We start from the raw sequence: 57,671 nt of genomic DNA, 5'->3' as shown, positions 1-57,671 counted from the left end.
AACGCCAATATCGGTCCTAGCACACCCGCGTAAATATGGATTTTAAGCAGAGTTGCCATGGGAATGAATTTTGTGATGCTCTTTTTTAGGGACTTTGTTCGCTTTATAAACATATATAAAAGTGGGATCAGCATCAACATGCTAGCTAGTGCTCCCACAACAAAACCGCTTAGACTACCAGGAAACTGTGAAGAGCGATGCCACAAAAATCCTAGCCAAAGTAACATCATGAGTGCAACTAAGCTACCGACTAGATTTCGCTCATGTGTATTCATTTAAGCGTCTACCTCAACATCGGACGTTGGGATAGCCTGACATGCTAATATATATCCTTCTTTTTTATCTTGCGGCTCTAACCCGTCATCAACCTCCATTTCTACGGCTCCTTTAGTGAGCTTTACTTTGCAGCTTCCACATGAGCCAGCACGGCAAGAGTTATCAATATCAATATCGAGTGAATCAGCAACATCTAAGATTGTTTCATCGGTATTAACCGGAGCTTGTTTACCAGAAAGACTAAAATTGATTTGCCTTTCACTCACTTTTTCTAGCACAGGCTTTGTAACGATAGGTTTATTAGGCCTTTTAGGAGTCGCTGGCCCAAAAGCCTCCGTTTTTATTTGGCTCTCAGGCACGCCCAAACCAGAGAGGATACCCTTCATGGAGTCCATCATTGCTGGTGGTCCACAGATATGGGCAGTTTTTGCTTCAATTTCAGGTACAAAATCTTTAATTAATCCAGAGGTCAAACGCCCCTGTGGGCCCATCCATGATGTCCCCTCTGCTTGCGTCATACTCACAAGTACTTTCAAATTTGAATAACGAGCCTGTAAATACCTTAACTCCTGTTCAAAAATAAAATCCTTCGTAGTTCGTGTGCAAAACAGAAAATATATATCACCGTCCCAACAAGTCGCAGTTAAATATCTTACTGCGCTCATCATTGGTGTGATCCCGACGCCGCCTGATATGAGCATGACGCTGTTTTCACCTTTCCCATTAAAAAAGAATTTTCCACCTGGCACTTTGACAATAAGCGAATCTCCCACTTTTACATTATCATGCATAAAACGAGATACCACACCATGCTCTTCACGTTTTATGGTCACTTCAAAATAATGTGTTTGGGTGGGTGATGAAGCTATTGTATAAGAACGTTTAACTGGCTTATCGACGCCATCAATTTGAAGCGAAAAAGTGACAAATTGACCCGGTTCGTAACTGAAAGGAATTAGGTCATTGTTCGGATGAGCAAAGCGAAATGTTTTAACATCATGGGTTTCAATGAATATCGCTATGACTTTCATCTCACCGCTAAACACTTTTCGTCGCGCCCCTGGGACATCAGAATTTGCCGGTGTTGAGGCTGATACGTCATTGTTTACACCATTATTAGTTGGGATGGATATCGCTGTTTTTACATCAACGATTGGCGTATCAGTATTTGTTAATACGCCAGTGTTATTTTTTTGACTTGTGCTTGAAGTCTTAGTATTTTTTTCATCATTTTTGAGTTGCGCGAGCAACGCTGATGCTCTGCGCATTTTAAATCCATACACGTATATCATGGCAACGGCAAAGAGTAATAAAATCACCATAATAGAAGTGTGAAAGGGCGTCATCCCCCAAATAATGGTCTGATTGTTTTCAGGTATGCTGGGCAGTATATCCATCTGAGTTTTGAACCACGTTAAGGCTACGCGTCTTGGCTCCTGTCCATCTAGCAGCGCACGTTTAGTCGCAAGACCACTATCAAAATGGGCAATTCCCTCTTTTACTGTTTCAAGCGCGATTTGCATTTGGGCATAATCTTCTGCCTGTGAGGCCTCTGCCAACCACATAAACCCATTAGAAAGTTGTTCGTTGCCTAATCGCATTCGCTCAGTCGCTTTACTCAAGATAAGTGTCGTTTGCTCAGGCGTCGCTGACTGCATTCTCATTAAAGAGGGATAGAGATCTTTGGGTTTGGGCGCTCCCATTTTCTCCATCATTTTATCCATTCCTTTGCCCATACCAGGACCCATCATACTGGAGGTGTCTATAGCTGGCTGAATGCTTGAAACCTCATTAGTTGGTTTTTCATCTTTGCTTGGATGATGTCCGGCATGTTCATCGTTCTCAGTTTGTTGAAATGCCATTGGCTGAGAAGAAAAACCTATTACCGTCAAGGTAAACATGACTAAAAATACAAACCGACATTTCAGAGTAAATAAAGGCAATAACGAAAGTCTCATTGCGAAAGCCCTTGTTGTTTGTGCCAAAGGGCTTCAATTTGAGATAGTTGCGTCGGTGTTAAAACTGCAACAGCCTCACCGACCAACACGATAAATTGGATACGAAGCTCACTGTTTATAATTTCAATTTCAGAGATTGTAGTTTTAATATCACTGAAATTCGGTAATCCTTTGGAGGTAAGTGTCCATAAGCTTGACTCTAAACTACTTCGCTTTTCAGTATGGCTTACTTGAAAGGTTTGCCATTTGTCCTGAATATTTACTAATAGATTTAGTTGGTCATCTGATAGAAACAGAGCGCTTTTGAAGTTCATAAAAAACGAGTCTTCTCCAAGATGATACAAATGTAATGCGTCGCTTTTGCCAGGCAACGTAATTAAGGCATTTTTATCCGTTACCACTGGTGGTAGTTTTTTAGGCATACCCATCATTGAGCTATTTTTCATCTTCATTTTGCACATCATTCCCATGCAAGGCTGATTAGATTTAGACATCATCGTCATGCTATTTTTTCCCATGCCCATTACTGGTTTATTTGTATTACTAGGTTCACCAGAAGTTGAAGATGGCTGACTGTATGCCTCCCTACTTGTGTTTTTTTGTGTTGTAGGCGCGAGAGAATTGTCTAATGCTCGTAAGGCTTCTTGAATATCCGCAAAGTCGTCACTGGTTGACTTAGGATCAGTTTGTTCTATTTGTTTATGCAATGCTTGCTCAGGTTTTCCAGCTTCTTCCATTGACTCAGTAACTTGAGTGGCAGCCGAGCAAGATGCGGCAAAGGAGGCACTAAATGCAATTGTCGCGAGGTTAGCACCCCACTTATATTTCTTAGAGTTTATTCTAAGCTGAGCGTGTGACAGCCAAAGAATGATGTGAGGATTAAAAATCACGATCAAATTCAACCATGTCATAACGAACAATTTCACCATCTAACACAGTTGCTTCAGCAAAATGTTGATTCTTAGATTTTCCCAGTCTTATTTTTCCAATATATTCCCGGGAATATGCACTTTCACCTTCCGCTATCGCGGCCGGATCATACACTGTTCGAAACACGTTAAAGACTTGATGCTTTTTCAATCCATCTGTATCAGACACACAAATAACTGCTTGTCGGTCGGAAACAGAGACTACTTGGCCGCTCATTACATAGTCATGGTAAACCTGATTAGTACAACCACTACCTAAGCCTATTGCTAAGACAGCAATTGCAAAGAACTTTATAAATCTATTCATAGTATCATCCAACGATGAGGTGTTTTTGGATAGGCGCGTTGCACCTATCATGCTATAAAACAACTAATTCTTTTTATGTTGATGCTTTGGTTTACTTTTTTCCGCTGCGTGCCCCATCATCTGCTCCATCATGTCCTCCATTATGGACATGCGCTTTTCCATCATCGCCATTTTATCCTCAGCCGACATATCATCATGTTTATGTTTCATGCCTTTCATGTTGTTCATACCCTTGCTGTCATCCGATTTCATCATGCCCATCATGCCTTCCATTTTCTTAGCATGCTCATGCAACATTGCTTCTCGCTTGCTAGGATCTATTTCTCTTTTAACCGCGGCTAACATTGCTCGCATGTCTTCCATATGACTTTGCATTTTTTTCATCATTTGGTCTTTCATCATCGGCATTTCATGCTTGTCCGCGTTTTGGTGTGCATAGACAGCAGAAATAGGTGTAATGACTAAAACGCTGGCGAATAATAATGAAGTTATTGTTTTCATGATTTTATTTCCTTTAGTGATACTCAATTGAGCAGATTATGTTTAAAAATGAATTTTGCTTATACTGAATCTGTATTTTTTTTGACGGCGCTACGTTATTGAGGCGACAAAAACACTACCAATGCTGCGATTTCTTCATCGGTTATGGGCATTTTCGGCATCGCTGACGCAGAGTTATTAAATTGAGGCTCTTTAACTTTACGCTCAAAAAATGTTAGTGAAAAATATAAAACACAAAATAGTAAATTCGCCTTCACATCAAAACACTAATTTCATTTTGCTTTTACATAGCGGTCATCTTATTTATTGCGCATTAAATATAGTTGATTTAGATCAAGCATTCACAACGATTAGATTACAGTTCGATTACATTTTCGTAATTAAACCAGTTACTTATTTCAATCAACATTAAGTTTACTTATGCTTTTTACCCTAAATCTAGCAAATATCTTTTTTTCTTTGACGAAGAAATGAGCTGATATATTTCGTGTAGAAAATAGGTAGTCAGGGCAAAATAATGAAAAAAATCGCAGTGATCACTGGTGCAGGGTCTGGAATTGGTTTGGCGTTAACTAATGAATTGCTATTTGAATACTCACAATTATTGGTCATCGCATTTTGCAGAAACAAAGACAATCTACTACCCCTTAAAAACAGGTATAAAGACAGGTTGCTCATTAGACAAGTCGACTTTAATCACAATGCAGCATTTGCTTCTGTTAAGCGTTTTCTTGAAAACTATCAGCAAGTCGATTATTTGGTGCATTGCGCTGGATTAGTTTCACCCATTGTTAAACTATCTTCATTAAATTTAGATGATTGGCGAAAAAATCATAAGGTCAACCTTGAAATGCCCTTGCTAATTACTCAATTGTGTATTATTAAATTTAATCGTAGCCGAGTACTTTTTTTAACAAGCGACCACCCTATCACTCCAGTGACTGGGGCATCCGCATATTGCATTAGTAAAGCTGGCATCAATACGCTAACAGACTGCTTCCGACAAGAAGTCACTGCAAATATCGCAGTATTTACAAGCGTTGCTCCTGGAAACGTAGATACTCCCATGCAGGCTGAAATACGCCAAGCATCAAGTGATGTGTTACCTTTATCGGACGTTTTGCGCGAAATGCACGGTGAAAATAAGCTTCTCACAACTGCACTCGTGGCTAAATATTTAAAAGAACTGTTAATGTCCGTCAGCCGAACATCATTTGGAACAAGATCATGGAATTTGTTGAAAGACATCAATGAACCATATCATTTCACTCACATAAGTGAAACTAGAGAGCCTATAGTGCAAACTGACAGCGCACTTTTGTTACAACGAAAAATGAGTGGCGAAGTCAGTACCTTCGGCAGTGTGCAATATGAAAAACGCAGGCAAGTTTTCAATAAGGCTGTTTCTAAATACCCAATTATGATTGTTACACCGAAGTCAGTACATGACATTATAGAAGTGATCAAATTTGCTAATAAAGTTTCTTTGCCTATATCAATAAAGGGTGGCGGACACGGAATAAAAGGAGCCGCTATAGTCGATGGTGGCGTCGTTCTTGACATGGCAAACTTCCAAGATATATCACTCAGCGCCGATGGGCGGCATGTGAGTGTTGGTGCGGGTGTTAAGAATAAACATTTAGACCACTTTTTATCTCGCATAAACAAAGTAGTACCGTTAGGTACTTGCCCTGATGTAGGTGTCATTGGTGCAACACTAGGCGGCGGAATTGGCTTCCTCTCGCGCAAGCACGGACTAAGTTGCGACAATGTCACACGATTCGATATCATCATGGCTGATGGAAAGTTATTAAAAGTGACGCCTCATAAACATCCTGATCTTTATTGGGCACTGCGTGGCTGTGGCGGCGGTCAATTTGGTGTCGTTGTCAGTATAGAATTTGCACTGCACCCTGCTCCTGAGTTTGTTGAGGGAGGAACCATAGCGTGGCCAATTAGTGAGGCGAAAAATATCTTAAAAGCCTATAGTCATGCAGTTTTAGAGGGACCAAAGTCACAGTTTTTATATGCCTATATTGCCCATTCTGTGCCTCACAAAGCTAATATTTCTATTATGGGGTTTAGTGAATCGAGGTCACATGGTTTAAAGACAGTATCTTCATGGCGGGAAGGTGCGACAGTATCAATTGACCGGAAACAGTATATCGAATGTCAATCAAACAACTACGAAAGTGGTTTGGGTTTATATTGGCAACATGGAATTATTCAGGGTGAATTAACGGATAAGTTTATTGACATACTATTAGCGTGTTATAAGGAATGCCCTGATGATTCTGGTGGTATAATGCTAGATCCTCTTTGCGGTGCGATACAAGACAAAGGTACTAATGAAACAGCATTTATTCACAGAAATGCGTCCTTCATCTGCAGCATTACCGGACTTACTAAGCAAAATCAAGGTAAGGAACTTGTAGCTGCCTGGGTACAAGATACCTACAAGCGACTCACCCCCTTCTTTAATGGTTACGCGTACCAAAACTATGATATGGGGGAAGAGTCTGCCGTAATCGAATATTTTGGTCAGCACACCGAAAAATTGATAGCAATGAAGAAACGCTATGACCCGAATCTTCGTTTTGTTGGATCACTTCAAGCACATATATCCCCAGTACTTTGAAAAGCTAACAGCACCACTACCTCTTTTTTTCAATAATGCGAAAGGCCTCTGAACGTTCAAAAATCGATAAACGAACAAGTTTATCTTTACTTCCGACTCCCTGGCGGCAGTTTGTGACAACTCCAAGGTTTGTGTTTTGCATTGTCTCGGATATTTTCATCCACAAATTGGTAGTACCCTTCTTTAAAGTTTGACCACCAATCATGCGATATATCTGCGCCATGGGTTTTAATAATATTTTCAATCCCATCGAGCTCGCAATGAGTAGCATCGTAGCCAACGTGTAGTGTCTGCTTTTTCGATTCGAAACTGACTGCGTCAACACCAAACGTCGCATCGATGTCACTAATGATGGCTACTATTTTAGCATCATCAGTATTCGTTAACTTTAAGTGACGAAGCACTAAGTTAACTTCGCTTACGCCTACTCTGTGTTCTAAATCACTCATAATTTAAACCTCCTAAGGTATTTTTATGCTAAAAATATTACTGTAAGACTAAATTCATTAGTTTGTGCCAGCCTGACTGCTTTTAAATAAGCTAATAGCACAAATAAATATACATCATGGTAGCGTCCACTGTAGATGGCTAAGCATTAAGTTCACTTCTACCACCCTACTCTTTGCTCTAAGTCATCCAAAAAATATTTTCTTCTTTATTGAGGCTACCTAAAAAAAACGGCTACATTTGGGCTTGCTTAAAAAAAGACTTCCATTGCACTATGCGCGGAATAAACATTGGCACTTGTGCTTTGTAGGCCAAATATTCCTCCTCAAATTCAGCAATCACTTTTTTCTCTTCACGTAATGACAAACGATAATAAATAAAGATAATCACTGGAAAAAGACCCACAGAAAATACAGTAGGCCAATGCACAATCCCCTCGCCAAATAGCGCAATAAACAAACCGGTGTATTGAGGATGCCTCGCTAATGCATATAAGCCATCTGTCACTAATCTATTCTCTTGTCGCGCTTTATATACTTGTCGCCAACCCTGAAAAAAAAGTCCTACACCCAAGAATAATAAAATGTATCCTAATACCATTGCTATCATCATGCCCGTCTCTCCTATCCCCAAAAGAGACGACCATAAATTTGCATTAAGCTCGGTTCTATCGAGGCCTCCAAAGCGTGCCAATAGATATATTGTCAAAGGAAAGCCATACATTTCCGCATACAAGGCGATAATAAACGCTTGCACAACTCCCGCACCAGCCCACTCGTGCCACGATGTAGGAGCCATATATTTATAAAGATACCAAGACGCCACTACTATCATAATAAGCGCTAGGATCCATACACCTGAGTGTGCTACCGGTTCGTTCATAAACTCATCTCTATATAGTAAACAACCAAGTCACGAAAAGCCGCTATTTCGCTTTGCTTCCAAAAAAATTATAAAGTGGCACCCACATTAGCGCGATAAACCAGCCATACATATAGCTTTCAAGGAGTCCCAAGAAAAAACTCTGCCAACTTATCCATTCAAACCCCGGTAATAACTTTAACCACACTTCGTACATAGCGTGCTCTGGAAAAATAAGGTCGAATACAACACATAGTGTGAAACTGATACTTATGAATAAGCTAGTTGCGTGCCCAAATGCGCTTAATGATAGTTTGTGGGTCATTTTAGCGCTCCAGTGGCGTCCGTTTTCGTCACGTATTTAACTGGGTCTACATCAAACTTATCTAGACATTCTTTTGAACAAAAGCGATATAACTCACCGTCGTGCAGTTTCCCGTAACCTTCATCTACTTCCACTACCTTGTTACACACAGGATCAATGATGGCTTTAGGTTGTTCAGATGTTTGTTCTTTGTGGTGGCCGTGGGCCACATGTGCGCCGCAACCATATCTCATCATGAGATAAAAAAGCCCCGCGAATATTACGAATGAAAAAACCCCATCCATAAAATGCCTCCTTTTAGTTTCTGTTTAATATGTATCTGCTCTGCAATGTGCTTGTATATTGAAGAACGGATACAGCATCAAAAATCAGTCTACGATCAGTTCACCCGTGTACATTTTCATCTGACAATGAAATGCATGTCGACCTGGTTGCATCGCTGGGATTGATATATCTACTTTTTTATTCAACCTCAGTGTTGCGGCAATCTCTAAATCAGGTATATGCAATGATTCAGAGCATGGTGAAGAATCAGCTCTAAAAAATGTAATCGTTGATTCTTGATTGGCGGGTACTTTGATAACTGCCGGTTGATACACCCCATCCTTCACCAATACTTCTATCACTCCATCACTCATGTCAACCGATGATGATTTGTAAAGCCAAAACCACCATATAATCAAACCGATAACTCCCATGCCTGCAATATTTACCCACAACATAATTTTCTCCTTTTAATGATTTTTAGCTTTAAACAGGCGTAGACGGTTTGCATTGGTAACCACGGTCAATGATGAAAAGGCCATAGCCGCACCTGCAATAACAGGATTTAATAGCAAACCAAAAAATGGAAACAATACGCCTGCGGCAATGGGCACTCCTGCGACGTTGTAGATGAAAGCCCCGAATAGGTTCTGTTTTATATTCGCTAGCGTAGCTTTGCTTACTGCGATAGCATCTGCCAAACCATGTAGCGAGCCGCGCATGAGCGTTATGTCGGCACTTTCTATTGCCACATCGGTACCAGTGCCAATTGCGAAACCAACATTGGCGTGGGCTAAGGCCGGCGCATCATTAATACCGTCGCCAGTCATACCAACAATTTCACCTTCTTCTTGCAGCTCTGCGACTTTGTTCGCTTTATCTTCTGGCATAACTTCAGCCACGAATTCCTTGATACCTACCTTTTGTGCAATCGCTTGAGCCGTTAATCGATTATCTCCAGTGAGCATGACAATACGAATGCCATTTTTCTGAAGTCGCGCAATCGCAGCAATGGAATCGCTCTTTATTGGATCGGCAACCGATATGATCGCGGCCAAAGTATTGTTTATGGCAAAGTACATTGGTGTTTTGGCTTCTTGTGCAAACTCTTGCGCTTTTTCTATATATTGCTCAATGACAATACCTTTATCTTTCATCAGCTTTTCATTGCCAAATAATAGGGCTTTCCCTTCACATGATGCCTGCACACCTTTACCTGCAATTGAACGAAAGCCATCTACTTTCTTGGTATCAATTCCTTGCGCTTTGGCACTGTCGACAATCGCCATCGCCAAAGGGTGTTCAGAGCCAGCCTCAAGACTCGCGGCTAGCATCAAGACTTCTTTACGCGAGTAATTTTTTGTTAGTAACACGTCGGTAACCTTTGGCTCTCCCTCTGTGATGGTACCCGTTTTATCTAAAATCATCGTCGTGATCTTCGAGGCTGTTTGCAGCGCCTCGCCATTTCTAATTAATACACCGGCTTCGGCAGCTTTTCCCACGCCTACCATTACCGACATTGGCGTCGCTAGACCCAGAGCACAAGGACAAGCGATTATCAAAACCGTAGTCGCCGATACGATGGCAAAAACCAGAGCCGGTGATGGACCGAAATTCAGCCACGCCAGTGCACTAAGCACCGCAATAATCATAATAACGGGAACAAAATAGGCAGAAATAGCATCCGCTAAACGACCTATCGGGGGTTTAGAGTTTTGTGCTTTTTTTACCATATTGATAATTTGCGCTAAGGCAGTGTCTTTGCCTACACGAGTGGCTTGAAATACGATTGAACCTGATTTATTAATGGTGCCCGCTACAACCTTATCCCCTGCTTGTTTTTCTACAGGCATAGGCTCACCAGTTAACATAGACTCATCTATTGCAGTGTGACCTTCGACCACTTCGCCGTCGACAGAAATTTTTTCGCCTGGTCTAACCCGGATAAAATCTTTTAGCATTACATTTTCTATCGGTATATCGACATCATTTCCTCCTCGAACGACACGCGCTGTTTTGGCTTGAAGACCAATCAACCGTTTAATTGCCTCAGATGTTTTGCCTCTCGCCTTTATTTCTAGCGCTAAGCCAAGGTTGATTAACCCTATTATCATTGCAGTTGCTTCAAAGTAAACATGACGCGCCATTGTTGGCAATAACTCCGGAACGGCCACTACCACCATAGAATATAGCCACGCTGTGCCGGTACCTAAAGCGATGAGAGTATCCATATTCGCTGAATGATTCTTTAGCGAGTTGTAAGCCCCCACATAAAAGTGTTTACCAGAAAAATACATGACGGCTAACGTTGCCAGACCAATAGTAAACCAAACTAGGCGTTCACTATTTGTGTTGACCGTCATTTCTCCTATTACCAGCCCATAGATCATAAGCGGTACACCTAATAAAAGCGCGATTGTCATATCTCGCATGAGCTTTTTGTAATAGGCCCAATCAGCCTTATCCTTTTCATCAAGGGCTTCTTGCTCTGAGTCGCTGGTATCCACTTTTGCTCGATAACCCGCTATTTCAATCGCCGTAATAAGCGCAGCGCCCTGTACACTTCCTGTAACACTGACCGTTCGTTGTGCAAAATTCATTTCTGCTTTTGTCACGCCATTAACCGCGCGCAACGCCTTTTCAATTTTACTAACACAACTGGCGCAACTCGCTCCTTCAATCATTAGATGATGTATGGTTGTCTCTTGAGCTGTATAGATGTCGCTTGACGAATGTATGTTTTTATTTATTTTTGGCTCATTGGGTGTATTGTTTCGATTATGACAACATGACTTCGTGACTTCGTTTTCTCTATTTATTTGTTCATCACTCATAGCGTTTCCCCATTAATAAAAGTCATTATTGTGCCTGTTCGTTATCAATATTTGATAAATCGACATCTTCAATTAAATGGCAAATCACGTTATCACATGGCTCTTTGTCTGGTTTTTGATCCCATGTATCTACAGCGTTGCGCATTTTGTCTCGTAACTTAGCCATTTCAATAAACCGTTGTTCAGTTTCTGCCAGTCTTTTCTCAATCAACACCCTGACTGTTGGGCACGGCGTTTTGCCTTTATCGGATTCGGAAAATATCTGTTTGATATCCTCGATAGAAAAACCTAAATCGCGAGCACTCAGTATGAATCTAAGACGATTTTGTTGCTCTAGAGGATAAAACCTGTAGCCATTTTCACTTGACCTAGATGGTCGTAACAAATTTATTCGGGTGTAATACCTAATCGTATCCTTGTTAATCCCAAATGCGTCTGCTAACTGCTTTACTTGCATACTCATTATTCAAATACTCCGGTTGACAATAAACCTGTTCCTCACTCGCTAAAAAAAGCATAGGCCTGTGAGTCGCTCACAGGTCAAGTGATATTTTAGCTATGAGGTGCCGGCATAGACCAAACAATGACCAACACCAATAGCACAGACAATATAATTGTCCCCGCTAACGTTAACCAATCACGCCGTGTTTTATGCTTTCGTCCTGACAACAGACAGGTCGCAAGCACCGTTTGCGATAAGTAATAGAGCGCAAAGCCTTTGCTTGCTAAGTTTATGATCTCAAACACATTGCTGGTCCAAACAAGTACAATAGCGATGCCAATGATTAACATGTAATAGACATTTGTTGAAAGACGCGCTTTTATCAGCTCTCTAAGTAAGCCACCGCCGCCGATTGTGTCTGCTAAAGCGGCACTAATTTGACTAGTGGTTGCTGCAATAAGAAGTAAAAACGGTAGGATCCATATCGCTTGGCCAAGCGTCTGGCTAATGGTTGTTTCACTTAATTCAACGATGGGGTATACATTGAATAAGGGGCAAGTTAATCCAATAAACACTAGGTAAATGACGGTCGCAATGCCTTGAGCATATTTTACTGCCATTATGCGCTGGTAAGCCGAATATTCAGCGCCCATAAATCTTGCCGTTTCAAAACCTTGAGTGACCATCAACATACCCGCCAAGATACTTAAGGTTTCAACAAGACCGATAGCATTGAGCGCTTCATGCTGAAACCATGTCGCGCCACTTGACATGTCAAATGTCAGCAATGCAACAAGTACTCCCACTATAATCGCTAACTTGATTGTGACCGCATAGAGCTCTATTACTTCAAGCCCTTTAGCTCCTCTTAGCCACGCAATAAACATTATAAATAGTAAGGCTAGACTGGTGGCTACCTTTATCACGGTATCATCAGTAACGCTTATTCTTTCAAACACAAATGATGCGAATAGACTAATATAAAAGGCGACTGAAATAGCATACGCCGCCCCTAAAAACCACTGTCCAATATATTCTAATTTAGCAATGCCTCCATTAGGATAGTCTTCCAAATGCGGCTCAGCGTGAGCGATGTTAAACCGAATGACACCACCTAAACAATATGCAAGAGCAGATAACAACACGATCCCCAGTAATGCCCACTTCCCCATAACAGAATGAAGCAGCGGTGCAACAATTAAAAAGCCACTGCCAATGATGGAGGCAAGAGGTGTCACAGTTGCTCGCCACTGTGGCGACAACCTGACGCGGTCGTTAAATAAGCCCCAACCAACAATCAACGTCGATATGATCGCAACACTGTTTAAGAGCATGCCGTTTTCCACTAGATATACTGCCTCTGCGTGCTTATTTAGCGTTGAACTCTACAATGTCATTTGGCATGACTTGACCGCTCACAATCGTTGCATTGGCAAAATGTTCATCCTTCGTATTCCCCAAACGCACTTTACCCACATATTCTCTGGAATAGCCTGATTCACCTTCGGTGATCACATTGTCATCGTATACCGCTCGGTACACGTCATATACTTTGTTTTGCTCTAGATTGCTGGTATCTGCGACACACACAACAAGTTCGCTTCCTTTGGCTGTGACGACTTGTCCACTCATGATGTAATCGTGATACAACTGGCTAGCACACCCGCCTAGCAAAAATAAAGATACGGTTAATACCGTGAGTAGCTTAGTGATGTTTTTCATAGTTTTTTCCTTGTTAATATACTGACAAATAACGTTGCGATTGAATTGTGAACAGGCTCACAACCCATATGGTAAGCTTACTTTTTAGCTGATATCTCAACATGATCTACATCAATAAAAATCGGCTATTGCATTACCGTTTGATTACAATTATGTAATAGAAACAATGCTATATAAATTTAATTGCGTTAAAAAGGGAGTGTAATGCACGCTTAATTAGACCAATGAATGTGTGAAATTTTCCATTGACTATCTCGTTTAATAAGCGTGATAGTTTCATTACTTGCTCTATCAATGCTTTTTCCCTTATATGTGCCAGTCAATTGGCTTCTTGAAAAAGAGGTTGCTATGCCATCGTACTCATGAACATGGTGTTCAATTAGGTCAATTTGCATGGCTTGTAAGTATTTAATGTCTGACAACATATGATGGCTTGCATATTCTTTCGCGCTTCGTTCAACACCTTGCCCTTCAAAAATCAGAACGTTATCAACGAGCAGGTTTCGAGCAGTCTCAACATCACCGGTTTCAAGTGCTTTGTGAAAGGCAAGTACAGTTTTTGCAGCTGTTGTTTCAGTCCCAGTAAACATAGATGCTATAGCTTCATTATGAGTATCACCGTCATGCGAAAAAGCGAACGGACTCATAGCAACAATGGCGACAAATGCCAAAAGGCCCTGATGAATTGTGTTTTTCATTTTTGTTTCCTCTTCGATAGATGTTGTTTAATTAAACAAGTTAACTCGCTAGCATTGGCGGGCCCATCGCTGTTGTGACCACGCTAGTAACGAGTAAAATTAAAAAACCCACAAACGTTTCAATCATGATGGAACGTCGTAATGCGACGGCGCCATCTTCTCGACTCAATATGCGTGGCACCAATACGAACTTATGAGCCACGGCAAACAGGAGAAGCAATAAGACCAAGGCTATTTTGAGTATAAAAACTTGTCCATAGCGGCTTGAATACAGGCTTTCTAATGTAGGCACAAACTGAATGAGCATAGATACAGCGGCAGCCACTAAAATAGCGACGCCCCAAACTGCAAATCGACCAAAACGTTCCATAACAACATGCAATGCTTCCCCCTCAAATATGTAGGTCGCGCGCACTAATGGTATTAGCGCACCTAACCATGCAAACGACATAGCTACATGCAGAGTGATAAGCGAGACGCTGCCAAATATGAGTGTATTAGTGTGTCCAGATAACGTAAATGAGGTGCTCAAGCCAATAATGACGAGCAATGTTAGTGTGCCAAATATCCATTGGTTTAACTTGCTCGTCAGAAATAATGGACGAATTAATATCAGAGTCAAAAGTGCAAAAGATAGACCGAACGCGATTGCTCTAGTCATCGTGAATGTGCCAACAGAGCTAGCCCACATCATGTTGAGCATGATGGGGTCGAACATGCCTTTTACACCATTTTCTGCAAGGTTGCCTGTTTGTACAAAAAAATCGACAACATTAGCAATGAAACCAATAATGACCAATACCATTGCGACTTTGCATATAGTCTGTCGCCAACGCATTGCAGCGTTGTCAACATTCTCAAGCGAAGCCGGCGGGATATAGAGATACACGCAAATAATGCTAAATGCTCCGCTTATCCCCAAATACACCAGAAACTTGTTGAGTACTAGCAGCCCTATCCAAATTCCTGATGTCATGGGAATTCCTATTTAATGATTACTATGGTCGCTGTGATCCATCTTTTTATGTTTCATCTCTTTCATGTTGCCAGCAGCATGGACCATAAATGAAAAGTCTCCTTTCATCTTATGACCGTCTACTCCCATAATTGTCCATGACGCTTTGTAAGAGCTAGGCATTAACTGGGGCAAGTCATAGCTAAATGTTTTACTCGCCTCCATTGAGGGGGCGAATTCAAAATCAACCTTTTCACTTTTGCTGTTCAATATAGATAAGTTAACCAAACGAACTTCGTCAGCAAATGCCACGGCAATGGTCTCTGGGCTCTTCATTAACATAGCATTATCTTTGGGTATTGAAGACGTGATCCCAGTATGCGCTAACGCTGACAGACTGCTCATTGTGATAAGAAGCGTTACGATAAATTTTTTCATGTATTAATCTCTCTTTTGTAAAGTTACGGGTTAAATGTTTTTAGCTAATTGGTGTATTTGCTTTTTTTTCCACAACAGATAAATGGCGGGTAAAACAAGTAGCGTGAGTAGCACTGCACTCATCATTCCGCCTACCATTGGCGCGGCAATCCGACTCATGACCTCTGCCCCTGTTCCTGTTCCATATAAAATGGGTAGCAAACCAAGAATGATGGCTAAAGCCGTCATCATGACAGGCCTAACGCGCAGTCCTGCGCCGTGCAATATAGCTTCTGTTAACTGTGCATCGCTCGGTATTACATTTTGTTCTTTGCAGCGCGTAATTAGCGCGTTATATTCCTGGTTCAGGTAGACCAACATGATCACACCTATTTCAACTGCAACGCCAGCGAGTGCTATAAAACCGACCCCTACGGCTACCGAAAAGTTGAACCCCTCCAGATACATTAACCAAATGCTACCAACCATCGCCAAAGGCAAAGTGCCCATGATAATGGCCACTTCAGTAATGTTTCTAAAGTTGAGGTACAACAGAATGATAATAATGGCCAGCGTCAGTGGCACAACGTAGGTGAGTTTTTCTTTGGCGCGTTGCATATACTCATATTGACCAGACCACGTTATGGAGTAGCCAGCAGGCAATACTAACTGCTCACTCACGGCTTGCTGAGCTGACACCACATAACTGCCAATATCCACGCCATCAATATCCACAAACACCCAGCCATTTAGGCGTGCATTTTCACTTTTTATGCCGGGAGGGCCATCCTCTATGTACACATCTGCTACATCTGCAAGCGCAATACGCTTTCCTTGCGGTGTCACAATCGGCAATAAAGATAGTGCTTGTGGGGATGAGCGATATGATTGAGGATAGCGCACGTTGACCGGATATCTCTCAAGCCCTTCAACACTTTGCGTGACATTCATACCGCCAATGGCACTGGATACAACTGACTGAATATCTGCAATGTTAAGGCCATAGCGCGCAGCTTTATCGCGCTGTATGTCAACCTTTACATAGCGCCCGCCTGCCACTCGTTCCGAATAAACAGAGGCTGTCCCTTTGACTTCAGAAAGAATTGTTTCGATTTGCTGGCCAATGGCTTGTATTTCGCCAAGCTCCGGCCCTCCAATCTTTATACCTACCGGTGTTTTGATTCCGGTGGCCAACATATCAATCCTAGTTTTAATAGGCATTACCCAAGCATTTGTGAGCCCTGGAAAGTCAATTAGGTTATCAAGTTCTTTTATCAAATCTTCAGTAGTTAGCCCCTTACGCCATTCATCGTGGGGCTTTAATTGTATGAACGTTTCAATCATCGTCAAGGGCGCGGGATCGGTGGCAGTTTCCGCACGTCCCACTTTACCGAACACCGTTTCTACTTCGGGCACGGTATAAATAAGCTTATTAGTTTGTTGCAGCAACTCCCTTGCTTTACCGATGGATATGCCAGCATATGTGGTGGGCATATACATTAAATCACCTTCGTCAAGCGGCGGAATAAATTCGCTGCCAATTTTATTGACCGGCCAAAAACCAATGACTAGCACAACCAATGCGCCAACAAGCGTCAGCTTTGGAAAACGCAGCACGGTTTTTAACGATGGAATGTACAGCCAAGACAAGCCCTTGTTGACAGGGTTCTTATGCTCAGGTAGTACTTTTCCTCTTATAAAATACCCCATTAATACGGGTACTAATGTTATGGCAAGTGCAGCGGAGGCCGCCATTGCATAGGTTTTTGTGTACGCTAAAGGGGAAAACATCCGCCCTTCTTGCGCTTCTAGCGTAAACACTGGGACAAAGCTGACTGTAATAATAAGAAGGCTAAAAAATAACGCCGGGCCAACCTCCACAGCCGAGTCAACCACAATTTGCCATCGGTTTTCTTTAGTAAGTGGCGTTCGCTCCATGTGTTTGTGCATGTTTTCAATCATAACTATGGCACCGTCAATCATCGCGCCAATAGCAATGGCAATCCCCCCTAGCGACATGATGTTGGCATTGATCCCTTGAAAATACATGACGATGAACGCCACGAGAATACCAACCGGTAGACTCACAATTGCTACTAGCGATGAACGAACATGAAATAAAAAGGCGATACATACGACGGCAACCACAGCAAACTCTTCCAATAACTTGAAACCAAGATTATTGACTGCGCGTTCAATCAAAGCAGACCTATCATAAACTGTCACCACTTCAATACCGTCTGGCAAACCTTTTTTAAGTTCCTCAAGCTTAGCTTTTACCCCGTCAATGGTTTTTTGCGCGTTTTCGCCATAACGCATCACAACTATTCCACCAACAGTTTCACCTTCTCCATTTAACTCAGCAATGCCACGGCGCATTTGTGGTCCTAATTGCACGTCAGCAATATCTTTGACCAACAATGGCGTGCCATTGTTGTTTACGCCCAAGGGAATAAGCTCTATGTCTCGTTTATTTTCGATGTACCCGGTAGCACGAACCATATATTCGGCTTCAGCCATCTCAATAACCGATGCGCCAACCTCTTGATTACCGCGCTTAATGGCCATTTGAATATGAGAAAGGGGTATGCCATAGGCTCTGAGCTTCTCAGGATCCACTCTGACCTGATACTGCTTAACCATCCCGCCTATCGAAGATACTTCTGATACGCCAGAAACTGTCTGTAACTCGAATTTTAAAAACCAGTCTTGTAAACTGCGCAACTGACTAATATCGTGTTGGCCCGTTCTATCGACTAAGGCATAAAGATACACCCAACCCACACCCGTAGCGTCTGGTCCTAGTTGAGGCCTAGCATTTTCAGGTAAATTAGGAGCAACTTGGGATAAGTATTCGAGTACGCGGCTTCGTGCCCAGTACAAATCCGTATCGTCATCAAAAATGATGTAGACATAAGAGTCACCAAAAAATGAGTAACCTCTCACGGTTCTGGCACCAGGCACTGATAGCATCGCGGTAGTAAGAGGATAAGTTACCTGATCCTCAACAACTTGAGGTGCCTGTCCAGGGTAGCTTGTTTTAATAATCACTTGCACATCTGACAAATCAGGTAGTGCGTCTACTGGTGTGTTTTTTACAGCGACCAAGCCTCCACCAACAATGATTATGGTGATAAGCAATACAAAAAATCGATTGGTGACAGACCACCTAATAATGGCTGCAATCATTAGTACTGTCCTCCGTGACCTGAATGATCCATCTCTTTATCTGCATTGTCTATGCCCATCGAGTGACCAGAATGATCCATGCCCTCCATATTTTCCATATCGTCCATATCGTCCATACCTTCCATGTGCATCATGTTGCCGTCTTCATCCACAATATGGATTTCTGTAATTAAGTAATCACCTAGATCTGCCTTTGTAATTTGTAAATGCAATGACATGCCAGGCATTAACTTGCTAATGTCTAAATCTTGGTCAACAAAAAAATCCATTGTCATTTCAGGCCAACCCCATTCGTCGATTGCCGCATGATCAAGATTCACCATATTATGCTCTGCCATCACACTATTGACAGTTGCGGTAGTCCATACCATAGATGGCATAGATTCGGCCTCTTCCATTCGTTTAAAATCAGAAGAAATGCTGCTTTCAGAATCTAATAAGAATTGAGCAGAAGTGACGACAACATCATCGTCTCTCAGACCGCTTAAAATCTCCGTGTATTCATTGACGATATTACCAACCTTGACTTCGATAGATTTAAAGCGCCCCTCACCTAAAGCAATTACCACTCTGTCTTGCTTTCCAGTGCGAATAACCGCTTCAGTGGGAACCAAAAGGTTTTCATCATCCAGATCGGAATGGATGGTGACTTGTGCAAACATATTGGGTTTCAAGAAATACTCGGGATTGTCAAAACGTAATCTCGCTTTAAGCGTTCTTGTGTCTTTGTCTAATGTTGGGTAAACATAATCAACTTCACCCTGCCACACTTTTTCTGGCAAATACTCAAGCGTCATGGTGACCGCTAAGCCTTTCTCTATCTGGTTCGACTGACGTTCAAATACCTCGGCATCCACCCATACTTCATCTAACGCGCCAATAGATAATATCGTCACACCAGGTTTAACATAAAAGCCTTGTCTGATATTCAGATTATCGACAAAGCCTGTTTGAGGAGCGGTAAACGTGATGGTTTGTTGAACTTTACCGGTTTGCTTGAGTTGGTTAACCGCTTGAGCTGGCATTTGAAGCGCTTCAAGCCGAGAGGTAGCTGCCTGCAGTAGATTGACGTTATTGCGGTTTCGAGCAAGCAGAAATTCCTCCTGCGCATTCACTAACTCAGGTGAATAGAGTGCGTATAAAGGCTCACCTTTTTTAACGTATTCGCCAGCTGCTTTGACATATAATTCGTCTATCCAACCTTCAACACGTGGGTGAATATGCACAAGCGTGTCTTCATTGTATTGCACATAACCTACCGTTCTAATTGGCACATGTAAGCTTTTTCTTTGCACAGATGCCGTTCGCACACCTAGGTTATTTTCTACATTTGGATGTATTGTGACGGTGCCAGGACTCTCATCCATGCCCCCATCATCATATACCGGCACAAGATCCATTCCCATTGGTGATTTACCGGGTGCGTCTCTTCTATAGTTCGGATCCATAGGGGCGACCCAATATAAGGGGGCGTTGCTATCGGCATTGTCGGCATTTGCTGCGCTATCGCCTGAATGGGGCAAGATAAACGTATAAGTCAATGCAGTTAGCACCGCTCCAGCGATGAGTCCAATGGCCAGTGTACTTGTATTTTTCATGAGTTGTCTCCAATGCGATGAGTAACGTCTTGACCATCGCTAAAAAAATAGTTGAGTTGTGATCGCGACTTGAGTAAGTCAATATCAATGTTCAATGCGTCAATTCTGGCATTCAGATCGGCTATTCTTGCTCTTACTACTTCAGCAAAATCACCATCATCATTAGTATATGCCGTTAAAGAAGCCTCAGCTTGCTCGCTCATTTGAACCAAAATATCCGTTTGATAAAGTGTTTCGCGCTGCAAAAGCCTTAAGTGAGCAGCATATGCAGATTGCAGTTGAGATAGCAGCGATCTAATGGCTAATCTCTTTTCTGTCTTTATCGCCTCAGTTTGACTAATCGCTGCGGAGACGTCCTGATCTTGTTTGTTGCTGGTAAATAAGGGCACGTCAAATGAGATACCCACCGAGATAAAATCAGCTCGGCTACGTTCTAACTGATCGTCGGCTCTATATGCATAACTTGCGTTTACACCCCATTGTGGCTTGTATTGCTGCTTTGCTAAATCAATACCTGTTTTACTGGCTCTTATTTTTTGCTCAATCGCCAAAACATAAGGGTGCGCCACCAATAAATTGGCTAAGCTTTGCGCATCGTGACTGTTTAGCGCTTGTTCAGCATCTACATACAAAGGTTTAATTGATGGCGTTGCAGCAGGTAGAGAAACCATTTGCCTATATCGCATTTGATTAGATGTCCAAGCCGTATCATCTGATAACCATTCAAGCAATTCAGCAAGTGCTTGCTCTTTTTGGGAATGCAATTTAGTCAGTCGGTCATCAAGCCTTGTTAGCTCGAGCTGAGCGCGAACGATATCTTGTTGCCTTACTTTGCCGACCGCTGACGAGTAACTCGCTTGGGCGACGTCGCCGAGCTGTTCAAATAAAGCACGGTCTTGTTCAATAAGTGATATTGTCTGTTGAGCCCGATAAATCTCAAGCCACTTAAGAGAAACCGCCAATGTTGTTTTCGCGATTCGATCTTTGCGCATGATTGGGTGTTGCTTCGCGAGTTCTTCAAGTTGTTTGCGCTTAATATCCAAACTATCACCGCGGGGAAACATCTGCGATACGCCTGCTTTCAGTTGTGTCATTGGTTCTTGATCAAAAGCAAAACCATCTGTTGGCAGGTTCGCCAGTCCAATCGATACCACAGGATCAGGAAGCGAAGAGGCAGACACACTATTCGAGAGTAACGCGTCTTCTCGATATTGACTTCCCTTCAACCATGGATCTTGCTTAATTGCTGCTGTAATTGCTTCCTCTAGTGTTAGAATGTCAGCTTTATTTGCAAAGACGTTATGACTTAGCATCAGCATGATTAATGTTGATAAAAAAGCGATACGATATTTCATTAAAATTGCTCCTCATAACTGGCAACTTCTGCATATACCGATGAGCTTCCGTCTTCTTTTAATAGCAATATTTGGTATGGCATAAAGCGGTCGTCAACCTCCATCCCTGGCGTTCCGACTGGCATGGCGGGGACAGATAGTCCTATGCTATCTTTTGGCACGTCGGCTAAGAACTGTTTGATGTACTTTGCCGGTACATGCCCTTCAAACACATAACCATCATTTGACTCTGCCGTATGACAAGACCGATAATTTGGGGCTATCCCTCTGTCCTCTTTTATGTCCGACATAAACGTAATGTTTCTTGCACTCACATCAAAGCCATGGTCTTCGGCATGATTAATCCATTTTTGGCAGCAGTTACAGGTTCTGCTTTTGTAAACCGTTAGCTCGATGGCGGCAGGTTTGGAAATGTATTCACCTTGTTCAGTCGCCTTGTTGTTAGCGGCATCTGAACAGGCCGTTGTTAGAAGAACAGCAGCGATTAATGATGCCTTTACGGGCAATAGTATTGAAAATTTCATATATCTTTCCTCTCAAAAAAAGAAAAAGTGTGTTTAATAATTTGGATTTGGTTATTTATCTTAACGATAAGCGAATGCAGCTCGCGATATTTGTCGCGACTGCAAGTTATGATATGTAGAGAGGAGTTTTTGGAGGGCGCTGTATCGGATGGAGAAACGCTTTTTTAATTGAGGGCTCAATTGATTTAAACTGTATCGCGGTATAGTCAGGCAAACCGTTTAATCTGCTGTCTACTAGCACGGCGACGATGAGTAAGCCCATCGGGCAACAACAGTCCTTTGGACAGCAGTCTTCACTATTTTCATCCACTGCCATGTTGTCAAAATGAGAACCACTCATAGACATTTCAGACATCATATTATGTTCCTGCATACATGGCATTTCAGAAGACACAGCGAACGCCTCTACCCCTTGCGATAGTAGCAATATGATAACAACACTGATGTGAACGAAACGAGTAAGCAATCTACACCTTCAATATAGCGTAAGGACACATAATACAAACGACGACTTTTCAAATAAAAAGCGTGTTATTCAAACGACTGCAAGATAATATCAACTCAACCTGACAAGACGATTACACATAGATTACATTTCTGTCATCTGATGTTTATTCAACAAATTAGTCCTTTATACTATCGGCATGAGCCGATGTTTACGGTCAGTTGTGCATTCGCTCGATATTTTCCAAAGAGTTGCACAGAAATAGCGGATACAAATGGAGCAAGCATGAAAATACTAGTGGTAGAAGACGAAGTGAAAACCGGCGACTATATTAAACAAGGCTTGTCAGAGGCGGGGTTTGTTGTTGAGTTAGTCAGAAATGGACTTGATGGTCATCACAAAGCAATGACGGGAAACTTTGAACTCGTGATACTGGACGTGATGTTACCTGATATAGATGGTTGGAAGATAATGAGTTCATTGAGGGAGGCCGGTAACCATACGCCAGTACTGTTTTTAACCGCAAGAGACAGTGTTAAGGATAAAGTAAAGGGATTAGAATTAGGCGCGGACGACTATTTGGTCAAACCCTTTGCGTTTGCTGAACTCCTTGCAAGAGTGCGCTCTTTAGTAAGGCGCACGATAGCAGCCCCCACAAATATACTCGCAATTGCCGACTTACAGCTAGATATTCCCTCTCGTATTGCCACAAGGGCGGGCAAAACCATCAACCTAACCACTAAAGAGTTTACATTGTTAGAGCTTATGGTTAGACGACAAGGTGAAGTATTACCCCGTTCTCTCATTGCTTCACAAGTATGGGATATCAATTTCGATAGTGATACCAATGTTATTGATGTTGCTATTCGCCGGTTGCGCGCCAAAATCGATGATGACTTTCCAGTGAAACTTATCCAAACCATCCGTGGTATGGGCTACAAAATTTCAGCGGCTAATAATGAATAAGGTGTTTCGCGTCCCAAACTCACTTGCATTTCGCTCTACGATACTAGTCGGTTTTGCGGTGGTGGTATGCTTAACAATTATGCATGAGATTGTGGTGCGTTCAATAGAGCAACATTTTACTGAACAAGATGCTGGAGAACTTAACGAAGTATTTGTTGCTGTTAATAAGCAACTCGCGGAGTCAGGCTTACAAAAAACATCTCCAGCAGACACACTTGAAGATGCAGTATCAGGGCATCATGGAGTTTATTATCATGTGGAGAGCGCAATGGGAGACGTACTTTATACCAGCAAAGAAGTCGATTTTAGCTTCTACCCAGAATATGCGCGGACATATACATCTGTTAAACCAGAGCATCTGCTGCTATTTAAAGATTCTCAGCATATGTTCCGAGCGACAAAACTAAATGCAACCATTTTAATAGATAATGTCGAAACCAATTTCAGTGTAATAGTTGCGTCTAACATGGAATTCCATATGACGTATATGGATGAATTTAAGAAAACGCTGTGGTTAATTACCTTGTGTGCTGCCGTGATCACTATTTTAGCCGCTAGGTTCGCCATATATAGAGGCCATTCTCCACTGCGAAAACTAAGCCGAAAAATAGAAACAATATCAGCTGACCATCTAGACGCAAGGATCAGTTCAGAAGAGGTGCCAATGGAGCTACTCACTTTAGTTGATTCGTTCAATGTTATGCTGCAAAAACTCGAAGATGGTTTTGTTCGCTTATCTTTTTTCTCAGCCGACATAGCCCATGAACTGCGCACGCCCATTACTAATTTGACCACACAAACTCAGGTGATGTTAAGCAGACCTAGAAGTAACGAACAATATACAGAAATGCTCTACTCTAATCTTGAAGAATTCGACCGTATGACGAAAATGGTCAGCGACATGTTACTACTTGCGCAAACTGAGCATGGCTTAATAAAACCAAACAAAGAAAACATTGATGTTAATAGTGAAATTAAAGACTTGCTAGAATACTTCGAACTCCTTGCTGATGAAAAAAATATAAGCTTACAGTTAGCTGGCCCAACCGTTACAGTTAATTGTGATAGAACTATGCTTCGACAAGCGTTAAGTAACCTAATATCCAATGCAGTCAGATATTCGCCAGTTGATAACGACATTGTAATTGAAACCAAAGAAACCTCAGAACGGGTATCGATATCGGTTATTAACCAAGGTGAAACGATTTCTAAAAAACATTTAGCTAGGTTATTTGACCGATTTTACAGAGCTGACCCCTCTCGCAAAAGAGATGGGCAGGGAGCCGGACTTGGATTAACAATTGCTAAATCAGTAATTAGAATTAATGGTGGTGATATTTTGGCAACGTCTTCAGAAAACGAAATAACATTTACCATCACATTTTCAAAATCCACAAGAACTAGTCTTGCTCCGGTTTAATTGACATTCAGCTTGCAAAAGAATGCTAAACAAAATTAGTGCTGTTTAATTTAGGACTCCTTTGAAAAAGGCCAGATCGTGCGATATTAATTTGAACGTCTACAATATAATTGTCTAATAATGATGTTTGTAATTTATTGGGCGAAGTAACATTCGAAGCTGCTATTTTTTTAGTGTTTCCATTACTTTCAGTTGTCTTTATATTTTTTCATCTAAATTACCGTCTTTTTTTTCGTCTATTTTACGCTATTTGTCGAAACCAATGTTTTGACTGGTCTTACTTCTTCAGGAAAATCTCTAAAACCCCAAATTAGTAGGACAAAACTACCACTTAAACTCGAATAAATTTGAGTTTAAGTATTAAACTGAAACTTATTAATATTCTGAAAAGTTGGAGATGTTTAATCTGGCGTTCAAGATTTAAGAAGCACCTGTAAAATTAGAACCGATTCACACTTAAGGTAGATATTGAAGAATTGGTGATCCTAACTGTGGGAAGATCAACCATATATAATGAAAATGATGGCAGACTACATTCAAGTAGCGATGGTAAGAAAGTTGTGGTTAACGTGAACTCACTGCTTGCAAATGATTCATACAAATATTACGGCAAAGAACAAGGGATAAGCGTTAATAGTTTTCTTGACGAAAAGCAGTCATTTTTTCATGTCAATGTTTTAACGTCATCAGATCGCGAGGCGCCTTATGTCCTCGAAGGACTAGTTTCATCAAAACATGCATTGATGCAAGGCGATATAGAGGAGCACTTTCATAGCACCGACACGCATGGTTATACTGAAGCTGTGTTTGCGGGTTTGCATTTCATGGACGTGTCTTTTGCACCACGCATTAAGAATGTTCATCATCAGACTCTTTATGCTTATGAGTCTAAAACAACAAGCAAATACTCTGGTTCGCCATTAGCGCCAAAGAGGCAAATCAATAAGAAACTTATATTGGAAAATTGGGATGATATATTGAGGCTTATTGCGTCTATGAAGTTGAAGCGCTGCAGTGCTTCACAAATGTTAAAAATGTTAACCAGTAGTGAGCGAGACAACACACTATATCAAGCCTTTAAAGAATTCGGACGCTTGCTAAAGACCCACTTCATTTTAAACTATGTAGACGATGAAGCGCTCAGGCAAAATATTCAAAAGCAGCTTAACAGAGTAGAGTTAGGCCAAAAACTTGCTGACAAAGTACTGTTTGGAAGAAATGGTAAGTTACAAGTCGGTCTGCAGGACGAGATTCAATTGGTCATGGCCAGTAATACCTTGTTACGCAATATGATTATTCTATGGAACTACTTATTTTTGTCTGACTATTGTTTGTCTCTTGATTCACATGATGAACGTATGAATGTCATTGAATCAATATCGACTGGCTCTGTTATCGCTTGGGCGCACATTAACTTTATGGGTATTTATGAATTTAACCCAGTTGTGCGAAGCCAATTTGGGTCTACATTAAAGCAGATGAGAGACGTATCAATTTAATTTTTGCAATATAAGCCATTTTAATCAATGGCTTATATTATAATATCGTAAATTAGTGACCTAAACGGTAGTTCAGCCTAATTAGGAATTGTTGACGACCTATCTACAATTCATCCGCAAATAGGTAATTGTTTTTCTGTTGATGCTTAGTCGTGTACATTGCTTTATCTGCTTTTATGCGCAGTTCATCCTGTCTTTCACCGTCATCAGGATAGATGGCAACTCCAATACTAAGATTGATTTTTATCTCATGTTCCTTATACGGAAGTCTTGAATCAAAGGCGCTAATCAGGCGTCGACATATTTCTTCACATGCTTCTTTGGTCACTGGATAGTGCAAAATAACCAAGAACTCATCACCACCTTGGCGACATGCAATATCAGTATCTCGAATCAAATCCTTAAGGCGGTTTGCTATTTCTTTAAGAGCAAAATCTCCCGCATCATGACCTAGTGCATCATTTATTAACTTAAAGTCATCGACGTCTATATAGAGAATGGCTGCCTTAAAACTGTGTCTTTTTGCCAAGTTTAAGGTTAAGTCTAACTGTTCTTGCGCAAGCCTTGGAGATGTCAGGCCCGTAAGATGATCATGATTGGCCAAATACTCTACTTTCTCATTCTGTGTTTCAAGTAATTCAAGAGAGCTTTTCAACTTCCTATAGTAAGCATATCCGGCAGTGAGAAAAAGCGTACTGGTTATTACACCACTGAATATTGCAATAGACCAAGCGCCCATGCTGCTAGCATATATATTGGGTTCGATCACGTGTGTAATTGTACCTTGTGAGAATAGGAGCCCTAGTATCGCGGTGCCACTAGAGGAAAATATTAAATAAATAATTGACGCTTTTAGAGAGAATATGCCCGCGATAATAAATGCTGCAAAAATGAAATGTATGAATCCCCCACTTTGGAGTCCGAATGAATACAAGCCCATAGCAGCTAAAAGGGTAAGAAACGCGCTTATGTAAAGGTAGTCGACTTTATAGTTTTCTTTTGTTGGCCTGAAATACATTATTATTGTCGATGCAGTTAATAATATATGCACCGCAAACACAAGCTGAAAGCCAAGGTTAGGCCAGCGAGCAAGGGATATCGGTAAACCAATACAGCACAAAATAACGAGCGCTAACATTAGGCGGTTAGCTATCTCCGCTTTTAGTGCATTAATTTCAGAGCTTATATTCGACACAAGTTGTGGTGACCTATATTTTTTATTCACGTCATCCATCGTCTTTGGTGACTTCATATCCTGTGTAAGCCGTCTAGGGAACATGTTAACAATACTAGCCACAGTAAAAAAAAGCAAAATTCGATAGACTAATTATCCAGATTGCTAAGTAAATCAGCGATTTGTCCTATTTTTATACTAATCTTCATTCGATTTATTATGCGTAATGATAGATACTAAGGCCATATAGATTATACGAGCAAAAGACGAAATCCATGACTTTACTTGTTGTTACCCTTATCGTTTTAGTTATTGTTGTACTCTGGCTACTGCTACTAAGAGTAGATACATCTTTCATTATCGCAACTGCTATTTATGACTCAGCAAATAAATTGGAAGCAAAAATAGCTTCTTTAAAACATTATAAAGGTTATAGCAAAGCGTTTGATGTGGAGACAAATTACCTTAGCAACGTAGCAACCTTCAATAATGATCGGCCAGTTCTTGTACTGGTACACGGCTTTAGTGCTGATAAATATATTTGGAATCGACTAGCCCTGAGATTGAAGAAAGATTATCAGTTATTCATCCCAGACTTGTTGGGTCACGGGGATACTGAATACAAATCCAGTCACAATTACAGTACAAAAAACCAAGTCAAATTGCTGCTGGAGATGTTAAATGACGCTAATATTCAGCAGTTTCATATCATCGGAAATAGTATGGGGGGATTGATGGCCGCTCAACTCCTGGAGATATGTCCAGAAAGGATCCAAAAATCAATCCTAATCGATCCCGCTGGTGTAAGTTCTGACTTTTCGCTACAAATGGCAAAAACAAATCAAAACCCATTTAACCACTATAACGAAGAAGACTTCTTCTATTTTTATGACTTAGTGATGACTAAACCTCCCTACATTCCTAAATTTGTGCTTAGGGCTTTAGCTAACAAGTACATTGGTAAACGGGAACAATATGTTCATATGTTTAGGGATTTTTTTAATCCAGATGATTTTTATCAACCACATGATCATAAAATTAACTCTACGGACACCATGTTAATATGGGGAGTCAATGATAAATTGATGCCTGTAGAGGACTACGTTATTTGGCAGAATATGTTAGATTCTAAAACAACGATATATGAAGATCTTGGCCATATGCCTATGGTGGAAGATGTGCGCAGAGTCGCTCGCGATATTAAACGCTTTCTCAAAGCGTAAACATTTTTATAAAATAAGTGACCCTCAATGGAATTTCTATTTTTACTCATCGCTTTTGTTTTTGGCCTTGGATTCCGATTTATCGGTTTACCCCCTTTAATTGGCTATTTGATTGCCGGTTTTGTGCTTAATGCATGGGGTTTTGAAAACAACGCAAGTTTGCAACAAATCGCAGACCTCGGCATCACCATTATGCTGTTTACTATCGGCCTCAAGTTAAATATTAATGATTTGTTGAAACGGGAAATTTGGCTAAGCAGTATTCTACATACCACTTTGTGGATAGCTATCGTCAGTACAGCCTTTTTTTTGTTCAGCTTTTTGGGCCTTCCTTATATAAGCGACTTGTCTAATGAAACGATTGCACTCATTGGATTTGCCTTCAGTTTCAGTTCTACCGTCTGTGTTGTCAAAATATTAGAGGAAAGCGGAGAAAGTAGAACAAGACACGGTAAAGTTGCCATTGGAATCCTGGTAATGCAAGATATCTTCGCCGTGCTATTCTTGGTAGCAGCAACAGGTAAGATCCCCTCTCCTTGGGCGCTAGCTTTGTTGTTACTCATTCCATTAACTCCACTGTTTAGAAAGCTCTTAGATCAATCTGGTCACGGCGAGCTACTGCCTTTAACTGGCTTTATTTTTGCGCTCGGCGGTTATCACTTATTTGAATTTGTTGGAGTGAAAGGTGACTTGGGCGCATTGACCTTTGGGGTTTTAATGGCGGGACACGTAAAAGCAAACGAGTTAGCAAAATCCTTACTTTCATTTAAGGATTTATTCCTGATTGGATTCTTTTTAACAATTGGTCTTACCGCCCTACCCACACTTGAAATAGCGGGTATCGCTATGTTAATTACCTTGTTGCTACCGATAAAATTTATGCTATTTTTTACTTTGTTCACTCAGTTCAGGTTACGAGCGAGAACGTCGTATCTGTCAGGACTTATTATGAGTAACTATAGTGAATTTGGTCTCATTGTCGGTGCGGTTGCTGTGAGTGTGGGCATGTTGGATAAAATATGGTTGGTTATTCTAGCGCTTAGTGTGTCGTTTTCATTCGTTTTTACGAGTGCTATTTATCGAACATCGCATAACAGTTATAAAAAGCATAAAGAGTTTTTAAAGCGTTATCAAAAACCATCTCCTTTAAAGGAAGACGTTTATCCGAGTATGCAGGGTACAAGAGTATTAGTTATTGGCATGGGTCGTGTTGGTAAAGGGGCATTCACCACCCTAGCCAAATTAATGGAAAATGGCGTCACGGGGATGGATGCAGACCTTGATAAAGTCAGCGCGTTAAAAGAGTTAGATTACAATGCAATACTTGGCGATGGAGAAAACATCGATCTTTGGGAAAACGTAAACATTTCAAAAGTTGAATTAGTCTTGCTGGCCCTACCATCCATTCAGGATTCGTCAAACATAACGCATCAGCTTCGTTCAGCCGGTTTTAAAGGTAAGATAGCTGCCATCGCTAGGTATGAGGATGAGGTAGCTCCGTTGATGGATGTTGGCGTAGATAAAGTATTTAACTTCTTTACTGAAGCCGGTCTTGGTTTTGCAGAAGAAAGTTTTGAATTGCTGGAGTCTACACCCTAGGCTTAACTTTTTATCAATTGCTAAGCTAAGACTTAATGAAAATCATTATCTTTTGTATGGGCATGAAATATAAAGAGTTTTTCCTTATTTGATTTGATCTGCATCAATCTTCAGGTATACTTTGGCGTATAAAAACTAAGGAGGTTATCATGAAAGGTAAACCCGAGATCATCAAAGCACTAAACGAAGTGCTCACCACAGAACTAACATCTATAAATCAATACTTTCTCCATGCTCGTATGTACAAAAACTGGGGTTTTGAGGCTCTCGATAAAGTGTGCTACAAAAAGTCAATTAAAGACATGAAGCAAGCTGATGAATTGATTGAGCGAATTCTCTTTCTCGAAGGTCTTCCTAACCTACAAGCGCTAGGTAAAATTAATATCGGTGAAGAGCCCAAAGAGATGTTGGAATGCGACATGCAGTTTCAATTGAAACAAGTCCCCCAAATGAAAAGTGCAATTGAATTATGTGAGCAGCACTTAGATTATGTGTCTCGTGATCTACTATCAACTATTCTCGATTACGAAGAAGAGCATTTTGATTGGTTAGACACACAGATGTATCAAATTGAACAAATGGGCATTCAGAACTATTTACAATCGCAAGTAGAGGAAGATTAATATGCAAGGTAATCAAAAAGTAATCGATGGCTTAAATGCCCTCCTCGGCTATGAGCTAGCCGCAATGGACCAATACTTCGCGCATTCTCAAATGTATTTAGATTGGGGCTTAAATAAATTATATGAGCGAATTAACCATGAGTTTGATGACGAAAAAGGTCATGCTACTAAACTGATTGAGCGTATGTTGTTTTTAGGCGGACAGCCTGATATGCAAACTAGAGTGGGTTTCAAGTTGGGAACTACCGTTCCAGATATGTTGCAAAGTGATTTACGTGTTGAATATGAAGTGGCAGAAAAACTTCGCGAAGTGATCGCGTTGTGCGAAACAGAGCAAGACTACGTAAGCAGAGATATGCTGCTGATTTTGTTAGATGATACAGAAATGGATCATGCTCACTGGTTAGAACAACAGTTAGGCTTAATTGAGCGCTTGGGTTTACCTAATTACCTTCAATCACAAATGTAGTGATGACAGCTTTGACGAAAGTTAGTCTAAGTACGTAAAGAAAATGGCTGAGCGTGTAAACTCTTGGCCTTTTTTATTGGTAACAGTGAATACTAAACGCCATTTCATGGTGTCTAAATTACAGCTGCCCAAAAAGGTCAAATAAGCTTCGTTTTCCTTAATAACAGGGGTTTTTCCCATGAACATATTCACTCCCTCTATCCATGCATTTTCAAGCTTAAGACCTTGAGACAGATCAAATTCTAGAAATATTTCCTCTTCGACGACGATATCACTTAAAAATTTTACGGAAATTTGCTCATTTTCAAGTCTAAATTCACACGAAGATGCGCTTAAATCGCACTCAGCACCCTGATAAGTTGAAAAATTTACATTTTCGTAATAACCCCCTATAAGTCCTATCAATACTAGGATTACTAGAAGAACACCCCTAGATTTTATGTGTTTTTTAGGCTTGTTATTTAACATTTTGTTTACCGTAAACATTCCTTTATTGACGAAGATCAAGTGGGACTTAAGTAATATATCTTTTTGTATTTAAAAACATTATTATCCACCTGTGATATCTCAGTAGATTACTCAACTTGCTAACACTACTCAACTAGGAAGCAAAAAAGGGCAATATACACTTTGAGATATAGTGATTTTTTCTCGACGCGGAAGATATAAAAATATGAGCGAAACAAGCCAAGTACAACCTGATTACAATTATAAAGTAGTCAGGCAATTCACAATAATGACGGTTGTTTGGGGCATCATTGGAATGTCACTAGGTGTGTTAATTGCTGCACAATTATTTGCTCCAGCACTTAACTTTGACATTCCATGGCTAACTTACTCTCGTTTACGTCCTTTACATACTAATGCTGTTATTTTCGCATTCGGTGGTTGTGCCCTTTTTGCTACCTCTTACTACATAGTTCAACGAACCTGTCAGATCCGTCTGTTTAGCGACAAATTAGCCGCTTTTACATTCTGGGGTTGGCAAGCTGTTATCGTTGCCGCCGTGGTGACCTTACCTTTTGGTGTTACCGCAAGTAAAGAGTACGCAGAACTAGAGTGGCCAATTGATATACTGATAACCCTAGTTTGGGTCGCTTATATCATCAACTTCTTCGGGACATTGGTTATTCGAAAGACCTCGCATATCTACGTTGCAAACTGGTTCCTTGGTGCATTTATGCTAACCGTTGCTGTACTTCACATAGGTAACAGCATGGCCATTCCTGTTTCATTCACCAAGTCTTACAGTATCTATGCAGGTGCAGTAGATGCGATGATGCAATGGTGGTATGGACATAACGCGGTAGGGTTCTTCCTAACAGCCGGTTTCCTTGGAATGATGTACTACTTCGTACCGAAGCAAGCAGGACGTCCGGTTTACTCGTACCGCTTGTCTATCGTTCACTTTTGGGCTTTAGTGTCTTTGTATATTTGGGCTGGTCCACACCACCTTCATTACACGGCTTTACCAGACTGGACCCAGTCACTTGGTATGGTGATGTCAATCATCCTTTTCGTACCGTCTTGGGGTGGCATGATCAACGGTATCATGACGCTATCTGGTGCTTGGCATAAGCTTAGAACAGACCCTGTTTTACGTTTCCTTATTGTTTCGTTATCTTTCTACGGCATGTCGACTTTCGAAGGCCCGATGATGGCAATTAAAACAGTTAACGCTTTATCACACTACACTGATTGGACAGTTGGTCATGTTCACTCTGGTGCACTCGGTTGGGTTGCAATGGTGTCCATTGGTTCGATTTATCACTTAGTACCAATATTGTTTGGTCAACCTAAAATGTATAGTACTAAGCTAATCAACGTGCATTTCTGGTTAGCAACTATCGGCGTAGTTCTATACATCGTTGCTATGTGGATGTCAGGCGTACTTCAGGGTTTAATGTGGAGAGCGGTTAACGCAGACGGCACACTAACCTACTCTTTCGTTGAGTCGCTAGAAGCTTCTAAACCTTTCTATATTGTACGATTCATTGGTGGTTTATTTGTTGTTGTCGGTATGTTAATCATGGCCTACAACTGCTACCGCACGATTCTAGCCCCTAAACAAAGCGTTGCTAGTGATTCACCTGCAACAGCTGCAGCATAAGGAGTTTGAAAATGAAAAATCCACATGAGTTGTTAGAAAAGAATGTTGGCCTTCTCACTATTCTTATCCTTATTGCGATTAGTTTTGGTGCGATGGCTCAAATATTACCTTTGATGTTTGATCAGCAAGCGCTTCAGCCAGTGAAGGGTTTACGCCCTTACACTGCCCTAGAGCTTGAAGGTCGCGACATATACATTCGCGAAGGGTGCGTAGGCTGTCATAGTCAAATGATCCGTCCATTCCGTTCAGAGACTGAGCGCTATGGTCACTACAGTGTTGCTGGTGAATCAGTGTGGGAACGCCCATTCCTATGGGGCTCCAAACGTACTGGTCCAGACCTTGCCCGTGTTGGTCAACGCTACAGCGACGAATGGCACAGAGTTCACTTGATTAATCCAAGAAACGTTGTACCTGAATCTAATATGCCTGGTTACCCGTGGTTAGCTGAAAATACGCTTGATGGTGCTGATATCGTCAAGAAAATGGAAGTTAATCGTATGTTAGGCATGCCTTATACAGATGAAGATATTGCAGGTGCTGAAGCTGCAGTAAAAGGGAAAACAGAAATGGAAGCCCTTATTGCTTATCTTCAACAACTTGGGACACATTTAAAATAATGGACCAAGGGACTATAGGCACAATATTTACGGTTGTCGTGTTTGTTGTTTTCGTTGGCGTTTGTTTGTGGGCATTCAGCAGCCGCAACAAAAAAAGCTTTGATGAAGCAGCAAACTTAGTTTTCGATGACGAAGAAAAGAAAGAATTAAATAAAAAAGATCAGGAGTCTTAAACTCATGAGTATGTTTTGGACAATTTGGATATCAGTGATATCTCTAGGTACTATCGTAGGTTGTTACTTCCTATTACGATGGACTCTCGCGAATAAAACAGGTGTTGAAGAAGGCGTGTCTATGGGGCATGAGTTCGACGGCATTGAGGAGTTAAACAATCAACTTCCTCGTTGGTGGACGATCTTATTCTATATTTGTATCGTTTGGGGTGTCGCTTATTTGATTATCTACCCAGGCCTAGGCGGGTTTAAAGGTGTCATCGGTTGGACAAGTTCAAATCAAGGTGTGTTGTCTTTAGAAGAGTCAAAGTTGGCGCTAGAAGAAGACATTGCTGCAGGTAACTTGAACGAATATGCGCTACAAGTGAAGTATGCGAATGAAAAATTCGACCCTATCTTCGCTGAATACGCAAAGACGCCAGTTGAAGTCTTAGCAGAAAATGAAGAAGCTATTCAAGTTGGGCAACGTTTATTCTTGCAAAACTGTGCTCAATGCCATGGCTCTAATGCGAAGGGTGCGGCATCTGGCTTCCCTAACCTGACAGATGATGATTGGCTGTACGGCGGATCTGGTGACAAAATCAAGGAAACTCTCGTTTTAGGTCGTCGAGGCGCAATGCCAGGTTGGCTAAACAGTATGGGTGAAGACGGTGTTGCAGAGGTTGTTGCATATACTTTGAGCTTAAGTGGCAGAGATGTTGACCAAGGCTTGAAAGAAAAAGGTAAAGCACGTTTTGCTGTATGTGCTGCATGTCACGGTATGGATGGCAAAGGCAATCAATTGCTTGGTGCGCCTAACCTGACTGATAATATTTGGTTGTATGGCGGGAATGAAAAATCCGTGACACAAACACTTTATTACGGTCGAAATGGTGTTATGCCAGCCTTCAAAGAAACACTAGGTGAAGACAAAATTCACGTTGTCGCCGCTTACGTTTATAGCCTGTCTAACAGTCAGTAAAAAACGAACAAAAAGCCTCGAGTTCTCGGGGCTTTTCTTTATCTTATTCGGTATAATTTCTCTCGCTGTTGCAAACTCAGCAAAAGCTTTCTCAATTTTACCTTTGGAGTTTTATGGAAACGCAGGATATTAAACCTTGGTACAAACAATTCTACCCATGGTTTCTCATTTGTATTCCCCTTTCCTCTTTTATTGTCGGCGGGATTGTCATTAGTTACGCTACAGACGGAAGTGATAGTTTAGTCATTGATGACTATTACAAAGAAGGGAAAACAATCAATTCACGCTTAGATAAAATACAGGCAGCCAAGGAGCTAGAAATAAAAACATTATTCAATATTGATGATGGCATCATCTCAGTTGAGTTTATTTCAGGCCTACCTAGCACGCTAGAAGCATTGAAGTTGGATTTTTTCCATGTAACTCAGGAAGAGAAAGATTTTCATGTGTTATTGAGCGCTGATGCAAATGGTATCTACAGAGCTTCCACAGACGCTGATTATCAAGGTAAATGGCGAGTTCGATTAACGCCTTTAGATGAAGCTTGGAAAGTACAACAAAATGTAAATCTACCGGCACGTTCTCCTATCAAACTAGAGCCTTAGTCAACGAACATGAGCATCAATATTCCAGAAGGCGGCTGCTTTCACTGCGGTCTACCCAATCTTGAAGGCAACAAATACCCTGTTACGATTCTAGGTGTGAGTCATTCAATGTGTTGTCCAGGTTGCCAAGCTGTGGCTTCTTCAATTGTCGATAACGGGCTAGAAAGCTACTACGAATTTAGAACAGAGCCAGCAGCTCGTGGCGATGCAGCCTTAGATAATACCTTGGCTAAGTTAGCGGTTTATGATGAACCCGAATTACAAGAAGAATTCGTTTTTGATATTGGAACAGATAAAGAAATTCAACTCACCGTTGAAGGCATTACTTGCGCCGCTTGTGGTTGGTTAATAGAAAAGCAATTAGCTAAAACAAAGGGAATAAAGCAGGTATCTGTCAATGTTGGTGCTCGCAGAGCAATGGTCATTTGGGACAACAACGTTCTAAAACTTTCCCAAGTGTTAAGACAATTAAAAACAATCGGTTATGAATCCTTGCCGTTCCAAGCTGATAGCCATGAAGCTTCTTATCAACGAGAACAAAAAAGTTTTTTGAAAAAAGTAGGTCTGTCGGGCTTGATGACAATGCAAGTTATGATGTTAGCAATGGGTCAGTATTTCGACTTATTCGGTAATATCGATGCGGAAACAACTAAATATTTCAATTGGATAAGCTTAGTCCTTACGACTCCTGTGGTGTTATATGCAGGCAGTGTATTTTATCTCAGCGCAATGAAAGCAATTATGGCGCGAACGGTGAATATGGATATCCCGGTAACAATAGCTATTTTAGCAACCTATATCGCTGGTTTCTTTACGGTGAATAAACCGAATGCAGAGGTTTATTTTGAGTCTATTTGCATGTTCATCTTTTTCTTGTTGATTAGTCGTTTTTTGGAACATCGATCTAGACACAAAGCAACGCAGATATCTTCAAACATGTTAAAGCATATCCCGGTTACTGCCAATTTGTGGACAGGCAAAGAGACACGCTCCGTACTAGCAAAACAACTCAAAGTTGACGACCTCGTTTTGGTCAAGGCTGGTGAGATTATTCCAGTCGACGGATTCATTGTTGAGGGGAAAGCCCTACTAGATGAATCAATGCTTACCGGTGAGTTTGAGCCCGTAACAAAACAAGTTAACGACCCCGTGTTTGGCGGTACCATTAATCAAAATGGCGCTATCAAGTTGAAGGTAAGTAAAACCCTCAAACATGCAATGGTGAATCAAATACTTAGATTGCAAGAAACTGCCCTATCAAGTAAGCCCAAAGTGGCTCTCATTGCGGATAAACTGAGTCGTTACTTTGTGGTAGCTGTTTTAACGATTTCAGCACTTACCTATGCATTTTGGGCTTACCAAGGCAATGAGCACGCCTTTTGGATTACGATATCGGTACTTGTCGCAACCTGCCCGTGTGCACTAGGCTTGGCGACGCCATCTGCCCTTACATGCGCAATGGCTAGGTTAAACAAGCAAGGTATTTTGCTTAAACGAGCTGACGCTCTTGAGCAGCTTACTGAAGTTACCGACATTGTATTTGATAAAACAGGTACATTAACCCATGGTGAATTCACAATAGACAAGTCTTGGTTTGCTGATAACGAATCAGCGTCAATCGATAAATATCGAAGCATCGCAAAAAGTATAGAGTTGCAGTCTGAGCACCCTATTGCTAAGGCATTCGGATCATTAGAAACGCAGACTGATTTATTCGCCGTGGATGATTTGCAAGTAGTCATAGGTAAAGGCTTAAATTGTAAAATTGGAAAAAATCAATACCGTATCGGCTCTCCGAATTACATTCTAGGGAAGATTCCGGCCGAAGCGCTCAGTGAACAACAACGAAATGAACTTCAGGGGGCAAACGTACTCCTGAGTGAAAACGACACACTTGTCTCAGCATTCTGGTTAAGAGATAAGTTAAAAGAAGATGTGGTAGACGTCATCAAAGCCTTAGCTCCCTACGAGCAAACAATATTAAGTGGTGATACCTTACAGAATGTGACACATGTCGCTAACAGCCTAAATATTAAAAATACCGTGGCTGAACAAGCACCTGAACAAAAACTGATGTACATAAAACAACTTCAAGCAAATGGGCGCAGTGTATTAATGCTGGGTGATGGTATTAATGATGCACCTGTTTTAGCAGTGTCAGATGTTAGCGTCGCGGTGGGAAATGCATCTGATCTGGCTAAAAATGCGGCTGATGTTATTTTATTGAATCAAGACTTAGCCTCTCTATTACATGTCATCAATATGGCCAAACGTACTAAGCGAAAGATTAAGCAGAATATTGCGTGGGCGCTGTCGTACAACATACTTGTATTACCTTTTGCTATTGGTGGATTTCTAACACCTTGGATGGCGGCTCTAGGGATGTCGATAAGTTCTATTATAGTGGTGTATAATTCCACGCGTTTAATGCGCAACAGCTAGGAAGAAGCCGTGAGTATCATTTATGTATTGATCCCATTAGCCATTATCATCGTCGGAATTGCTATCGGTGTATTCTTTTGGGCAGTAAAAAGTAATCAGTTTGAAGACTTAGATCGTCAAGGGTACAGCATTCTATTTGATGACGATATCAAGTCAGAAAGTGCTGAAAAGACGAATGACGCAGCGGATAGCAACGCGAACGAACAACAGGCTGAATTAGCTAAAGACAAAAAAGAACCAAAGCGTTGAATCCCGATTTCAATCTATTAAGTGCATTTTTAATTGGGCTTGCTGGGGGGGTACACTGCATAGGCATGTGTGGCGGTATTGCTAGTGCTTTCACCTTTGCTATTCCGAAAAACGTTTCACAACTCCCCTATATCTGTGCCTACAACATTGGTCGTATATTGAGTTATACCGCAGCTGGCGCGTTAACAGGGTATATTGGCAGCATAATAAGCACCAGTGCGAATAACGCGTTCCCAATATTTCAAATAATTAGCATCGTGTTTATGGTGTTGCTGGCACTTTATATCAGTGATTGGTACAAAGGCCTTTCAGCAATAGAACGCCTGGGAAGCCATCTTTGGCGACATATTTCCCCGATTGGTAAAAAGCTTATCCCATTTAAAAACCCATTATACACAATAGCTTACGGGATGATTTGGGGTTGGCTGCCTTGTGGTTTAGTCTACTCCATGCTCAGTTGGTCATTGGCAAGCGAAAGTGTTTATCAAGGCGCTTCGATGATGTTGTTCTTTGGCTTGGGGACGCTACCTGCGGTCATGGCAACTAGCCTTGGTGCAGGTTTCTTACTGCCCATTTTTCAACATAAATACACTCGAAAAATGATTGCTATTCTACTACTTGCGTTTTCTTTGATCTTGACCTACGACCTTGTTACAGGTAATAATTGATCTGAAAATCATCAAAAAGAGTAAGTCATGGCAAAAGGTCCAGAACTCTCAATTCACTGCCAAAGTTGTAGCTTTAGTCATTTGTGTTTACCGGTTAGTTTAAACAAAAATGAACTTGATACCTTGGACGATATCATTGAGCGAAAAAAACCCCTTCATAAAAACGATAAATTAGTCCGTTATGGTGACAAATTCCATTCATTATATGCCGTACGTTCAGGTTCATTTAAATCTTATGTTAGTGATAAAGACGGTGTTGAGCAGATTATTGGGTTCCACTTCCCTGGCGATATTATCGGATTCGACGCATTGAAAGACGATAAGCATGGCAGTTATACCCAAGCGTTAGAAACTGCAATGGTGTGCGAACTGCCTTACGAGACCTTAGATGAGATGTCAGTCAGATTTCCAAAACTAAGACAACAAATCATGCGTTTCATGAGTGCTGAAATCAAACACGACCACGATTTGATGATGTTACTCAGTAAAAGAAGCGCAGAAGAGCGTCTTCTTCACTTTTTAAGTCACTTATCTCAGCGATTTGAAGAACGAGGCTTTTCCGCCAAGCAATTCAATTTATCGATGACGCGTAATGAAATTGGTAATTATTTGGGCTTGACGGTTGAGACTATTAGCCGCTTGCTAACCCGATTCCAAAAAGAAGATCTGATTAAGGTTGATGGCAAGTTAATCACTATTAGTGATTTCGACGGCATAAAGCAACGCCTTCCCGATATGGAAATAAACTTTACCCAAGTTTGTTAAGTTTATTATTCGCAAACTTGATCTGGGGCAATGTGGTTACTAGCACATTGCCCATAAATATCTACAATATACATAGATAACAACGTTCTGGAGAACACTATGTTTACTTGTAGCAAAATTTTAGCTGTCATTGACCCAAGCACAAAACAACAACCTTCACTCAATCGAGCTATTTTCCTTGCTGAAAAAACCGGCGCTAGCGTCGTTGCCCTATCCTCAATTTACGATAAGTCATATGACATGGCCGCGATCCTCACAAGCGACGAACGCTACGAAATGAAACAGGCAATGTTAGAACATGAATCGCTTAACCTAACTGCCCTGCTAAAGGAACTAACTACTGACGTTAACATTAGCACCAAGATTAAATGGCAAAAGAAGTTGCATGAATCCGTGGTGGAAACTTGCCAGGAAGAATCATGTGACCTGATTGTGAAATCCACTAAGAAGCATGGCATGTTAGCATCTAGTATTTTCACACCGAATGATTGGCATATTTTGCGCAACGCGCCTGTTGATGTGCTTTTGGTCAAAGATCATGAATGGACAAATAATGGTAAAGTCCTTGCTTCTATTGGTGTTTCAGCTAAAGATGATCAGCATATAAGCTTGAGTGATAAAATCGCTGAAACAGGAAATGAGCTAGCTAAATTGACGAACTCAACACTTCACTTGGCCAATTCTTATGCTGGCGCGCCTGTGCACATTGCCGTGGAAGTCCCGAATTTTGCGCCAGAAGTTTACAATCGTTCAGTACAAGAAAGACATACGAATAAGTTGAATGAGCTAGCCACGACTCATTCCCTTCAGGATGCTACGATGCATGTACTAGAGGGCTTGCCTGAAGATGTTATTCCTAAGCTAAGTAATGAACTGGACGCAGATTTACTGATAATAGGATCTGTTGGGCGAAGAGGTATTTCAGCAGCCCTGTTGGGGAATACTGCAGAAATGATTATCGATGCGGTTAATTGTGACACGCTCATCATAAAGCCATAAACAAACACCCTCGTTTTGTTACACAAAACCAAAGAGATGCCTAAATCGGGCATCTCTTTTCATTCCTTGTTTGCTTACCCAGACAACAAGCTTTAAAATGTGCGCCAAAGATTAGGTATGCGAGCATCATCCATACTTTTATAGGTCGGCACATTCACAGGCATACACAGTGGTTCAAACTTCAAACTTACCTAAGCAAAAATATAACAATGACAAACTCGTAAAGCGCATTCGCAGAAATGTGGGCAAAGCGATAGCAGACTATCAGATGATTGAAGATGGTGATGTTGTTATGGCTGCCATTAGTGGTGGCAAGGACAGCTTTGTGATGTTGGACATTTTGCTTAGTTTACAGCAATCAGCCCCGATTAATTTTGAGGTTATCGCCGTTAACTTGGACCAAAAGCAACCCGGTTTTCCAGAGGATATTCTACCGAGTTATTTGGAACAGAAAAATATTCCTTATTATATTATCGATAAAGACACCTACTCTGTTGTTAAGTCCAAAATAGAAGATGGAAAAACCACATGTGGATTGTGTTCACGTTTAAGGCGCGGAAGTTTATATTCCTTCGCTGAAAAAATTGGCGCGACTAAAATCGCCTTGGGTCATCACATGGATGATATGGTGGAAACAACCTTTTTAAACATGTTCTATGGTGCCAAGCTAAAATCCATGCCACCAAAGCTCTTATCAGATGATAAGCGCAACATCGTCATTCGCCCTCTAGCCTACTGCCGCGAGAAAGATATCGCTTCACTGGCTGCAATTCGAGAGTACCCTATCATTCCATGCAACCTTTGTGGTTCACAAGAAAACTTGCAACGTCAAAACGTGAAAGCAATGTTGAATGAATGGGATAGACAAACGCCTGGCAGAGTCGAGAATATCTTTAATGCTACAAAGAGCATTATCCCGAGCCAATTGGCTGATACCGACTTATTTGACTTCAAGGGGCTGCAAATAGACCGCAGTTCCGAACGTAAAGCGTATGACTTCAATAGTGAAGAAGTCTCTTCGACTAACATAGATGAATCTTTAGTGATTCAAATAGCAAACTTGTAAAAGGAATTTCATGAAAATTGGACTTGCATTAGGTGCAGGAGCAGCCAGAGGTTGGGCCCATATTGGGGTTATTCGCGCGTTACAGCGTGCCGGCATACAAATTGATGTCATCGCCGGATGTTCAATTGGGGCCTACGTAGGGGCTGCCTATGCCAGTGGTAAGTTAGACGAACTTGAAGCATGGGCAAACACCTTAACCGAATGGCAAGTTTTTAGATTACTGGGTGTTGGCTTTAAGCGTGGTGGTTTAGCAAGTGGTCAAAAAGTATTCGACAAACTTAAAGATGAGTTTTGTGCTGAACGCTTTGATGAGATGAATATACCATTTGCTTGCGTATCAACAGATTTGTACTCTGGGAAAGAAGTTGTCTTTAATCAAGGTGAACTTGGTGATTCTATTCAAGCTTCCTGCGCAATCCCTGCTCTATTCAGCCCAGTTCACCACCAAGGCCGCTGGTTAGTTGACGGCGCCGTCGTTAACCCTGTTCCGGTGAATCAATGCCGACAGCTAGGTGCTGATTTTGTGATAGCAGTAAATCTCAGTGCTGATTTTCGTCCTAGATTGATAGAAACATGTGAAAAAGAACATGAAGAGAATCAAAAGCGTACTGATGATTTACTCGATCGCGCTAGTGAAGGCTTTATGAAGAAGTGGTTTTCTCCGGAGCCTAAACCAAACAAGGCGACGCCTCCTGGTATTGTCAGTGTTATGAGTAGTTCGCTGGAAATCTTGCAAGCACGAGTGACACGATCTAGGTTAGCAGGCGAGCCACCTGACATTTTAATTGAACCACAGCTGAGAGATGTAGGCATCCTCGAGTTTCATAGAGCGATTGAAGTAGCAGAGAAAGGGAGTCAGGCGGTTGAAAGACTATCCGAACAACTACTTTATCAATTAGGCATGGACAAAGTAGCTGCTGGTTTAAAAGAGAAGCACTAGAAGGTCTATTTTAACAGGAGTCACTACGCTAACGGGAATGAAGGTGCCAAAGGCAATGAGTTCCCTTGCTAACTAGCCTTAAGCGTTATTACTTAGTAGCTATAGCGGTTATGCGTAACGGCTTTCGCTGTAATCTAAGGCCCCTTTCATTTTCAAACCACTCGTCATTTAACATCAAGGTGCCTTCACTTACTCTTTCACCCGTTTTAGTTGCTTCGCTTAGGTTTGTATCTTCAAATTGAAACATTAGACCACTTACGTTGGGCATCATAAACGACAGAAAACTTCCCATTTCATTGAAGAAGGCTTCGTATTGCTGGTACAGAAAGCTTAATTCTTCGAAAGTATAGTTCTCTTTTAAGTATTCAGGTTTTGTTTCCAACTGAACTGAAATGTCACATTGGTTTGACGGTTCTTTGAAGTCTATGACTACCTTTGCATTAGCAAGATTAAGTGCCTTTTCTGATTGAATCGTAAAGCGCTGCTCTTTGCTCACTTTCAATGGCATTTGCTTTTTTTCGGTGCTAATCCGAGCTGAATTTATATGACAAAGCTTACCATTTTGTACATAAGTAAAACCGAAAGCGAATTGCAGGGCCTGTGTATCCTCATTGTCTAATTTCTTTACATGACTATAGAATGTCTTGTAAGCGACTTCGACTTCATCTGCCAGCGCAGGAGAAGCGATAAACGCGCATCCCAATGCTAATACAGTCCCAACAATTGCTTTCTTCATTACATCAAATCCTGATTTGTTCTTATCATATGTTTAAGCTCAACGACATAGTCGTCACCACGCTCGGAATACTTGGTCAAACCTTCGGTAAGCGCCGTGGCTGATATTGGTTTCATTTGGTCACGTAATTGCTTTCTGATTGCACGCATCTCTTTATATGCATCATGTCGATTTAAATTTCTCAAATAGGTGTACATACCTGTCGACAAATCATCAAACTTAGCCACTTCATGCGCAGCGCCATCGTTACGTCTTTTAGGAACAAAGCCACAGCCTTTCCTAAAACACCACAATCCAAAAAAGTTATAACCTTTTCTAGCAAACCTCGATGTGCCCCAAGCGCTTTCATTCGCAGTTTGAACGAGTACTAATTCTACCGGAACAATGTCGATACGCGTTAAAAGTTTGTCAAAAACGAGTTCTAGATCATCATTTTCCTCTACTCTGTACTCCTTCATAAGCCAAAGAAGTTCTTCCATTTGGTTTTCGGTAATTTGCTCTTCTGCAATATGTTTAGCACGGAGTCCATGAACGAACTCTCGTTGTAGCAAAATGTGGGCATTCTGTGTTTCAACCTCAGGACGGAGATAGGAAAAAAACGCCTTCTTTTTTTCTGTGGTCTGTTTAATTTCTGCAAAGTCGGGAATGGCTTGCTTGGCACTCACCGATTGTGGGATTTCTTGAATTTCAGATTTTTGGGGTTGTAAAAAATAAACAGAGAATACAACAAGAAGCAAAACCGTAATTGCGATCGAAATTATCTTTAACTTATGCATCAAAGTGTGTTTCCTCTTCTGAATGTTCTGGCGCATTTTGAACCTCGCTAATGCCACCAAATAAATCATTGTACAGGATCCCTTTAAAATTAAAGAACAAAGGGCCTACCCAAATCAGAGCGAATCCAAACGTTATCATGACGAAGATGAACATTGCAAAGAAAGCCAAGTAGCACAGAGCGATCTTCACTAGGTATTTATTTGAGACTTTAATGGACAATACTAACGCAGCTAAGGGACTCATTGCTTTATCGGCCACCAGTGCTTGCACGAACATGGTAGTGACCAGTACATAGATTCCAGGCAACAAGAAAAGTGCAAAGCCGAGTTGCGATAGCAATGCCACCATCAAGGTCGCTGACGCGACAAAGATAAAAATTGGGTAATACGCCCACAACATGCTAAAAGTGACCGCCTCTTTGCGCTCAGTTCTAACACCAATCATGGTCAAACCTACTAACATTGGCGCGATTAAGCATTCCAGTATCATTTGGAATAGATATCTGGTTTCTAAAGGGATTGCTTCAAATTGTTCTACGGTTTGAATCTCGTATATTTGGAAAAAAACGATGGTAATGCCCAAAGCGAAAAAAACCGCAGCAAGGATGCACTTCAGAATGGTTGCCATATTTTTTCGGGAGGCTTCACCTGCCCGCATGAATAAACTTTTTATATCGAAATCGTACTGTCCATTTAGCGCTTTTTCCAAGGCTTCTGACTCATTCTTATTTTGTTGGAACACAACTCACCATAATTGTTTCGGGTACCCTCGTATAATAACTGATTACACCCTGTTTGGATCGCCCTATTGATAGAATTTAGTTACTAAAAAGTAATAGTACCGCCATTATAATAAGGACCGCGCCCATAATACGGTCAAAAATATAGCCATTGTCTTGGTAAAAGTAACGCACCTTTTTATGAGTAATGACTAGTGACACAAAACTAAACCATAGGGTTGTGGCTACGGCCATATAGATCCCATAAATGATTTTATCATGAATACTGGTATCAACTGATATCGCCACAGTAAATAAAGATAGAAAGAAGAGCGTTGCCTTTGGGTTTAGACCATTTGTGACGAAACCAATAACGAATGACTTTACTAATGTTTTATTCGAATGACCTTTGGGTATTTCGTGTCGTATTTCGCTAGGTTTGCTATTTAAACCTGACCAACCTATCCAGGCTAAATATGCGGCAGCAACATATAAAAGTAAATTAAGTAACCAAGGCGTCGTTTGTATAATCAGGCCAATACCCACAAGTGAATATGTCACATGCAACAATATCCCACAGCCTATTCCAAGGCTTGTAACTAAGGCGGGTAAACGCCCTTGCTGTATACTCTGTTTCAGCACTACCGCAAAATCCGGTCCCGGGCTAGCAACTGCAAAGAAATGAATTAACGCAATAGAAAATAGCTCGACCCAATTGAACACGACCACTTATCCTTTTTATAATTTTTCTATAGGAAACGAATCACTCGCGCCCCACTCTGACCAACTGCCATCGTAAACATATATCTCTCGGTTCCCTAATTCATAATACGCTTGAGCCAGGATACATGCTGTCACTCCGCTACCACAAGATGTAACAATGGGTAAGTTAAGGTCAACACCCGCTTCAACAAACATATCTTGTAAGACATATTTTTCCTTGAACATCCCGTGCTCTAGCAGGCGAGCGTAATGCAAGCTCGACGCCCCAGGCATATGCCCTGACCTCATATTAGCTCTTGGCTCAGTCTCAGTGCCTTCAAAACGCCCTACGCTTCTTGCATCTACAATTTGTATTCGTTCGAAACCAGACCGCTTATTTATGATGGACAGCATGAAGTCACTATCCACAAATTTCATTAGTCGATTAACTTGAAGGTTTACTTTTACGAACGATGGCTTTGGGCTGGTGAGTGTTGCTTGAGTTGGGTAAGCAAGCTCAAGCCATGTGGGTAAACCACCTTGAAGCACTCTTACCTTAGAGAAGCCCATTGATGTCAGCATGAACCAAACACGAGAGGCGCAAAAATTACCAAAATCGTCATAAACAACGATTTCATCGTCCATTTCCAAACCCAGTTTTGCAATTTCGTTCTCAAATATAGCGACAGGCGGCATCATATGCTCTAAAGCCGAATTACCATCAACAAAACACGTTTCAAAATCGAAGTATATGGATTGAGGAATGTAGGCATCGTTCGATAGCACTATGCCCGGTTTTGATGCCGGCGCCTTCTTCATGCTGGTGAACAATATCTTTGGTGACTTTACTTCTGCTACTTCAGGTAATTCATCTTCTAACAATGATAGTAATTGCTTTGGTTGAATGATTGTCTGCATAGCAATATTCCTTTGCTGTGATGACTGGGATGCTCAAAGGCATTGATAATATCGAGAAAAGACGGAGATGTGTACTTTTTAAAATACGTAAGACGGCAAATATGCCAAATGCAATAGTATGTGTAGGTAAATGAATTATATAAAAAAGAATGGTGCCCGGGGCCGGACTTGAACCGGCACGTCGTTACCGACGAGGGATTTTAAATCCCTTGTGTCTACCAATTTCACCACCCGGGCACTGATGTTACAACGTTCTTTGGCAAGGTTGGAGGCGGAACCCGGAGTCGAACCGAGATCCACGGATTTGCAATCCGCTGCATAGCCATTCTGCCATTCCGCCGCAACAATGTTACCTTGTTACTGATTACATTTCGTCAATCAAAAATTGGAGCGGGAAACGAGATTCGAACTCGCGACCCCGACCTTGGCAAGGTCGTGCTCTACCAGCTGAGCTATTCCCGCTCTGAAATGTGGGGTGCATTCTACCCTCAAAATGAAAGGTGTCAACACCAAATAGCAAAGAAATATTCTGTTTTATTAAAAATTGTACAGTTCGTTGTTATTTTACACTGAAACAGCCAAAACAATGGCTTTTGTCTTAGTTTCCTATGACTTAGATAAATCTTTCCAGGCAGCTCGAGTATAGGCAACCATTGACCAAAGCGATAAAACCGCCGAGAAGTATAATAAAATCTTACCAAGCGTCACCCAATATATTGGGAAGCCCATAAAATACTCTAGACCGGAAAGTAAGCCAATTAGCGCTAACATCTGCGCCATTGTTTTCGACTTACCAATGAAAGATACCTTAACGGTAGCAGAGCTCCCGTTCTGCCCCATCCACTCACGTAACGCTGACACGTATATCTCACGCATCAACAAAACGATGGCTGGTACAGTAATCCAAACACTAGCGTAAGTGTGGGTGACCATCAACAAAGCGGCTGCAACAATTAACTTATCTGCAACAGGATCGAGGAACGCGCCAAAAGCACTGGACTGTTTTAACTTACGGGCAAGATAGCCGTCGAACCAATCGGTGATCGCCGCAAGCCAAAAAATAAACGCACCAAGCTCTTGTGCCCAGCGCCAATCTAAGAAGTATACCACCACGAATACAGGGATAAGAAGAACCCGAAAAATGGTGATGATATTGGGAATTGTCCACATATATACTAAAAACCTTACTTTACTGCTCGTTTCAATAACTAATCATAGCAGATGACAAGCGTTAAGAATGCAAATAATCATAAATGATATCGGCCAGATCGTCGCTAATCCCAGGAACTTTGCTAATTTCTTGTTTGCTGGCTTTTTTAAGGCCCTGTAAACCACCCGAATATTTTAATAAAGCTTGGCGCTTTTTAGGACCTACACCCGGAATCCCTTCAAGCGTAGATGTTTTTTTCACTTTTTGACGACGATTTCTATGCCCCGATATTGCGAAACGATGAGATTCGTCTCGAATATGTTGAATCAAATGCAAACCCGGTGAATCACTTTCAATAGGAATCGTTTCGTACGATCCAGACAAAATTAAGGTTTCTAAGCCAGGTTTTCGAGATGTCCCTTTTGCAACACCAATCAAGGTGGGTTTGAATTCCGAAGGCCAATCTTCAAAGTGGGCCTCAGCTTGAGACAGCTGTCCTTTTCCTCCATCAATAAAGAGTATATCGGGTATCTTGGCTTCTTCACTTGGTTTTTTATACCGCCGCCTCAACGCCTGTGCCATAGCAGCATAGTCGTCCCCAGGTGTTATCCCCTCTATATTAAACGTTCTATAGTCCGCCTTTAACGGACCATCACGGTTGAATACGACACAAGAGGCTACCGTTTGTTGACCTGAAGTATGACTAATATCGAAGCATTCCATCCGCTGAATCGGTGTGTCTCTCTCAATCAGTTTTTCAAGGTCGACAAATCGGGCAAACATCGATTTTTGCTGATTCTGTTGTGTTTCTAATGCGTTGTCAGCGTTTTTGTTCGCTAACTGGAGGTATTGTCGTTTTTCGTCTCGCACTCCAGTGTAAAAACGCACTCTGTGTCCAGCCTCTACGCTGAGGACTTTTTCGACTTCTTCAAACTCTTCAAATTTTAACGGTAATACAATTTGTTTCGGAATGGTTTTGTTGCCGGCCAAGTAGAATTGCAAAATAAATGACTGGAACGTGCTGTCAGCATCAATGCCTTTGGGAATTTTTGGGAAGAATGACTTGCTTCCCAGAAGTTGTCCATCGCGTATAAAAAGCCCTTGGACACAGGCTAATCCATTTCTGAATGCATAGCCAAATACGTCCATTTCTTCTTGTTCGCCGGTAACAAACTGTTGTTCTTGTACCCTTTTTAACGCGCTAATTTGGTCTCGGTAGCGAGCTGCAGCTTCAAAATTAAGAGCCTCACTGGCTTTTTCCATTTTGCCAACCAGCGTGCCGATCACTTCATTGTTTTTGCCTTTGAGGAATAAGGTGGCTAGATTTACCTGCTCTGAATATTCATCTTCAGTAACATACCCCTCAACACAGGGGGCTGAACACCTTTTCATTTGATACTGTAAACAAGGTCTGCTGCGCGCTCGATAATAACTATCGTCACACTGCCTAATAGGGAAAATGCGTTGCATCGACCGCAGACTTTCTCGCACCGCCCAAGCACTCGGATACGGCCCAAAATAGGTACCTTTTAATTTCTTCGTGCCCCGATGAAAACCTAATTTGGGATGTTTGTGTTCCGACAGAAAAATAAAAGGGTAAGATTTATCATCTCGTAAGACCACGTTATAACGAGGACGATATTTTTTTATGAAGTTGTTTTCAAGGAGAAACGCTTCGGTCTCACTAGAAACTACTGTAACGTCCATTTTCGCTATATGTGTTACTAGTGATTGAGTCTTTACGCTATCAACGTTCTTTCTAAAATAGGAAGAAACGCGTTTTTTTAAATTCTTCGCCTTACCTACATAAATAACTTCATCCCTAGCGTTATACATACGGTAAACGCCAGGTTTGGAACTCAAGTTCTTTAAAAAGGCTTCGGAATTGAAAGGTGTTCCGTCGGTCATTACACTTCTGTTTGAATTAGCTTATGGCGCAATGCTAGGTGGGTCAGTTCAACATCGGACTGTACGCCTAATTTATCGAACATACGATATCTATACGTATTGACTGTCTTAGCACTAATATTTAAGTTTGTAGCGATCTCAGGTACACGAGTACCACGCGTCAGCATTAATGTAATTTCTAGTTCCCGGTCGGATAAACTAGCAAAAGGATTGTCGTTATTCGGATTCGTAACACCTATAGCGAGTTCCTGGGCAACTTCAGCGGAAATATAACGTTGACCTGCTGATACTTTGTAAATTGCATTTACCATTTCAGCCGGCTCGGCATCTTTTGTCAGAAAACCATGTGCACCTGCTTGCATTATTTTGGTAGGGATTGGGTTTTCTTTATGCATTGAAAGGCATATAACCTTGGTATCTTCACAAAAGCGCAGTATTTTTCGAGTGGCTTCTAATCCACCGATACCTGGCATGCTCACATCCATCATTATGATATCTGGCGCCGCTTTTCTGCAATGATCCACCGCATCTTCACCACTGCCCACAGCAGCGACGACTTCAAAATCATTCACATCATTTAGTATACGACTGATCCCTGTCCTGACGAGTTCATGGTCATCAACCAATAAAATCTTGATCACGTAGGAGCCTCAATTTCTTATTATTTATTAAAAGTATGTCACGTTAACTTAATGAGTATCTTACAAAAGCGTGCATAATGGAATAGATAATAGAAAGCTAAAGCGATAATATTGGCTTGGATATATTGAAGTTCTAAAACGAGAAAGCCCCGACCAAAGGTCAGGGCTTTAAATGTGGCGGAGAGTGAGGGATTCGAACCCCCGGAAGGTTTGACCCTTCGTCTGATTTCAAGTCAGGTGCATTCAGCCGGACTCTGCCAACTCTCCGTAAGAGGTGCGCATATTAAGGATGAAATAGGCTGTTGTAAAGTCTTTACAAAGAAATATTTTAATTTTTTTGATCGTTTGACCAAATTTCACCCGTTTCGTATAAATGTATACCTAATCACAGAGAAATGACTTGAAATTTGGAACTAAACACCATACAAAGTACCTAAGAAATACCCCAGCAATTTACTCAATTATTAATTAAGGTGGAGACGTAAAAATGGAACAACGTTCAGTTTACTCAACTTCCGACACTCGGTCGGCGATTGAGGTTAATAAAGTATTGAAAAATACTTATTTGCTTTTGTCCATGACATTAGTATTCAGTGCCATATGTGCTGCGATAACAATGAACATGAATTTGGGCTTTGGCGCTAGAATAGGATTGTTCATTGCCGCTATCGCTTCTTTATTTGCTGTATCTAAGTTTGCTAATTCAACAGCCGGCTTGGGCTTGGTGTTTTTATTCACTGGTCTAATGGGCGCAAGCTTAGGTCCATTGCTAACTTACTATTTGAATGTTGGGCATCCAGGATTAATCATGGAAGCGTTCGGCACAACAGCTATCATCTTTATAGCACTTTCAGGTTATGCTTTAGTTAGTAAGAAAGACTTCAGCTTTATGGGTGGTTTTTTAACGATAGGTTTAGTGTTCGCACTCATCGCGATCATTGCTAACCTATTTTTCCAAATCCCAGCGCTTCACCTAGCGATCAACGCGGTAATTGTATTCATCATGTCGGGCTTCATTTTGTATGACACGAGCCGCATTGTGAAAGGTGGTGAAACTAATTACATCATGGCCACCGTTGCCTTGTATTTGAATATCTACAATCTATTCACTTCGTTACTTGCACTTCTAAATGCTTTTGGTGGCGATGATTAAGGTAGACTTCGTTCTATAAATGTTTAAACACCCCTTTTTAGGGGTGTTTTTGTTTCAACAATCAAGTTTATACGCCATACTACTCCTGACAGTAAGGCAAAAAGTAGACTCAGCCATGACAACCTTTGTGATTTTTGTAAATACGGCACCTCTCAATTCCATTAATGGCCGACATGCGATCAAGTTTTGTCAGGCCGCTATGGCTGCAGGTCATCAAATTCAACAGATATTTTTTTATGGCGATGGTGTTAACCATGCCAATTGTCATGCATTACCCGTCAGCGGAGAGACTCCTCTACTAGCCCAATGGATAGATATCAAGCGCATTTCTGGAGCCGCATTCAACCTTTGTATAACCGCTGCTGAAAAGCGAGGTCTCGTTAGTGCTGGAAATCAACAAGAAAGTGTGTCTGAGGCTTTTTCAGTTTGCGGTATGGCAGACTACTTTTCAGCACTACATCAAAATGAACCGACACTAGTGAGTATCCAATTTTGATTTCCGGTAAAATACTGATTCTATCTACTCATGCACCCTACTTTTCCAACTTTGCACAGGACGCTATAGAGGCTGCATTAGGTGCAAGTAATACTGGCTTGAGCGTTTCGTTCGTACTTCTTCATGATGGGGCTTACCAACTCGCTAGCAATGCAGACAGCGGCAAACAAAAACGAAAATCAATTTACAAACAACTTAAAGCATTTGAGCTCTACGACATTGAAGCACTTTATGTTGTGACACCCACGGACGACAACACGCTCGTTTCGGACATAATTGAGTCTCAAACGATTGCTGAAGTGATTCCACAATCGACACTCGAAGCACTGATGAGGGATAGCGTTCATGTACTTACTTTCTGATCATGCATTTACTAGATTGAGAATGATTTATGTTAATTAATTTTTCTTCTAAGGACCTGAACAAACTCAAATCGATAATCGATGATAGTGCCTGCAAAACTGATAATGACCCTCTTTGCAAAACCACTATTTTGTGTATTGGTGATGCTATTTATCACCATATAGCCATTCGTCAAATGTTCCCCAGCGCTCGTGTTCTTGTATTGCGAGATGACTATTTGCTTGCGGGCCTGCCTGACACTGCAAAAGTTAAACTAATTGCTTATGAAGATTGGGTTTCACTAAGCATAGAGAATACGCCAGTTATTACGGTATAATTTACATTCTATTATCTTACTCTCAAACAAATCATCAGGTTGCACATGAACAGCAGTATAAAATTCAATGGTCAAGATATCGCACTAGATGGGAATGGCTATTTAGTGGACCACACAGAATGGAACGAAGCCTTAGCTGAAAAAATGGCTGAACAAGAGAATATTGAACTTACAGCTGAGCATTGGCAGGTAGTGCGTTTTGTTCGTCAATTTTATGAAGAATACGAAACCAGTCCAGCAATAAGAGTATTGGTTAAATCATTGAGCGCTGAATTTGGCCCGGACGTTGGTAATAGTAGATATGTGCAGCGTTTGTTTCCGAAAGGTCCAGCAAAGCAAGCAACTAAAATAGCAGGCTTACCCAAGCCTGCTAAATGTCTATAAGCAAGTAAGTATTTTCTAGCTTGCTAGAATGGTTTCAACGCCATTCATATAAGGCAACAACGCTTCCGGTACTTTCACACTACCATCAGCAAGTTGGTAATTTTCCAGTATCGCCACCAAAGTACGACCAACAGCCAAACCCGAACCATTCAATGTGTGTAAGAATTCAGGCTTTTTCATTTCATTAGATTTGTATCTTGCTTGCATTCTACGTGCTTGGAAATCACCCATATTTGAACATGACGAAATCTCGCGATACGTATTTTGGGCCGGCAACCATACTTCCAAATCGTATGTCTTAGTAGAACCAAAGCCCATATCTCCGGTGCACAATAGTACCTTGCGATAAGCTAAACCTAATTTTTGTAGGATAGTCTCAGCATGACCCGTCAACTCTTCCAAGGCTTGCATAGATACTTCCGGATGAACTAACTGAACCATTTCAACTTTATCAAACTGATGTTGTCTAATAAGTCCTCGCGTATCTCTACCATATGAGCCCGCTTCGCTCCTAAAGCATGGGGTGTGTGCTGTCATTTTCATTGGCAAACTACCTTCAGGAATAATCTCGTCTCTTGCGATATTCGTTAACGGCACTTCAGCCGTCGGAATCAATGACATCCCCTGACCTTCTTCAGTCGCAGGTTTGGTGTGGAATAAGTCTTCACCAAACTTAGGTAACTGACCAGTACCGTACAAACTGTCTGAATTAACGAGATATGGCACATATATTTCTTGATAGCCATGCTCTTGAGTATGTGTGTCTAGCATGAACTGAGCTAGTGCTCTGTGCATTCTAGCGACAGGGCCGTTCATGACAACAAAACGTGAACCCGACAGCTTAGCGGCGGTCTCAAAGTCCAAACCATTTGCTAAGCCAGCAGCAACATCTACATGGTCCTGTACTTCGAAATCAAAGCTTGGAATATCACCCCATACCAAGACTTCTTGGTTATCATTTTCGTCTTTACCATAAGGGACTCCTTCTGCAGGAATATTCGGTGTTTCTTGATAAATAATATTTAGCGCGTTCATTACTTGTTCGAGGCTACTTTTTGCTTCCTCTAGCTTTTCACCAAGCCCACTTACCTCGGCTAATAAAGGCGCTATATCTTCGCCAGATGCTTTGGCTTTGCCAATGGCTTTTGAACGCACGGTTCGTTCATTTTGTAGTTCTTGTGTGGCTACTTGCAGTGATTTGCGTCTATCTTCAAGCTCAGTCAAGGATGAAACGTCTAAAGTGTAACCTCGAAGTTTCAATTTTTCGGCAATTTCATCTAAATTGTTTCTGAGCAAACGAGGATCTAACATTTTTTATACTATCCTTTGAATAATAATAGTGCGGCCCACACTGCCAATAGGCAAACGACCACGTTGAGTAATAAGTTCAAACCGGCTTTAAGTATATCGCCTTGTTGAATGAGTAAAATAGTTTCCAACGAAAATGTTGAAAAAGTGGTAAAAGCACCCAAGATTCCGACCATCACGAGCGCTCGTAAGCCTTCGGTATCATTAGTACTGCCTTGAATATAAGAATATACCAGCCCAAGAAAGAATGAACCGACCACATTGACCGCAAGGGTAGCAAATGGAAAGCCCTTTCCCAATAGGTTCAATGCAATTTGTGTGACAAAATAACGCAAACATGCGCCTAATGCACCGCCGACTGCTACAAACAGATAGATTTGTATCTGTGACATGAGTCTACATCCTATCAATCAAGATGAGTTTTCCCATCATTGTTGTTCATCCAAGGAACGTAAAAACGCCATCTTCGCTTTTAATTGTTTCTCTAGACCACGATCACTGGGCTCATAAAAACGCTCACCGATTAAAGCATCAGGCAAATAAGTTTCGCCTGCTGCATAAGCGTGTGGTTCATTGTGCGCATAACGATATCCACTGCCGTGTCCCATTTCTTTGGCTAAGGCCGTTGGCGCGTTTCGTAAATGCACTGGTACCTCGCCATCTGTATGGTTCTCGACTGCCTTCATTGCTGCCTTAAACGCTTTATACACTGCGTTACTTTTTGGTGCCAGTGCACAATAGATAACAGCTTGTGCTAGTGCTCTCTCTCCCTCTGCTGGGCCAACGCGATGATATAAGTCCCAGGCGTTTAGACACACTTGCAAGGCTCTTGGGTCCGCGTTTCCAATATCTTCGGATGCAATAGCGAGTAACCTTCTAGCAATAACTAAGGGATCCCCTCCGCTTCTAATGAGCTTTGCAAACCAATACAAAGCACCATCTGCTGAAGAGCCTCGAACAGATTTATGAAAGGCTGACAACAAGTCATAATAATGATCACCGTCTTTGTCGAACGCAAGTACCTTCGAGCCAGTCGCTTTTTGAACCATCGAAAGGTTTATTTGTGACTCATTGGCTAACATATCCGCACATATCTCAATTGACATGAGTAAGGTTCTTGCATCGCCGTTGGCGTGCATTAACAGAGCCTGTTTAGCTTCATCATCAATTTCGAATGTCGATTCATCACGCGCTTTTATAAAACTGATTGCACGAGAGAAAAGTTGTTCTAGGTCTTCTGCTTGAAGTTTTTCAAGAATAAAAACACGCATTCTCGATAACAAGGCTCGATTTACAGAAAAACTTGGATTTTCAGTGGTCGCTCCGATTAGGATAATATGGCCACTTTCTACATAAGGTAGAAATGCATCTTGCTGGCTTTTGTTGAAGCGATGAATTTCATCAACAAAGACGACTTTTTGTTTCTGAAATAAATCTACGTTGTCACTGTCACCAATGGCAGCACGTATCTCTTTTACACCGGCATTAATGGCGGATAACTCTATAACGTCTGCATCTAACTGTTTAGCAATGAGATGCACTAAACTTGTTTTACCAGAACCGGGGGGCCCCCAAAAAATCATAGAGTAGCAGGTAGACTGCGCAAGCATTTTTGAAATGGTACCATGCTCGCCAACCAAGTGACTTTGGCCGACATAGTCAGACAGCGAAACTGGTCTTAAAAGACTCGCTAAGGGTTGATAAGAAGCACTAGGCATGACGATAGATAATTATTTAGTGCGTTGATCATCAATGATATAAGTATCGGGTACCGAGAAACCGAAAGTGTTGTCATTTATTTCTTGATTCTGCTTAACATCAGTAAACACTAATAAGCTAGTCTGTTCTTGCCGGTCGTAAGAAGTTAAAGACCTTAGGCTTCCTGAAACAAACACTAAATCAAGCTGACTGATACTCGCTTCAGGATCAGTGGAAACAACGGTAAAAGTGCTTTTGTTTTTGCTTACCGAAACTCTCTCCCACTGCGAGTTATCGTCTGAGACTAGCAACATAAGAGGGTTGCTATCCGTCAACGCTTTTTGGTCCATGACGGTCACTTGTTCAACGAACGGGTCAATATTCCAGACTGTTTCGCCATCAGCAATTAACAGGGACTCATCCGGCTCGCTTGTCTCCCACCGAATTTTGTTGGGTGTCAGCAAGCTAATATTTCCAGAGGAGCGTTGCAACTCTTCCCCTTCAGCGTCGGTTATGAGTTGGGAAAAAGTCGCTTGAAACGATGAAAAGTCAGACAATATGTCTTGTAGTTCAGCCTTCGCGCTTATTGCAGCCTTGATAGGCGTTTGTGCAAAAACAGAAGTACTTAAACAAGAGAGCAAAACAAATAAGGTTCCGATCGTTTTTCGATAAATGGCAATGTTTTTCACTAATTATTCCTTAGGCGGAGGCGGAGCTAATACTTCACGATTACCGTTATGACCCGGCGCACTTACGACACCGCTCTGCTCCATTTGTTCCACGAGCCTTGCGGCCCGATTGTAACCAATTCTAAATTTACGCTGAACACTAGAAACTGATGCTCTTCGAGTTTGAGTAATAAATGCAACAGCTTCATCGTAAAATGCATCTAACTCTTGATCTTCTCCATCAGCTTGCTCACCTGGTAATAATACTTCAGCTGTGGCCTCACCATTTAGGATTTCATCAATGTACTGTGGCTCACCTCTTGCTTTCCAGTCTGCAACAACAGCATGTACTTCGTGATCATCTACAAATGCGCCATGAACACGCGTTGTAATACTTGTTCCTGGCGGATTATAAAGCATGTCACCCGCGCCCAATAGCGATTCTGCGCCTTGTTGGTCGAGTATCGTTCTTGAATCTATTT

At 41.4% G+C, this 57,671-nt stretch carries 62 protein-coding genes and 4 tRNA genes (2 of these 66 only partly in view); 25 read left to right on the top strand and 41 right to left on the bottom strand.

All coding sequences use genetic code 11. The features are described 5' to 3' along the window. From RM556_RS02060 to RM556_RS02040, 5 genes are all read right to left on the bottom strand, one after another. On the bottom strand, positions 1–275 hold the 5' end (the start) of the coding sequence (locus RM556_RS02060; protein WP_311373715.1) for a hypothetical protein. 484 nt of this gene lie to the left of the window's left edge; the window shows 275 of its 759 coding nt (coding positions 1–275); its start codon is at positions 273–275; its stop codon lies off the left edge, out of view. Further along, positions 276–2,234 (bottom strand): 2Fe-2S iron-sulfur cluster-binding protein, encoded by a 1,959-nt coding sequence (locus tag RM556_RS02055; protein ID WP_311373714.1) that lies wholly within the window; start codon positions 2,232–2,234, stop codon positions 276–278. After that, a complete protein-coding gene (locus RM556_RS02050) occupies positions 2,231–3,145 on the bottom strand; it encodes a hypothetical protein (protein WP_214452435.1) in 915 nt (304 codons plus the stop codon). The genes RM556_RS02055 and RM556_RS02050 overlap by 4 nt, the downstream gene beginning before the upstream one ends. Continuing rightward, positions 3,114–3,470 (bottom strand): hypothetical protein, encoded by a 357-nt coding sequence (locus RM556_RS02045; protein ID WP_311360285.1) that lies wholly within the window; start codon positions 3,468–3,470, stop codon positions 3,114–3,116. Before RM556_RS02045 ends, RM556_RS02050 begins: the two co-directional genes overlap by 32 nt. 63 nt (positions 3,471–3,533) lie before the next feature. Beyond that, positions 3,534–3,971 (bottom strand): hypothetical protein, encoded by a 438-nt coding sequence (locus RM556_RS02040; protein WP_214452437.1) that lies wholly within the window; start codon positions 3,969–3,971, stop codon positions 3,534–3,536. A 517-nt stretch (positions 3,972–4,488) separates the two neighbouring features. Between RM556_RS02040 and RM556_RS02035 the strand changes: the two genes are divergently transcribed. Further along, positions 4,489–6,609: an SDR family NAD(P)-dependent oxidoreductase gene (locus tag RM556_RS02035; RefSeq protein WP_311360284.1), complete on the top strand. Its 2,121-nt coding sequence runs from the start codon at positions 4,489–4,491 to the stop codon at positions 6,607–6,609. Between the two features lie 86 nt (positions 6,610–6,695). Here the strand turns inward: RM556_RS02035 and RM556_RS02030 are convergent, their stop codons facing one another. The 17 genes from RM556_RS02030 to RM556_RS01950 all read right to left on the bottom strand — a co-directional run bounded on the left by RM556_RS02030 (position 6,696) and on the right by RM556_RS01950 (position 22,706). Then, positions 6,696–7,058 carry a cation transporter gene (locus RM556_RS02030; RefSeq protein WP_214449582.1) on the bottom strand — a complete coding sequence of 121 codons (363 nt, stop codon included), beginning with the start codon at positions 7,056–7,058 and terminating at the stop codon, positions 6,696–6,698. A 232-nt stretch (positions 7,059–7,290) separates the two neighbouring features. Further along, positions 7,291–7,938, bottom strand: coding sequence for an isoprenylcysteine carboxylmethyltransferase family protein (locus tag RM556_RS02025; RefSeq protein WP_311360282.1), 648 nt, complete (start codon positions 7,936–7,938; stop codon positions 7,291–7,293). A gap of 43 nt (positions 7,939–7,981) precedes the next feature. Further along, a complete protein-coding gene (locus RM556_RS02020) occupies positions 7,982–8,242 on the bottom strand; it encodes a DUF5676 family membrane protein (protein WP_311360281.1) in 261 nt (86 codons plus the stop codon). Next, positions 8,239–8,526, bottom strand: coding sequence for a YHS domain-containing protein (locus RM556_RS02015; RefSeq protein WP_311373713.1), 288 nt, complete (start codon positions 8,524–8,526; stop codon positions 8,239–8,241). The genes RM556_RS02020 and RM556_RS02015 overlap by 4 nt, the downstream gene beginning before the upstream one ends. A gap of 84 nt (positions 8,527–8,610) precedes the next feature. Further along, positions 8,611–8,964, bottom strand: a complete 354-nt coding sequence (locus tag RM556_RS02010; protein ID WP_311360279.1) for a cupredoxin domain-containing protein — start codon at positions 8,962–8,964, stop codon at positions 8,611–8,613. Between the two features lie 12 nt (positions 8,965–8,976). Then, a complete protein-coding gene (locus RM556_RS02005; RefSeq protein WP_250883952.1) occupies positions 8,977–11,190 on the bottom strand; it encodes a heavy metal translocating P-type ATPase in 2,214 nt (737 codons plus the stop codon). A 175-nt stretch (positions 11,191–11,365) separates the two neighbouring features. Further along, positions 11,366–11,797, bottom strand: coding sequence for a MerR family transcriptional regulator (locus RM556_RS02000; RefSeq protein WP_311360716.1), 432 nt, complete (start codon positions 11,795–11,797; stop codon positions 11,366–11,368). 95 nt (positions 11,798–11,892) lie between these two features. After that, positions 11,893–13,116 carry a hypothetical protein gene (locus RM556_RS01995; protein ID WP_311373712.1) on the bottom strand — a complete coding sequence of 408 codons (1,224 nt, stop codon included), beginning with the start codon at positions 13,114–13,116 and terminating at the stop codon, positions 11,893–11,895. A 34-nt stretch (positions 13,117–13,150) separates the two neighbouring features. Beyond that, entirely contained in the window at positions 13,151–13,504 is a 354-nt protein-coding gene (locus tag RM556_RS01990) for a hypothetical protein (protein ID WP_214449588.1), read from the bottom strand. Between the two features lie 212 nt (positions 13,505–13,716). Next, a complete protein-coding gene (locus RM556_RS01985; protein ID WP_311360277.1) occupies positions 13,717–14,202 on the bottom strand; it encodes a nuclear transport factor 2 family protein in 486 nt (161 codons plus the stop codon). A gap of 40 nt (positions 14,203–14,242) precedes the next feature. Beyond that, positions 14,243–15,178 carry a CopD family protein gene (locus RM556_RS01980; protein WP_311360276.1) on the bottom strand — a complete coding sequence of 312 codons (936 nt, stop codon included), beginning with the start codon at positions 15,176–15,178 and terminating at the stop codon, positions 14,243–14,245. A 12-nt stretch (positions 15,179–15,190) separates the two neighbouring features. Next, positions 15,191–15,595, bottom strand: coding sequence for a copper resistance protein CopC (locus RM556_RS01975; protein WP_311360275.1), 405 nt, complete (start codon positions 15,593–15,595; stop codon positions 15,191–15,193). Between the two features lie 30 nt (positions 15,596–15,625). Next, positions 15,626–18,763 carry an efflux RND transporter permease subunit gene (locus tag RM556_RS01970; protein ID WP_311360274.1) on the bottom strand — a complete coding sequence of 1,046 codons (3,138 nt, stop codon included), beginning with the start codon at positions 18,761–18,763 and terminating at the stop codon, positions 15,626–15,628. Beyond that, a complete protein-coding gene (locus tag RM556_RS01965) occupies positions 18,763–20,361 on the bottom strand; it encodes an efflux RND transporter periplasmic adaptor subunit (protein ID WP_311373711.1) in 1,599 nt (532 codons plus the stop codon). Before RM556_RS01965 ends, RM556_RS01970 begins: the two co-directional genes overlap by 1 nt. Further along, positions 20,358–21,716, bottom strand: coding sequence for a TolC family protein (locus tag RM556_RS01960; RefSeq protein WP_311360272.1), 1,359 nt, complete (start codon positions 21,714–21,716; stop codon positions 20,358–20,360). The genes RM556_RS01965 and RM556_RS01960 overlap by 4 nt, the downstream gene beginning before the upstream one ends. Further along, positions 21,716–22,240, bottom strand: coding sequence for a DUF411 domain-containing protein (locus RM556_RS01955; RefSeq protein ID WP_311373710.1), 525 nt, complete (start codon positions 22,238–22,240; stop codon positions 21,716–21,718). The genes RM556_RS01960 and RM556_RS01955 overlap by 1 nt, the downstream gene beginning before the upstream one ends. Positions 22,241–22,346: 106 nt before the next feature. Next, the gene (locus RM556_RS01950; protein WP_311360270.1) at positions 22,347–22,706 is read right to left on the bottom strand and encodes a hypothetical protein; all 360 of its coding nucleotides are present in this window, start codon (positions 22,704–22,706) and stop codon (positions 22,347–22,349) included. 264 nt (positions 22,707–22,970) lie between these two features. Here RM556_RS01950 and RM556_RS01945 point away from each other — a divergent pair, with 264 nt between their 5' ends. The 3 genes from RM556_RS01945 to RM556_RS01935 all read left to right on the top strand — a co-directional run bounded on the left by RM556_RS01945 (position 22,971) and on the right by RM556_RS01935 (position 26,570). Then, positions 22,971–23,651 carry a heavy metal response regulator transcription factor gene (locus RM556_RS01945; protein WP_311360269.1) on the top strand — a complete coding sequence of 227 codons (681 nt, stop codon included), beginning with the start codon at positions 22,971–22,973 and terminating at the stop codon, positions 23,649–23,651. Beyond that, positions 23,644–25,071 carry a heavy metal sensor histidine kinase gene (locus RM556_RS01940; protein WP_311360268.1) on the top strand — a complete coding sequence of 476 codons (1,428 nt, stop codon included), beginning with the start codon at positions 23,644–23,646 and terminating at the stop codon, positions 25,069–25,071. Before RM556_RS01945 ends, RM556_RS01940 begins: the two co-directional genes overlap by 8 nt. A gap of 491 nt (positions 25,072–25,562) precedes the next feature. After that, entirely contained in the window at positions 25,563–26,570 is a 1,008-nt protein-coding gene (locus tag RM556_RS01935; protein ID WP_311373709.1) for a Tn3 family transposase, read from the top strand. Positions 26,571–26,673: 103 nt separating this feature from the next. Here the strand turns inward: RM556_RS01935 and RM556_RS01930 are convergent, their stop codons facing one another. Next, positions 26,674–27,822, bottom strand: coding sequence for a GGDEF domain-containing protein (locus RM556_RS01930; RefSeq protein WP_311373708.1), 1,149 nt, complete (start codon positions 27,820–27,822; stop codon positions 26,674–26,676). A 197-nt stretch (positions 27,823–28,019) separates the two neighbouring features. On the opposite strand from RM556_RS01930, the gene RM556_RS01925 reads away from it, so the two are divergent. The 4 genes from RM556_RS01925 to bfr (RM556_RS01910) all read left to right on the top strand — a co-directional run bounded on the left by RM556_RS01925 (position 28,020) and on the right by bfr (RM556_RS01910) (position 31,658). Further along, positions 28,020–28,967: an alpha/beta hydrolase gene (locus RM556_RS01925; RefSeq protein ID WP_311360265.1), complete on the top strand. Its 948-nt coding sequence runs from the start codon at positions 28,020–28,022 to the stop codon at positions 28,965–28,967. 27 nt (positions 28,968–28,994) lie between these two features. After that, the gene (locus RM556_RS01920; protein WP_311373707.1) at positions 28,995–30,566 is read left to right on the top strand and encodes a cation:proton antiporter family protein; all 1,572 of its coding nucleotides are present in this window, start codon (positions 28,995–28,997) and stop codon (positions 30,564–30,566) included. 149 nt (positions 30,567–30,715) lie between these two features. Then, positions 30,716–31,189: a bacterioferritin gene (gene bfr, locus RM556_RS01915; protein WP_311360263.1), complete on the top strand. Its 474-nt coding sequence runs from the start codon at positions 30,716–30,718 to the stop codon at positions 31,187–31,189. A gap of 1 nt (position 31,190) precedes the next feature. Beyond that, the gene (bfr, locus tag RM556_RS01910) at positions 31,191–31,658 is read left to right on the top strand and encodes a bacterioferritin (protein ID WP_311360262.1); all 468 of its coding nucleotides are present in this window, start codon (positions 31,191–31,193) and stop codon (positions 31,656–31,658) included. A gap of 21 nt (positions 31,659–31,679) precedes the next feature. Here the strand turns inward: bfr (RM556_RS01910) and RM556_RS01905 are convergent, their stop codons facing one another. After that, complete coding sequence (locus RM556_RS01905; protein ID WP_311360261.1) at positions 31,680–32,126, bottom strand: hypothetical protein; 447 nt, start codon at positions 32,124–32,126, stop codon at positions 31,680–31,682. Between the two features lie 205 nt (positions 32,127–32,331). Here RM556_RS01905 and ccoN point away from each other — a divergent pair, with 205 nt between their 5' ends. The 12 genes from ccoN (at position 32,332) to rssA (ending at position 43,253) form a co-directional block, all read left to right on the top strand. Next, the gene (gene ccoN, locus RM556_RS01900; protein ID WP_311360260.1) at positions 32,332–33,768 is read left to right on the top strand and encodes a cytochrome-c oxidase, cbb3-type subunit I; all 1,437 of its coding nucleotides are present in this window, start codon (positions 32,332–32,334) and stop codon (positions 33,766–33,768) included. 11 nt (positions 33,769–33,779) lie between these two features. After that, positions 33,780–34,385, top strand: coding sequence for a cytochrome-c oxidase, cbb3-type subunit II (ccoO, locus tag RM556_RS01895; protein ID WP_311360259.1), 606 nt, complete (start codon positions 33,780–33,782; stop codon positions 34,383–34,385). Beyond that, positions 34,385–34,558 (top strand): CcoQ/FixQ family Cbb3-type cytochrome c oxidase assembly chaperone, encoded by a 174-nt coding sequence (locus tag RM556_RS01890; protein WP_311360258.1) that lies wholly within the window; start codon positions 34,385–34,387, stop codon positions 34,556–34,558. Before ccoO ends, RM556_RS01890 begins: the two co-directional genes overlap by 1 nt. A gap of 4 nt (positions 34,559–34,562) precedes the next feature. Then, on the top strand, positions 34,563–35,519 hold the full coding sequence (gene ccoP, locus RM556_RS01885) for a cytochrome-c oxidase, cbb3-type subunit III (RefSeq protein ID WP_311360257.1): 957 nt from the start codon (positions 34,563–34,565) through the stop codon (positions 35,517–35,519). 113 nt (positions 35,520–35,632) lie between these two features. Then, on the top strand, positions 35,633–36,124 hold the full coding sequence (locus RM556_RS01880; RefSeq protein ID WP_311373706.1) for a FixH family protein: 492 nt from the start codon (positions 35,633–35,635) through the stop codon (positions 36,122–36,124). A 9-nt stretch (positions 36,125–36,133) separates the two neighbouring features. Then, the gene (locus RM556_RS01875) at positions 36,134–38,566 is read left to right on the top strand and encodes a heavy metal translocating P-type ATPase (RefSeq protein WP_311373705.1); all 2,433 of its coding nucleotides are present in this window, start codon (positions 36,134–36,136) and stop codon (positions 38,564–38,566) included. Positions 38,567–38,575: 9 nt separating this feature from the next. Then, a complete protein-coding gene (ccoS, locus tag RM556_RS01870) occupies positions 38,576–38,815 on the top strand; it encodes a cbb3-type cytochrome oxidase assembly protein CcoS (protein WP_311360254.1) in 240 nt (79 codons plus the stop codon). Next, the gene (locus RM556_RS01865; RefSeq protein WP_311373704.1) at positions 38,812–39,483 is read left to right on the top strand and encodes a sulfite exporter TauE/SafE family protein; all 672 of its coding nucleotides are present in this window, start codon (positions 38,812–38,814) and stop codon (positions 39,481–39,483) included. Before ccoS ends, RM556_RS01865 begins: the two co-directional genes overlap by 4 nt. Positions 39,484–39,510: 27 nt before the next feature. Continuing rightward, positions 39,511–40,248, top strand: a complete 738-nt coding sequence (fnr, locus tag RM556_RS01860; protein WP_311360252.1) for a fumarate/nitrate reduction transcriptional regulator Fnr — start codon at positions 39,511–39,513, stop codon at positions 40,246–40,248. A gap of 99 nt (positions 40,249–40,347) precedes the next feature. After that, positions 40,348–41,247: a universal stress protein UspE gene (uspE, locus tag RM556_RS01855; RefSeq protein WP_311360251.1), complete on the top strand. Its 900-nt coding sequence runs from the start codon at positions 40,348–40,350 to the stop codon at positions 41,245–41,247. A gap of 169 nt (positions 41,248–41,416) precedes the next feature. Further along, a complete protein-coding gene (ttcA, locus tag RM556_RS01850) occupies positions 41,417–42,313 on the top strand; it encodes a tRNA 2-thiocytidine(32) synthetase TtcA (RefSeq protein ID WP_311360250.1) in 897 nt (298 codons plus the stop codon). A gap of 10 nt (positions 42,314–42,323) precedes the next feature. Then, positions 42,324–43,253, top strand: a complete 930-nt coding sequence (gene rssA / locus RM556_RS01845) for a patatin-like phospholipase RssA (protein ID WP_311360249.1) — start codon at positions 42,324–42,326, stop codon at positions 43,251–43,253. Positions 43,254–43,341: 88 nt separating this feature from the next. Here the strand turns inward: rssA and RM556_RS01840 are convergent, their stop codons facing one another. From RM556_RS01840 to RM556_RS01785, 12 genes are all read right to left on the bottom strand, one after another. Then, a complete protein-coding gene (locus RM556_RS01840; protein WP_311360248.1) occupies positions 43,342–43,989 on the bottom strand; it encodes a DUF2987 domain-containing protein in 648 nt (215 codons plus the stop codon). Next, on the bottom strand, positions 43,989–44,765 hold the full coding sequence (locus RM556_RS01835) for a glucosaminidase domain-containing protein (RefSeq protein WP_311360247.1): 777 nt from the start codon (positions 44,763–44,765) through the stop codon (positions 43,989–43,991). Before RM556_RS01835 ends, RM556_RS01840 begins: the two co-directional genes overlap by 1 nt. Continuing rightward, positions 44,758–45,507 carry a hypothetical protein gene (locus RM556_RS01830; protein ID WP_311360246.1) on the bottom strand — a complete coding sequence of 250 codons (750 nt, stop codon included), beginning with the start codon at positions 45,505–45,507 and terminating at the stop codon, positions 44,758–44,760. Before RM556_RS01830 ends, RM556_RS01835 begins: the two co-directional genes overlap by 8 nt. A 76-nt stretch (positions 45,508–45,583) precedes the next feature. Then, entirely contained in the window at positions 45,584–46,207 is a 624-nt protein-coding gene (locus tag RM556_RS01825) for a LysE family translocator (protein WP_311360245.1), read from the bottom strand. Positions 46,208–46,222: 15 nt separating this feature from the next. Continuing rightward, positions 46,223–47,104 carry a sulfurtransferase gene (locus tag RM556_RS01820; protein ID WP_311360244.1) on the bottom strand — a complete coding sequence of 294 codons (882 nt, stop codon included), beginning with the start codon at positions 47,102–47,104 and terminating at the stop codon, positions 46,223–46,225. 150 nt (positions 47,105–47,254) lie between these two features. Next, positions 47,255–47,341, bottom strand: a tRNA-Leu gene (locus RM556_RS01815). A gap of 29 nt (positions 47,342–47,370) precedes the next feature. Next, positions 47,371–47,444, bottom strand: a tRNA-Cys gene (locus RM556_RS01810). 46 nt (positions 47,445–47,490) lie between these two features. After that, positions 47,491–47,566, bottom strand: a tRNA-Gly gene (locus RM556_RS01805). Between the two features lie 144 nt (positions 47,567–47,710). Continuing rightward, positions 47,711–48,274, bottom strand: a complete 564-nt coding sequence (gene pgsA, locus RM556_RS01800; protein WP_311360233.1) for a CDP-diacylglycerol--glycerol-3-phosphate 3-phosphatidyltransferase — start codon at positions 48,272–48,274, stop codon at positions 47,711–47,713. A 61-nt stretch (positions 48,275–48,335) separates the two neighbouring features. Next, the gene (gene uvrC / locus RM556_RS01795; RefSeq protein WP_311373703.1) at positions 48,336–50,162 is read right to left on the bottom strand and encodes an excinuclease ABC subunit UvrC; all 1,827 of its coding nucleotides are present in this window, start codon (positions 50,160–50,162) and stop codon (positions 48,336–48,338) included. After that, positions 50,162–50,803, bottom strand: coding sequence for a UvrY/SirA/GacA family response regulator transcription factor (gene uvrY / locus RM556_RS01790; RefSeq protein ID WP_311360231.1), 642 nt, complete (start codon positions 50,801–50,803; stop codon positions 50,162–50,164). Before uvrY ends, uvrC begins: the two co-directional genes overlap by 1 nt. A gap of 175 nt (positions 50,804–50,978) precedes the next feature. Beyond that, a tRNA-Ser gene (locus RM556_RS01785) sits at positions 50,979–51,070 on the bottom strand. A gap of 220 nt (positions 51,071–51,290) precedes the next feature. Here RM556_RS01785 and RM556_RS01780 point away from each other — a divergent pair. Genes RM556_RS01780 through RM556_RS01760 form a run of 5 tightly spaced genes read left to right on the top strand, consistent with a single transcriptional unit; the run spans position 51,291 to position 53,515 of the window. Next, on the top strand, positions 51,291–51,956 hold the full coding sequence (locus RM556_RS01780) for a Bax inhibitor-1/YccA family protein (RefSeq protein WP_311373702.1): 666 nt from the start codon (positions 51,291–51,293) through the stop codon (positions 51,954–51,956). A gap of 49 nt (positions 51,957–52,005) precedes the next feature. Then, positions 52,006–52,452: a sulfurtransferase complex subunit TusD gene (tusD, locus tag RM556_RS01775; protein ID WP_311373701.1), complete on the top strand. Its 447-nt coding sequence runs from the start codon at positions 52,006–52,008 to the stop codon at positions 52,450–52,452. Next, the gene (locus RM556_RS01770; RefSeq protein ID WP_311360228.1) at positions 52,449–52,814 is read left to right on the top strand and encodes a DsrE family protein; all 366 of its coding nucleotides are present in this window, start codon (positions 52,449–52,451) and stop codon (positions 52,812–52,814) included. Before tusD ends, RM556_RS01770 begins: the two co-directional genes overlap by 4 nt. Positions 52,815–52,843: 29 nt before the next feature. Then, positions 52,844–53,131, top strand: coding sequence for a DsrH/TusB family sulfur metabolism protein (locus RM556_RS01765; protein ID WP_311360227.1), 288 nt, complete (start codon positions 52,844–52,846; stop codon positions 53,129–53,131). 45 nt (positions 53,132–53,176) lie between these two features. After that, complete coding sequence (locus RM556_RS01760) at positions 53,177–53,515, top strand: TusE/DsrC/DsvC family sulfur relay protein (protein ID WP_311360226.1); 339 nt, start codon at positions 53,177–53,179, stop codon at positions 53,513–53,515. Positions 53,516–53,530: 15 nt separating this feature from the next. Here RM556_RS01760 and serS read toward each other — a convergent pair whose 3' ends face one another. The 5 genes in view from serS to RM556_RS01735 are tightly spaced (at most 36 nt apart) and all read right to left on the bottom strand, a layout consistent with a single transcriptional unit that may run on beyond the window. Continuing rightward, positions 53,531–54,826, bottom strand: a complete 1,296-nt coding sequence (gene serS / locus RM556_RS01755) for a serine--tRNA ligase (RefSeq protein WP_311373700.1) — start codon at positions 54,824–54,826, stop codon at positions 53,531–53,533. A gap of 8 nt (positions 54,827–54,834) precedes the next feature. Continuing rightward, the gene (crcB, locus tag RM556_RS01750; protein ID WP_311360224.1) at positions 54,835–55,215 is read right to left on the bottom strand and encodes a fluoride efflux transporter CrcB; all 381 of its coding nucleotides are present in this window, start codon (positions 55,213–55,215) and stop codon (positions 54,835–54,837) included. Between the two features lie 36 nt (positions 55,216–55,251). Then, positions 55,252–56,541 (bottom strand): replication-associated recombination protein A, encoded by a 1,290-nt coding sequence (locus RM556_RS01745; RefSeq protein ID WP_311373699.1) that lies wholly within the window; start codon positions 56,539–56,541, stop codon positions 55,252–55,254. A gap of 12 nt (positions 56,542–56,553) precedes the next feature. Beyond that, positions 56,554–57,210 (bottom strand): outer membrane lipoprotein chaperone LolA, encoded by a 657-nt coding sequence (lolA, locus tag RM556_RS01740; RefSeq protein WP_311373698.1) that lies wholly within the window; start codon positions 57,208–57,210, stop codon positions 56,554–56,556. Positions 57,211–57,213: 3 nt separating this feature from the next. Continuing rightward, positions 57,214–57,671 carry the 3' end of a DNA translocase FtsK 4TM domain-containing protein gene (locus RM556_RS01735; RefSeq protein WP_311373697.1) on the bottom strand. 2,068 nt of this gene lie beyond the right edge of the window, so only the last 458 of its 2,526 coding nucleotides appear in the window; its start codon lies off the right edge, out of view; the stop codon is at positions 57,214–57,216.

The organism is Alteromonas sp. W364 (assembly GCF_031846205.1).
GTDB classification, from domain to species: domain Bacteria; phylum Pseudomonadota; class Gammaproteobacteria; order Enterobacterales; family Alteromonadaceae; genus Glaciecola; species Glaciecola blandensis.
Note: the sequence above shows the minus strand (reverse complement) of the source record. Positions and strands in the feature narration are given on the sequence as shown.

Excerpts from the sequence above, each read along its gene's own strand:
- ccoN (WP_311360260.1), top strand. The coding sequence starts at position 32,332 with ATGAGCGAAACAAGCCAAGTACAACCTGATTACAATTATAAAGTAGTC.
- RM556_RS01875 (WP_311373705.1), top strand. The coding sequence starts at position 36,134 with ATGAGCATCAATATTCCAGAAGGCGGCTGCTTTCACTGCGGTCTACCC.
- RM556_RS02055 (WP_311373714.1), bottom strand. The coding sequence starts at position 2,234 with ATGAGACTTTCGTTATTGCCTTTATTTACTCTGAAATGTCGGTTTGTA.
- serS (WP_311373700.1), bottom strand. The coding sequence starts at position 54,826 with ATGTTAGATCCTCGTTTGCTCAGAAACAATTTAGATGAAATTGCCGAA.
- RM556_RS01880 (WP_311373706.1), top strand. The coding sequence starts at position 35,633 with ATGGAAACGCAGGATATTAAACCTTGGTACAAACAATTCTACCCATGG.
- RM556_RS01955 (WP_311373710.1), bottom strand. The coding sequence starts at position 22,240 with ATGAAATTTTCAATACTATTGCCCGTAAAGGCATCATTAATCGCTGCT.
- RM556_RS01930 (WP_311373708.1), bottom strand. The coding sequence starts at position 27,822 with ATGAAGTCACCAAAGACGATGGATGACGTGAATAAAAAATATAGGTCA.
- RM556_RS02015 (WP_311373713.1), bottom strand. The coding sequence starts at position 8,526 with ATGGATGGGGTTTTTTCATTCGTAATATTCGCGGGGCTTTTTTATCTC.
- crcB (WP_311360224.1), bottom strand. The coding sequence starts at position 55,215 with ATGTCACAGATACAAATCTATCTGTTTGTAGCAGTCGGCGGTGCATTA.
- RM556_RS02020 (WP_311360281.1), bottom strand. The coding sequence starts at position 8,242 with ATGACCCACAAACTATCATTAAGCGCATTTGGGCACGCAACTAGCTTA.
- bfr (WP_311360263.1), top strand. The coding sequence starts at position 30,716 with ATGAAAGGTAAACCCGAGATCATCAAAGCACTAAACGAAGTGCTCACC.
- rssA (WP_311360249.1), top strand. The coding sequence starts at position 42,324 with ATGAAAATTGGACTTGCATTAGGTGCAGGAGCAGCCAGAGGTTGGGCC.
- uvrC (WP_311373703.1), bottom strand. The coding sequence starts at position 50,162 with ATGACCGACGGAACACCTTTCAATTCCGAAGCCTTTTTAAAGAACTTG.
- RM556_RS01920 (WP_311373707.1), top strand. The coding sequence starts at position 28,995 with ATGGAATTTCTATTTTTACTCATCGCTTTTGTTTTTGGCCTTGGATTC.
- RM556_RS01760 (WP_311360226.1), top strand. The coding sequence starts at position 53,177 with ATGAACAGCAGTATAAAATTCAATGGTCAAGATATCGCACTAGATGGG.
- RM556_RS02025 (WP_311360282.1), bottom strand. The coding sequence starts at position 7,938 with ATGAACGAACCGGTAGCACACTCAGGTGTATGGATCCTAGCGCTTATT.
- RM556_RS01960 (WP_311360272.1), bottom strand. The coding sequence starts at position 21,716 with ATGAAATATCGTATCGCTTTTTTATCAACATTAATCATGCTGATGCTA.
- bfr (WP_311360262.1), top strand. The coding sequence starts at position 31,191 with ATGCAAGGTAATCAAAAAGTAATCGATGGCTTAAATGCCCTCCTCGGC.
- ccoO (WP_311360259.1), top strand. The coding sequence starts at position 33,780 with ATGAAAAATCCACATGAGTTGTTAGAAAAGAATGTTGGCCTTCTCACT.
- RM556_RS01835 (WP_311360247.1), bottom strand. The coding sequence starts at position 44,765 with ATGCATAAGTTAAAGATAATTTCGATCGCAATTACGGTTTTGCTTCTT.
- RM556_RS02005 (WP_250883952.1), bottom strand. The coding sequence starts at position 11,190 with ATGATTGAAGGAGCGAGTTGCGCCAGTTGTGTTAGTAAAATTGAAAAG.
- RM556_RS01765 (WP_311360227.1), top strand. The coding sequence starts at position 52,844 with ATGTTAATTAATTTTTCTTCTAAGGACCTGAACAAACTCAAATCGATA.
- fnr (WP_311360252.1), top strand. The coding sequence starts at position 39,511 with ATGGCAAAAGGTCCAGAACTCTCAATTCACTGCCAAAGTTGTAGCTTT.
- RM556_RS01995 (WP_311373712.1), bottom strand. The coding sequence starts at position 13,116 with ATGCTCTTAAACAGTGTTGCGATCATATCGACGTTGATTGTTGGTTGG.
- RM556_RS01925 (WP_311360265.1), top strand. The coding sequence starts at position 28,020 with ATGACTTTACTTGTTGTTACCCTTATCGTTTTAGTTATTGTTGTACTC.
- RM556_RS01990 (WP_214449588.1), bottom strand. The coding sequence starts at position 13,504 with ATGAAAAACATCACTAAGCTACTCACGGTATTAACCGTATCTTTATTT.
- uspE (WP_311360251.1), top strand. The coding sequence starts at position 40,348 with ATGTTTACTTGTAGCAAAATTTTAGCTGTCATTGACCCAAGCACAAAA.
- RM556_RS01975 (WP_311360275.1), bottom strand. The coding sequence starts at position 15,595 with ATGAAAAAATTTATCGTAACGCTTCTTATCACAATGAGCAGTCTGTCA.
- RM556_RS01840 (WP_311360248.1), bottom strand. The coding sequence starts at position 43,989 with ATGAAGAAAGCAATTGTTGGGACTGTATTAGCATTGGGATGCGCGTTT.
- RM556_RS01905 (WP_311360261.1), bottom strand. The coding sequence starts at position 32,126 with ATGTTAAATAACAAGCCTAAAAAACACATAAAATCTAGGGGTGTTCTT.
- RM556_RS01890 (WP_311360258.1), top strand. The coding sequence starts at position 34,385 with ATGGACCAAGGGACTATAGGCACAATATTTACGGTTGTCGTGTTTGTT.
- RM556_RS02010 (WP_311360279.1), bottom strand. The coding sequence starts at position 8,964 with ATGTTGTGGGTAAATATTGCAGGCATGGGAGTTATCGGTTTGATTATA.
- RM556_RS01780 (WP_311373702.1), top strand. The coding sequence starts at position 51,291 with ATGGAACAACGTTCAGTTTACTCAACTTCCGACACTCGGTCGGCGATT.
- RM556_RS02030 (WP_214449582.1), bottom strand. The coding sequence starts at position 7,058 with ATGAGTGATTTAGAACACAGAGTAGGCGTAAGCGAAGTTAACTTAGTG.
- RM556_RS02040 (WP_214452437.1), bottom strand. The coding sequence starts at position 3,971 with ATGAAAACAATAACTTCATTATTATTCGCCAGCGTTTTAGTCATTACA.
- RM556_RS01745 (WP_311373699.1), bottom strand. The coding sequence starts at position 56,541 with ATGCCTAGTGCTTCTTATCAACCCTTAGCGAGTCTTTTAAGACCAGTT.
- RM556_RS02045 (WP_311360285.1), bottom strand. The coding sequence starts at position 3,470 with ATGAATAGATTTATAAAGTTCTTTGCAATTGCTGTCTTAGCAATAGGC.
- RM556_RS02035 (WP_311360284.1), top strand. The coding sequence starts at position 4,489 with ATGAAAAAAATCGCAGTGATCACTGGTGCAGGGTCTGGAATTGGTTTG.
- RM556_RS01820 (WP_311360244.1), bottom strand. The coding sequence starts at position 47,104 with ATGCAGACAATCATTCAACCAAAGCAATTACTATCATTGTTAGAAGAT.
- RM556_RS01945 (WP_311360269.1), top strand. The coding sequence starts at position 22,971 with ATGAAAATACTAGTGGTAGAAGACGAAGTGAAAACCGGCGACTATATT.
- RM556_RS01980 (WP_311360276.1), bottom strand. The coding sequence starts at position 15,178 with ATGACATCAGGAATTTGGATAGGGCTGCTAGTACTCAACAAGTTTCTG.
- RM556_RS01940 (WP_311360268.1), top strand. The coding sequence starts at position 23,644 with ATGAATAAGGTGTTTCGCGTCCCAAACTCACTTGCATTTCGCTCTACG.
- RM556_RS02050 (WP_214452435.1), bottom strand. The coding sequence starts at position 3,145 with ATGACATGGTTGAATTTGATCGTGATTTTTAATCCTCACATCATTCTT.
- pgsA (WP_311360233.1), bottom strand. The coding sequence starts at position 48,274 with ATGTGGACAATTCCCAATATCATCACCATTTTTCGGGTTCTTCTTATC.
- RM556_RS02000 (WP_311360716.1), bottom strand. The coding sequence starts at position 11,797 with ATGCAAGTAAAGCAGTTAGCAGACGCATTTGGGATTAACAAGGATACG.
- RM556_RS01970 (WP_311360274.1), bottom strand. The coding sequence starts at position 18,763 with ATGATTGCAGCCATTATTAGGTGGTCTGTCACCAATCGATTTTTTGTA.
- RM556_RS01985 (WP_311360277.1), bottom strand. The coding sequence starts at position 14,202 with ATGAAAAACACAATTCATCAGGGCCTTTTGGCATTTGTCGCCATTGTT.
- ccoP (WP_311360257.1), top strand. The coding sequence starts at position 34,563 with ATGAGTATGTTTTGGACAATTTGGATATCAGTGATATCTCTAGGTACT.
- RM556_RS01965 (WP_311373711.1), bottom strand. The coding sequence starts at position 20,361 with ATGAAAAATACAAGTACACTGGCCATTGGACTCATCGCTGGAGCGGTG.